The 41,819-nt window shown below is 70.7% G+C and carries 39 protein-coding genes and 1 pseudogene (1 of these 40 running past the window's edge); 18 read left to right on the top strand and 22 right to left on the bottom strand.

Annotation, left to right across the window (positions count from 1 at the left end; all coding sequences use genetic code 11):
• Positions 1–277: 277 nt before the first annotated feature.
• Together ABZ128_RS12950 and ABZ128_RS12945 are read right to left on the bottom strand one after the other, a co-directional pair.
• Positions 278–1,786 carry a DUF4246 domain-containing protein gene (locus ABZ128_RS12950; RefSeq protein ID WP_356848060.1) on the bottom strand — a complete coding sequence of 503 codons (1,509 nt, stop codon included), beginning with the start codon at positions 1,784–1,786 and terminating at the stop codon, positions 278–280.
• Between the two features lie 1,312 nt (positions 1,787–3,098).
• A complete protein-coding gene (locus tag ABZ128_RS12945; protein ID WP_356848058.1) occupies positions 3,099–3,611 on the bottom strand; it encodes a hypothetical protein in 513 nt (170 codons plus the stop codon).
• Between the two features lie 792 nt (positions 3,612–4,403).
• On the opposite strand from ABZ128_RS12945, the gene ABZ128_RS12940 reads away from it, so the two are divergent.
• Positions 4,404–4,610 (top strand): hypothetical protein, encoded by a 207-nt coding sequence (locus ABZ128_RS12940; RefSeq protein WP_356848057.1) that lies wholly within the window; start codon positions 4,404–4,406, stop codon positions 4,608–4,610.
• 892 nt (positions 4,611–5,502) lie between these two features.
• Positions 5,503–5,829 (top strand): GYD domain-containing protein, encoded by a 327-nt coding sequence (locus ABZ128_RS12935; RefSeq protein ID WP_356848055.1) that lies wholly within the window; start codon positions 5,503–5,505, stop codon positions 5,827–5,829.
• Between the two features lie 666 nt (positions 5,830–6,495).
• Here the strand turns inward: ABZ128_RS12935 and ABZ128_RS12930 are convergent.
• From ABZ128_RS12930 to ABZ128_RS12910, 5 genes are all read right to left on the bottom strand, one after another.
• Positions 6,496–6,819: a hypothetical protein gene (locus ABZ128_RS12930; protein ID WP_356848054.1), complete on the bottom strand. Its 324-nt coding sequence runs from the start codon at positions 6,817–6,819 to the stop codon at positions 6,496–6,498.
• A complete protein-coding gene (locus ABZ128_RS12925; RefSeq protein ID WP_356848052.1) occupies positions 6,809–7,459 on the bottom strand; it encodes a sigma-70 family RNA polymerase sigma factor in 651 nt (216 codons plus the stop codon). The genes ABZ128_RS12930 and ABZ128_RS12925 overlap by 11 nt, the downstream gene beginning before the upstream one ends.
• Before the next feature lie 775 nt (positions 7,460–8,234).
• Positions 8,235–8,978: an MBL fold metallo-hydrolase gene (locus tag ABZ128_RS12920; RefSeq protein WP_356848050.1), complete on the bottom strand. Its 744-nt coding sequence runs from the start codon at positions 8,976–8,978 to the stop codon at positions 8,235–8,237.
• 62 nt (positions 8,979–9,040) lie between these two features.
• Positions 9,041–10,036 carry a helix-turn-helix domain-containing protein gene (locus tag ABZ128_RS12915; RefSeq protein ID WP_356848049.1) on the bottom strand — a complete coding sequence of 332 codons (996 nt, stop codon included), beginning with the start codon at positions 10,034–10,036 and terminating at the stop codon, positions 9,041–9,043.
• 556 nt (positions 10,037–10,592) lie between these two features.
• Positions 10,593–12,764 (bottom strand): TerD family protein, encoded by a 2,172-nt coding sequence (locus ABZ128_RS12910; protein ID WP_356848047.1) that lies wholly within the window; start codon positions 12,762–12,764, stop codon positions 10,593–10,595.
• A 264-nt stretch (positions 12,765–13,028) separates the two neighbouring features.
• Here ABZ128_RS12910 and ABZ128_RS12905 point away from each other — a divergent pair, with 264 nt between their 5' ends.
• Entirely contained in the window at positions 13,029–13,646 is a 618-nt protein-coding gene (locus tag ABZ128_RS12905) for a S1 RNA-binding domain-containing protein (protein ID WP_356848046.1), read from the top strand.
• Here ABZ128_RS12905 and ABZ128_RS12900 read toward each other — a convergent pair.
• Positions 13,643–14,460 (bottom strand): annotated as a pseudogene (locus tag ABZ128_RS12900) (leucine zipper domain-containing protein); the annotation flags it as partial. The gene ABZ128_RS12905 and the pseudogene ABZ128_RS12900 overlap by 4 nt on opposite strands.
• 82 nt (positions 14,461–14,542) lie before the next feature.
• Here ABZ128_RS12900 and ABZ128_RS12895 point away from each other — a divergent pair.
• Entirely contained in the window at positions 14,543–15,748 is a 1,206-nt protein-coding gene (locus ABZ128_RS12895; protein ID WP_356848044.1) for a hypothetical protein, read from the top strand.
• A 42-nt stretch (positions 15,749–15,790) separates the two neighbouring features.
• Here ABZ128_RS12895 and ABZ128_RS12890 read toward each other — a convergent pair whose 3' ends face one another.
• The 4 genes from ABZ128_RS12890 to ABZ128_RS12875 form a co-directional block, all read right to left on the bottom strand.
• Positions 15,791–16,090, bottom strand: coding sequence for a barstar family protein (locus ABZ128_RS12890; RefSeq protein ID WP_356848043.1), 300 nt, complete (start codon positions 16,088–16,090; stop codon positions 15,791–15,793).
• Positions 16,091–16,135: 45 nt separating this feature from the next.
• On the bottom strand, positions 16,136–16,531 hold the full coding sequence (locus ABZ128_RS12885) for an Imm7 family immunity protein (RefSeq protein WP_356848041.1): 396 nt from the start codon (positions 16,529–16,531) through the stop codon (positions 16,136–16,138).
• Positions 16,532–17,375: 844 nt separating this feature from the next.
• Entirely contained in the window at positions 17,376–17,585 is a 210-nt protein-coding gene (locus ABZ128_RS12880; RefSeq protein ID WP_356848039.1) for a DUF4287 domain-containing protein, read from the bottom strand.
• A gap of 79 nt (positions 17,586–17,664) precedes the next feature.
• Positions 17,665–18,324: a DUF998 domain-containing protein gene (locus ABZ128_RS12875; RefSeq protein WP_356848038.1), complete on the bottom strand. Its 660-nt coding sequence runs from the start codon at positions 18,322–18,324 to the stop codon at positions 17,665–17,667.
• A gap of 468 nt (positions 18,325–18,792) precedes the next feature.
• Between ABZ128_RS12875 and ABZ128_RS12870 the strand changes: the two genes are divergently transcribed.
• The 6 genes from ABZ128_RS12870 (at position 18,793) to ABZ128_RS12845 (ending at position 23,825) form a co-directional block, all read left to right on the top strand.
• Positions 18,793–19,401, top strand: a complete 609-nt coding sequence (locus ABZ128_RS12870; protein ID WP_356848036.1) for a GNAT family N-acetyltransferase — start codon at positions 18,793–18,795, stop codon at positions 19,399–19,401.
• A complete protein-coding gene (locus tag ABZ128_RS12865) occupies positions 19,398–19,874 on the top strand; it encodes a hypothetical protein (protein WP_356848035.1) in 477 nt (158 codons plus the stop codon). Before ABZ128_RS12870 ends, ABZ128_RS12865 begins: the two co-directional genes overlap by 4 nt.
• 136 nt (positions 19,875–20,010) lie before the next feature.
• On the top strand, positions 20,011–20,796 hold the full coding sequence (locus ABZ128_RS12860) for a hypothetical protein (RefSeq protein ID WP_356848034.1): 786 nt from the start codon (positions 20,011–20,013) through the stop codon (positions 20,794–20,796).
• Between the two features lie 730 nt (positions 20,797–21,526).
• On the top strand, positions 21,527–22,099 hold the full coding sequence (locus ABZ128_RS12855) for an RNA polymerase sigma factor (RefSeq protein WP_356848032.1): 573 nt from the start codon (positions 21,527–21,529) through the stop codon (positions 22,097–22,099).
• Complete coding sequence (locus ABZ128_RS12850) at positions 22,096–23,076, top strand: hypothetical protein (protein WP_356848031.1); 981 nt, start codon at positions 22,096–22,098, stop codon at positions 23,074–23,076. Before ABZ128_RS12855 ends, ABZ128_RS12850 begins: the two co-directional genes overlap by 4 nt.
• A 359-nt stretch (positions 23,077–23,435) precedes the next feature.
• A complete protein-coding gene (locus tag ABZ128_RS12845; protein WP_356848029.1) occupies positions 23,436–23,825 on the top strand; it encodes a hypothetical protein in 390 nt (129 codons plus the stop codon).
• Positions 23,826–23,889: 64 nt separating this feature from the next.
• On the opposite strand, the gene ABZ128_RS12840 is transcribed toward ABZ128_RS12845, so the two are convergent.
• Positions 23,890–24,660: a MerR family transcriptional regulator gene (locus ABZ128_RS12840; RefSeq protein WP_356848028.1), complete on the bottom strand. Its 771-nt coding sequence runs from the start codon at positions 24,658–24,660 to the stop codon at positions 23,890–23,892.
• 5 nt (positions 24,661–24,665) lie between these two features.
• Positions 24,666–25,505 (bottom strand): alpha/beta hydrolase, encoded by an 840-nt coding sequence (locus ABZ128_RS12835; RefSeq protein WP_356848026.1) that lies wholly within the window; start codon positions 25,503–25,505, stop codon positions 24,666–24,668.
• 221 nt (positions 25,506–25,726) lie between these two features.
• Here ABZ128_RS12835 and ABZ128_RS12830 point away from each other — a divergent pair, with 221 nt between their 5' ends.
• Positions 25,727–26,077, top strand: coding sequence for a DUF6191 domain-containing protein (locus tag ABZ128_RS12830; protein WP_356848071.1), 351 nt, complete (start codon positions 25,727–25,729; stop codon positions 26,075–26,077).
• A 26-nt stretch (positions 26,078–26,103) separates the two neighbouring features.
• Positions 26,104–26,586, top strand: a complete 483-nt coding sequence (locus ABZ128_RS12825; protein WP_356848024.1) for a DUF3995 domain-containing protein — start codon at positions 26,104–26,106, stop codon at positions 26,584–26,586.
• 24 nt (positions 26,587–26,610) lie between these two features.
• Here the strand turns inward: ABZ128_RS12825 and ABZ128_RS12820 are convergent, their stop codons facing one another.
• Positions 26,611–27,513, bottom strand: coding sequence for a LysR family transcriptional regulator (locus tag ABZ128_RS12820; protein ID WP_356848022.1), 903 nt, complete (start codon positions 27,511–27,513; stop codon positions 26,611–26,613).
• 70 nt (positions 27,514–27,583) lie between these two features.
• Here ABZ128_RS12820 and ABZ128_RS12815 point away from each other — a divergent pair, with 70 nt between their 5' ends.
• From ABZ128_RS12815 to ABZ128_RS12805, 3 genes are all read left to right on the top strand, one after another.
• A complete protein-coding gene (locus ABZ128_RS12815) occupies positions 27,584–28,531 on the top strand; it encodes an NAD-dependent epimerase/dehydratase family protein (protein WP_356848020.1) in 948 nt (315 codons plus the stop codon).
• A gap of 15 nt (positions 28,532–28,546) precedes the next feature.
• The gene (locus tag ABZ128_RS12810; protein WP_356848018.1) at positions 28,547–29,431 is read left to right on the top strand and encodes an aldo/keto reductase; all 885 of its coding nucleotides are present in this window, start codon (positions 28,547–28,549) and stop codon (positions 29,429–29,431) included.
• 93 nt (positions 29,432–29,524) lie between these two features.
• A complete protein-coding gene (locus ABZ128_RS12805) occupies positions 29,525–29,917 on the top strand; it encodes a MerR family transcriptional regulator (RefSeq protein ID WP_356848017.1) in 393 nt (130 codons plus the stop codon).
• 59 nt (positions 29,918–29,976) lie between these two features.
• Here the strand turns inward: ABZ128_RS12805 and ABZ128_RS12800 are convergent, their stop codons facing one another.
• From ABZ128_RS12800 to ABZ128_RS12780, 5 genes are all read right to left on the bottom strand, one after another.
• Positions 29,977–30,750 (bottom strand): SDR family oxidoreductase, encoded by a 774-nt coding sequence (locus ABZ128_RS12800; protein WP_356848015.1) that lies wholly within the window; start codon positions 30,748–30,750, stop codon positions 29,977–29,979.
• Between the two features lie 139 nt (positions 30,751–30,889).
• On the bottom strand, positions 30,890–32,422 hold the full coding sequence (locus ABZ128_RS12795; RefSeq protein WP_356848013.1) for a serine/threonine-protein kinase: 1,533 nt from the start codon (positions 32,420–32,422) through the stop codon (positions 30,890–30,892).
• A 158-nt stretch (positions 32,423–32,580) separates the two neighbouring features.
• Complete coding sequence (locus ABZ128_RS12790; protein ID WP_356848011.1) at positions 32,581–33,837, bottom strand: FAD-dependent oxidoreductase; 1,257 nt, start codon at positions 33,835–33,837, stop codon at positions 32,581–32,583.
• 160 nt (positions 33,838–33,997) lie between these two features.
• Entirely contained in the window at positions 33,998–34,645 is a 648-nt protein-coding gene (locus ABZ128_RS12785; protein WP_356848010.1) for a hypothetical protein, read from the bottom strand.
• A gap of 217 nt (positions 34,646–34,862) precedes the next feature.
• Positions 34,863–35,693, bottom strand: a complete 831-nt coding sequence (locus tag ABZ128_RS12780; protein ID WP_356848009.1) for a dienelactone hydrolase family protein — start codon at positions 35,691–35,693, stop codon at positions 34,863–34,865.
• A 138-nt stretch (positions 35,694–35,831) separates the two neighbouring features.
• Between ABZ128_RS12780 and ABZ128_RS12775 the strand changes: the two genes are divergently transcribed.
• On the top strand, positions 35,832–36,857 hold the full coding sequence (locus ABZ128_RS12775) for a helix-turn-helix domain-containing protein (protein WP_356848008.1): 1,026 nt from the start codon (positions 35,832–35,834) through the stop codon (positions 36,855–36,857).
• A gap of 141 nt (positions 36,858–36,998) precedes the next feature.
• Here ABZ128_RS12775 and ABZ128_RS12770 read toward each other — a convergent pair whose 3' ends face one another.
• Both ABZ128_RS12770 and ABZ128_RS12765 read right to left on the bottom strand, forming a co-directional pair.
• Complete coding sequence (locus ABZ128_RS12770) at positions 36,999–37,481, bottom strand: DUF4231 domain-containing protein (protein WP_356848006.1); 483 nt, start codon at positions 37,479–37,481, stop codon at positions 36,999–37,001.
• Between the two features lie 111 nt (positions 37,482–37,592).
• The gene (locus tag ABZ128_RS12765) at positions 37,593–38,186 is read right to left on the bottom strand and encodes an MBL fold metallo-hydrolase (protein WP_356848005.1); all 594 of its coding nucleotides are present in this window, start codon (positions 38,184–38,186) and stop codon (positions 37,593–37,595) included.
• 141 nt (positions 38,187–38,327) lie between these two features.
• Here ABZ128_RS12765 and ABZ128_RS12760 point away from each other — a divergent pair, with 141 nt between their 5' ends.
• Both ABZ128_RS12760 and ABZ128_RS12755 read left to right on the top strand, forming a co-directional pair.
• Positions 38,328–39,239 carry a helix-turn-helix domain-containing protein gene (locus ABZ128_RS12760; RefSeq protein WP_356848069.1) on the top strand — a complete coding sequence of 304 codons (912 nt, stop codon included), beginning with the start codon at positions 38,328–38,330 and terminating at the stop codon, positions 39,237–39,239.
• Positions 39,240–39,670: 431 nt separating this feature from the next.
• Positions 39,671–41,819, top strand: the 5' portion of a protein-coding gene (locus ABZ128_RS12755; protein WP_356848003.1) for an exo-beta-D-glucosaminidase. Its footprint extends 671 nt past the window's final position; only the first 2,149 of its 2,820 coding nucleotides appear in the window; it begins with the start codon at positions 39,671–39,673; the stop codon falls past the right edge of the window.

Below are 41,819 nucleotides of genomic sequence, written 5' to 3'. Positions count from 1 at the left end.
CGATATCTTCCTCGCTGGAAGGGCGGTCTCACGCCTCGGATGGGGCAAGGGGCAGAGCCCTGGCCTGGCCAGCACCTACCGGGCACTCGCCGAGCACAGAAGCGCCAGGTGCACCCCGAGGCCGTCGAAGCCGCCAACGCCGACTTCGCCACCCTCCAGACCGAAGGCAACGACCGGCCACTCTGCGCTACTCGTCACTTCGCCGGAGCTTCGGGAGGATAAGGCGAGAAGGCCCCGTCGACTCCCTGGCTCCCGACCGGGGCCCCGTACCGGCGGTTCAGTGCTCGCAGAGGGAGAACTCCCGTTCGTAGAGCTGCTCGTTGTGTTCGTCGACGAAGAACTTCCTTTCCTGCATCAGTTCTTCCCGGTATGCCTTGGCCTGCTCAAGCGTCATGGTCGAGGTGTCGGACCAGGGCTGCTGCGGCGGCACGTCGGAGGTCGAGACGATCTGCTCCGCCGGGTCGACCAGGAAGAACGCGAGGATCTTGCGGTGCCCCGGGCGGGTGGGGTCCGCGAGGCGGAACGCGTCCACGCGGTGCTGCAGGACGTTGGGGAACGCCAGGCAGCGGCCCGCCGGGGTCGGTACCGAGCCCAGCACCTGGTTCAGCGCGTCCTCGTCCTCCAGGCCATAGACCTCGCGCAGCCCGGCGTCGTCGTTCTGTTCGTAGTGCGGGTCGTCGAGTGCGGCCCGGAAGCCCAGCCGGCTTTCGGTGATGTTCTCGCTGTCCCAGTAGTAGATGCCGGTCGAGACGATCCGCTCGTTCAGCATGCCCTCGACGTGCCAGGAACCGCCGGGGTACTCGGGCTTGTCCGGTGTGAGGTGGACGGTGGCGAGTTTGACGATGACCTGGAGTCGGCGGCCGCGCAGGTCGACCCGGGTGGATGCGTCGGGCGGGGTGGGCGGGGTGAAGGCCGGGGCGTCCGGGACGATCGGGCGGCGGTTCTCCCACCAGGCCTCATAGGCGTCCGACCAGGCGGCGCGGGCATCCATGTAGGCCGCGTTGTCACTGTAGGACTCCTGGCGCGGGTACTCCGGTTCGGAGTCGTACCAGCCGTAGGGATCGGCCTCGATCCGCGGGGGCCGCGGGTGCCGCAGATCGGTGAGCACGTTCTCGAACAGCGGGCGCAGGCGCGCGAACACGTCCGGCAGGACGGAGGCCAGTGCGCGATGCACCTCGGGGTGGACGTTGTTGACGTACGAGCGGAAGGCGACGGAGCCGTCGTCGCTGACGTCGACGTCCGTGGGCAGCCACTGGAACCGCTCCGAGAACTCGTACTTCGCGTAGTGGTTCGTCGGGTTGTGCCAGGCCCGCTCGGGCCCTCCGCTCGCCTCCCTCACCAGGCAGAAGAGGGAGGGGTGCACGAGGTCCAGCACCTGGCCGCCGGATCCGGGATGCCAGTCCCGCTCCGCTTCGGGGACCTCTTCCAGAACGCCGACCGCCTCGCGCAACCGGGCCCTGAGCTGCTCGTCGACGAGGGTGTCCGACTGCCAGACCCCGTCGACGACGGACACCTCGATGCCGGTACGCGCGTCCCGCAGCGCGGCGTAGTGCCCCAGCTCGGCGAGGACGTAGCGCACCTGAGCTTCGGTCAGGCCCTGCGCCACCGCTTCCTTCGTCCACCTGGCGACGATGTCGGGGTCGTTCATCTTGTCGAACCACGCGGGCTTGGCGCGCAGGTGCGAGCTGCACTGCATCATCTGCAGTTCCCGAAGCGTCCGGGGCGTCGCGAACGCCGGGGAACGGGAGCTCTGGAAGGGCAGCGGGAAGGCGGACAGGCCGGTCACTACTGGTGGTCCTCACGGTCGGTTTGCGGTGCCGGGAAGAATAGCCCGGCCCACTGACACCGCGGCCGCGGGCCCCGGGCCGGGACGGCCGTGGGTGTCCGGACCCGGCACCCTGCGGGTGGGCGTTGTCGTCGGCGAGGGCAGCGTGGGCCTCGCGAGCGGCGGCCGCCGGGCTGTCCAGGGAGGCACGGCTCTCGGAGCCGGCCGCGGGTCTTCGGGCCGCAGGCGGTGTCAGCCCACGGCCGTGTGGCGGGGAGGGCCGCCAGGGCGGCGCACGGCATGGACTTTGAGGTGACATGTCGTCGCACGGTGATGGAGCGGAGCCGGTGGCGAGGTGGCCTCGGAGGCGGAGCAGGTCTTCGAGCTTCCTCGACCCCGGTTGGCGGCCGACCCGGCATGGGAGCGGGCCCTGCCTGCAGTTCTCAGCGTCCTGTGGATCCTGCGCCCCGGATGCGGCGGGACGCCACGGACGTGGTCGGGGCCTGCGGAAGCTCTGGTGAGCAGACTGTGCCTTCGCTGCTGAAGCGCTGGCAGGCCGAGGATGATCCAGCGACCCGGCTCGGTGTGAGCCTCGCACTCGGGCAGCTGTCCTGCGGCAGCCCGCGGGCGTGCACGCCGCCGAGGTCTTCGACCTCCTTGGAGCAGCATGGGGAGCTGGACCGAGACCGGTGTGACCGGTGCCTTCCGGCCGCTGATGCCGCCCGCCACCCATGCAGTGCGGCATCCATGTACGCCGAATTCGCGTGGCGGCAGGGTTGGCTCAAGCCGGACCGGTGCTGGATGCCGAGGCATACGCGTCCATGCGGGACACGGTCTCCATTGGGCCCGGCACGACAGGGCGTGGTCTGACGTGGTCGCCGCCTCGGTCCCCCTGCGGTGCTGATCGGCGGCAGCGACCCCGGCTTTGGGAAAGACGCTCGGCTACCTGACGAAGGACGTCGCAGAACCGATGGTGTTCTTCCACCTGTGGAACGGCGACGGTCGCGAGACCGACCCGTCGTGGCCGCCGGCGGGGAGGGAAGAGCCCCAGCTCCTCGCTGTCCGCTGCTGCGACGGCAGGTTCGCAGACGGTTGTATCTTCACCCTGCAGCGCCTCCGTTGGTCCAGCTCTGTGGGCAGATTCTCCAGGAGAACGGGGCCGGGGTAGAGGGCCGCGCTGTCCAGCCGGCCAACTCTTCGCCGATCAGGTAGCGGTACAGCCACTCGGCGAAGTCCATGGGGGTGACCGACCCAGTCGCCTTCCGACGCCCGTTCCGGCGAATCGCCCGCGCCTGGTATGCGGCTCCCCGGCGTGGTGGGCTGCGCGGCTGTGTCAGCCTGCGTCCCCGTCGAGCTGGTGGGCCATCAGCTGGACGACGCTGCTGCCCTCGGGGACATTGGGCATCTCCGTGCCGCCGGGCAAGCTGGAGGCCAGCATGCTCCAGCCGGACTTGCGGTAGGTGAGGATGTTGCCTTCCACCCGGGCCGGTTTCCAGCCTGCGCGTTCCAGTTCGGCACCCATCTTGGGAAGGGCCTGCTCGGCCTCCGCGGATTTCACGACGGCAAACCAGTCGACCATGTCCGGGCGCTTCACACCGTTGCGCGCAGACGTGCTCAGCCCGTTCGCAGGGTCCAGGCCCGCCTTGGTGAGAGCGTTGCGGAGATCCCCGTCCACGGCGTCGCGGTCCAGGACCGCGCTGCCCTTCTCCTGGCCCGCCTTCTGGGAACCGGTCCCCGAGGCCGAGGGCGCATCCGGCCCCGCCGGCTTCGGGCCGGTCGCTCCGTCCGCGGCGCTGCATCCCGCCAGCGCAACAACCGCTGCGACGGCCAGCGCCGTAACCGCCACCGAACGTCTCGTACGTACGTGCATGTGGAATCCCCCTGATGATCAGGAGGAAATTCTCGCACGGAGGCCGAGCCAGACGACGCTGACGTAGAGGAGATGTCCTCGCCTTCGGCGTCACGGCTGCCGAAGGTGGGAACGATCACGTGTCACGGGGCAAGTCCATGACATCGCGGACCATCTCCACCGCATGCTCGGAAGCCCGGTAAGCACCTTCGCGGCCTACGGCGAGAGCCGAGCCGACCATGCGCTCACGGGCCGGTCCAAGGACCTTTTCCGCGCTCGAACGCCGGCACCCACTGCGGGGCCCGGGATCTTCCGGACCCGGCAAGGAGCTCCGCAGCCGCGGTGGGAGCGGGCGCCGGGGGTGGTGCGGGCACGTGTTCGGGCGGCGGGGCCCTGCATGGCCCGCCGCAGCGCCTTAGACGCATGCGGTGTGACCCTTCCTCTGGTCCTGCAACACCGCAGGTCAGAGGTCTCAAAGCTCCAGACGTTGTGCAGCTTCCCACCCCCGGCCGATCGACGACAGTCCGGGCTGGCAAGACACGGGCTTACGTGACGTGACCTGACTCTGCCGGTGGGACTCAATGGGACGTAGACGAAGCCGAGGGCGCGAGCAAGCCGCGCTCCACCGACTACCCAGCCGATAAGGACCCACCGCAATGATTTTCGAGACGAATGGACGCTTCGCGTTCCTCATGGCCACGACTGACTCGGCGCCCGGTCGTTCCCCCCCTTAAGCCTTAACGCTCCCCGGGCGCCTCTTACGGGGGGCCACTCGGACAAGCGACGATGATGACCATCTACGACCTCCTCCACAGCGGCGCCAGCGCCGCTCTCATCCTTGCCTCCACCATCGCCGGCTCATACGTACTGCTCATGACCATCGTGCTGATCAGCCCCACCAGCACCCGGGGAAGGATGGCCAGAGACCTTCTGAGCCTCCACCCCTTCTCCAGGCACAGCCCCGCCGGCCACGACACCGATACAAGCCCACCATGACCCTCGTCCCCGGGAACGCACGGCCGGACGCGCCCGCACTCAACGCCCCGGGGCGGGGGTCCCGCCTCTGTCACCACGGACCATCCCGCTCCCAACCCACACGCAGCCGCTTGAAGCACAACCGATGACGGATGGCGCCCTCAAGACGACCTGCCGTCAGTAGCCACAAGGACCGCACGCCGCTGTCGAGCGGTCGTGCAGGCGATCGGTCGATCGGCTCATGAGGGAGAACCGGCGTGAGTGACGTCCACCGGAGCATCGCCCACGTGCCGCCTGCCGTCCGCCTGGCAACGACGGGGCTGCCGGGCCGTCTGCCCAGCAGCCGCTACTTCAGGCTGATCGCTTCGCATGCGGCCGCGGCCGTGTACTTGTCGCGCAGATCTCGGGGCCGGTGTGGACGCCGTCCTCAACCACCTCCTCGTTGCCACCGCTGGTACTGCCGCCGTGTGAAACAGGCGCGGAACCGTCAGGGTGGTCGTCGACCAGCCGTCCTCGATCGGAGCCGTACCGCTGATCTCGCGGGAGGTGAGCTGCTCCGTCGTTTACGTGCCCGGCCGGGCAATCGACGGCGCAGAGACCCGCGGTCTCAGCTTCGGCCCCGGGCCCCCTCACGGTCGCGCTCTCGTGGTCAGCCTGCCGGCTCCGACCGGTGCGGCCCGAAGCCTTCAGACAGCTGTGACTGATCGCCACAGCCATAGGCCGTCTGACGGGCTCTGACCGCTCCGTAGTACGACAGGTTCGAGTGAATCACCTGGATATCGAGCGGCTCCCTCACTCGGTGACTGTGGGCCATGGCGGTCATCCTCTCCGCCTGTTTGGGGTAACCGCAGGCCCCCTCGGTCCTCAACCATCAAGGGTGGGCATCGATTGATCGAAACGAAAGAGAGACGCGATGCCGCTTTATCTATCGAGGTTCAGCTACACGCCGGAAACCTGGGCAAGGCTGATCAGCCACCCAGAGGACCGCGCAAAGGCCGCTCGGTCGTACATCGAATCCGTTGGTGGGAAGCTTCACGGCTTCTGGTACGCCTTCGGCACCCACGACGGCTACAACCTCTGGGAGGCTCCGGATAACGTGTCCATGGCCTCGGTGGCGCTGGCCATCAGTGGAGGTGGCGCGCTCAGCTCGTTCGAGACGACCGTTCTCCTCAGCATCGATGAAACGCTGGATGCCTTGCGCAGAGCTGAGCAAGTCCGGTATCGGGCTCCTGGCGCGTAGCGGTCCGGCGCGCGGTCTTCTGCCTCAACTGCCCGAGAGCCTTCAATCTCCGTCCCGTCCTACCAGGGCCGCGACGGCGTGGACCGGGGGACACGGTGGCTGCCGCCCGGGCTGCGGCGCAGGTCAGCGGCCGCGACCGCCGCCGTGGTCGCCGTCGGTGTGGTTGCCTTGCTGACCCAGGCGGACACCGAGGGCGAACTCGCTGGGTCGTCGCGGTCGATTCGCGATCGTCCGAGGGGCACCAGCACGCGGCTGCGGCCAGTCAAAATGGCCTGGCCGGCGAGTCGGCCGGCCCACGCCCTCAACGGTCCCGTGGCGGGCTGACCACGAAGAGCCACCTCGCGCCGACGGCCGCTGTCGCGCGCAGGGCTTCGCCATAACCCCGGGACTGGTCGGTGACGCACCCGCATGGAGCGGGTCACGGATACGATTCGCGTTCCGCGACCCCTTGGCATGTCTCAAACGACGCCGGTCGTTGTCGTGGCGGACAAGGCCTGTTCGTCCCTGGCGATGCGTTGGCATGTGCGGCGCCGCGGGAACCGGGCGGTGATGCCTGAACCGGCGGACCAGGTCGCGAACCGCAACGCGGCGGCAACCGGCCACCTCGCCGGACTACACCTCCGCGCCATCTTCACCTGGTCAGCCGGATGAGTGGCAGGAAACGGGCTAGGCACGCCGCAGTTCGCAGCTCCCGTTGGTGCAGGAGCGGCGCAGCCGCCCGGCCGAGACGGTCTCCACGAGGCCGATCGCCCAGCACATCGGGCAGCCGCGCAGGGCGACCAGGCCGATCGGGGCGAGCAGCAGGCTCGCCGGGCCGGTGACCGGGAGCAGGGCCAGTGATCCGGCGAGCATGCCGAATCCGACCGCGCCGCGGGCCAGATGGCGCGGAACGGTGGCGCTGGCGAAGCCGCCGCGCTTCGGCGTACCGCCGCCGGCGGCGCCGGGCGGGGTGGTGCTCGTGGTCGTGGTCGTGGCCGGCTCAGGTCTCATCGTCGTCTCCGCTCGTGCATACCGGTTCCTCGCGCAGCGCCTCGCGTACCGCCGAACGGGCGCGGTGCAGACGGGACTTCATCGCGGCGGTGCTCAACCCGAGCCGGTCCGCGACGGTGCGGCCGGGCAGACCCTGGATGTCCCGCATGACCAGCACCTGCCGCTGGTCGGCCGGCAGGGCGGCGACTGCGGCCCCGACGCGCTCGGCTTCCAGGCGCAGCAGGACGTCCTCCTCGGCGGACCGCGCGGTGCCGCCGGACGCGTCGTACCCGTCCGGCGACTCGTACCGGTCCGGCCCGTCGTACCGGTCCGGCCCGTCGTACCGGCCGGGTCCGCCGCGGCCGGGGGCGGCCGGTCCCCGGGGGTGCAGGGCGCGGGTGCGGCGCAGGCACTCGTTGCGGATGATCCGGAACATCCACGACGCCAGCGCCCCGGAGGCCCGCAGCATGCCGATCTTGCGGTAGAGGATGATCAGCGCCTCCTGGGCGGCGTCTTCGGCATCCTGGGGTGTGGCGCACAGCGTGTGCGCGAACCGGTGCACGTGTGGGTACGAGCCGTGCACCAGGGCGGTGAGCGCCTCCACGTCGCCGCGCTGCGCGGCGGCGACCAGGGTCGCGCCGGGCCAGGTGTGCTCAGCCACGCTGACGCCGCCGGCGGCGCAGCAGCGTGACCGTGCACGCGCACAGCAGCAGCGCCGCGGCCGCGGCGATGACGACGGTGGTCATAGGATCCTCCCGGTGGGGTGCAGGGCGGACGCGGTCGTCCGTTTGTCTAAGAGAGGCGTGGTAGGCGCGAAAGGATTCACCCCCCGCCGAGAGACGTCCGTGCCCGGTGACGTCCACGCCTGCGCGGTGCTCTTAACCCTGGCGGTGCCGTACCTGCTGTAGCTCCACGATTCGCCCGATTACTGCAACAGCCCGAATGCGGCTCCGGGGCTGTGCGTCAACGGCAAGCCGCTGCCGAAGGGCGACGGCACCTTCAAGGTTCCGCAGGGAAAGACTCCGTGCCTGCCAATCGACGGCCCCGAGCTGTGTGCGCAGAAGCAGAACCCCAAGCCCTACGTGCCGAGCCCCACGCAGCTCCACCGCCAGGCTGGCGGTGTGACGCCGGCAGTCGGCCAGGACACATGCGAAGGGCGCGGCTCCCGAAGGAGCCGTGCCCTTTTGGGCAGGCGCTTCGTTGCAATGCAGCCAAGCGCAGCACGGCTGTCTCGGCGGCGGCACTGTGTTTCAGCGTCACCGGCCTGCTGATGTCGACTTCCAGCCTCTACCCGGCGTACGTCGACGGCGAAAGCCTCGAACCAAGGCGAAGCGCGCCGGCCGGTGCGCCCGGCAGCTGGACAGGGCCGCGGGCATGCCGGCGCTGTGCCATGCCGCGCCGACGGCGTGACCGGTCCCGGCCCGGTGTGCGGATTTTCAGGCCCTGACCCGTAGGCGCCCGCGGGCTGCGCGGCGGGTGAGCCTGCGCTGTTCCGCCGTCGCCCAGCGCTCCGCGCGGGCCGGGTCGAGGGGTGTGCCGTGGCCGACGTGGAGCCGGGTGGGCTTGAGGTCGAGCATCGTTCGGAGGCTGGCGAGGTTGGCGAGCGGGTCGTCGTGGAAGGGCGGGTTGGCCGGGCGGCCCTTGATGAGGCCCATGAAGGAGTTGGCGATGAGGTCGCCGGCCACCAGGTCGCCGTCGTCGGTGAGGACGGAGATGGAGCCGGCCGTGTGGCCGGGGGTGGGGATGATGCGGGCGTCGACACCGAAATCCGCCAGTCCCGTCTCGCCCCGGACCAGGACGTCCGGTTCGAAGGGCTCGACCTGCTCGTGGAGTTTCGGGTTGCGGGCCATGAGCCGTCCCATGGGGCCGGTGGGCAGGTACGGTTCACGGACCCGGCCTGTGCGGAAGGGGCCGAGATCGGCAGCGTGCGCGGCGATCGGGGCTCCGGTCAGGCGGCGCAGTTCGGCGGCCGAGCCGAAGTGGTCGATGTGGCCGTGCGTGACGACGACGAGGCGGACGTCTTGCGGGTCGACCCCGTGAGCGGCGATCTGCTCGGTGATGCGCCGGCCGCTGCCCGGGGTTCCGGCGTCGACGATCACCGGGTGGCGGCCGAGCAGCAGGTAGGCGTTGACGGCGTGCCGGCCCAGGACGGGTATGGCGACGACCTTGGTACGGGACAACGGTGGTGCTCCTTCGCGAATGCGGGGTGGGCGGACGGGTGACCGCTGTTGCGGTCAGCCGTTCAGCGAGCGGTTGCGTGGGGGCGGAACCGGCGGCGGTAGTCGGCCGGGGTGGCTCCCAGGCGGCGGCGGAAGGCGCGGTGCAGGGTCTCGACTGATCCCAGTCCGCTGGCGGCCGCGACGGCGGGCAGGCTGTGCGCGGACTCCTCCAGGAGGCGGCGGGCCGCCTCCACCCGGACCGCCTCCAGGTAGTCGCCTGGGGTGCGGCCGGTGCAGTCGCGGAAGACCCGGGCGAAGTGGCGCACGCTCAGGTTCAGGCGGGCGGCCATGGCCTCGACCGAGATCCGCTCGGCGAGGTGGTCGTCGATCCAGCGGCGGAGTTCGTCGATGCGGTCGTCGGCGCTTGCCTGGAGCGAGAGCGGCACGCTGAACTGCGTCTGCCCGCCGGGCCGTTTGACGTACATGACCATGGTCCGGGCGGTTTCAAGGGCGATCGCCGGGCCGAGGTCCTCCGCCACCATGGCGAGGGCCAGGTCCATGGCGGCGGTCACGCCCGCGCAGGTCCAGACCCGCCCCGCACGGATGAAGATCGGCTCGGGATCAACGGCGACGTCCGGGTGTTGTGCGGCCAGCTGGTCGGCGGTGAGCCAGTGGGTGGTGGCGGGCAGGCCGGCGAGGAGTCCGGCCTCGGCGAGCAGGTGGACGCCGGCGCACACGCCGCCGACGCGCCGTGCGGCCGGAGCCGCGGTGGCCAGCCACTCGACGACCTCGGGTGCAATGACGGCCTGGTAGCTGCCGCCCGCGCTCTCCATGGCACCGGCCACGAGGAGGGTGTCGACTCCCGGGCCGACCTCGGCCAGCGATCGGGCGGCAACCAGCTCGATCCCTGCGGCGGTGGGCAGCGGACCGGCCTGCGCGGCGGCGACCACGACCCGGTAGGCGGGGCAGCGGCCGGCCACCAGGCGGGAGGCGACGGAGAAGACCTCCGCCGGGCCAGTCACCTCCAACAACTCGACTCCGGGAAAAGCAGCGATGACGACGGTACGTGTTTCGGGCACACCGCCATCCTTCCGCCGGCCAGGCGGTGGCCGCAATGACCAGGTTCTGTCACATCCGGCCATCGATCAGACGAAGGGCCGCCACTTCTCGCGGGGTGGGCGCCCTCGGAAGGCTCCAGTCCGCGTTGACCTTCACGACAGGCTCCGGGCGGAGCACAACCGCATCGAGGACGTCGCGGCTCCCCACGTTCTCGCTCGGCGAGCGCGGCACGGCCGCGTACGGTCTGCTGCCCACCCACACACTCGCCGCCGGCATCGACCGCGACCGTGATGCCGTCATGGTTGGCTTCGTGTCCTGTTCACCCGTGGGGCGGCGACTTGTGAGGGCCTACGAGCACGTCGCGGGGCGGACCAGGCTCAGAACTCGGAGGGCGCCCCGCGCCCCGTCGTCGGCCCGAGGAGTGCGTGTCCGGCGAAATCGAAAGGCCTCCGGCCGTCCCCCGTAAAGGCAGGGCGGCCGAAGGCCTCAAGTCGATGGCGAGGAAAGCGAAGGGACTAATTTCAGGAGTGTGGAGAAGGAAGGCCCCTCATGGCCTCGCCACGGACACGTTAACAGTCAGGCGGGGATCAGGTCACCCAGGTTTTCGGGAGTGATGATCCGCGACTGCCGGTGCAGCCCGTCGGGGCGCTCCAGACCGATGTAGGTGACGGGCCCCGCCGGGACCGTCTTGCCGTCCCACAGGGTGACCGTCGTCGCGCTGCCGGTCATCAGCTCGGTGAGGTAGCGCACGGTGAGCTGCTCGCGCTCGACGATGCCGCGCAGCAGCGTCGCGACCGTCACCCGGTTGCTCTCGACCCGGTTCGAGGACGGAGTCCCCTTCAGGTAGAGGTTCAGCCACTTGGCGCGCCACCGGCCGTCGGGTCCACGCAGGAAGACCAGTGGCAGGGCGACCCGGCCCGGACCGCGCAGCTCCGATTTCATGCGTACCGTGCGCGGCTCGAACGGGAGTCCCTTTTGCTCGCCCTCGCGCAGCATGAACCCGAAGAACGACTCCTCGACCTCCTCGAAGCCCTCTCCGGAGAAGATGTTGACCTGCGGCACGATGCAGGTGGCGCGTACAGCGTCCAGGCGCAGGTTGATGAACTCCGACGCTCCGTCGGGGGCGGATGTGATGTCGCCGGAGTGCTCGCCCTCGACACCGCGGAGGTTGGTGTACGACAGCCAGGAGGCGGTCGAGTAGTCGGCGTTCAGGAGCGCCGCCGACAGGTCGTAGTCGGTGGAGCGCTCGGTCTGCTTCCAGTACACGAAGAAGCGCAGCAGTTCTCCGTCAACGCGGGACACCGATCCGCGCGGCAGTACACCGAGTCCCGATGCCGTGGCCTTGCCGCTCAGTGGCAAGGCCACGTCCAGGACGTCCGGGTCGATCAGCAGGTGGTCCGCGGCGGGCAGCCGGCGGCGCAGTTCCGTGTCGAGCGCGGCGATCAGCCGCTCGCGCTCGGGTGCGAACACCGGCCGACGGGTGTCGTCGGTGACCCAGGCCCGGCCGAGGCGGTTGACGAACACGCGCTGCTCGCCGGTCTCCTGCCCACGGTTGTGGAGGTGCTGGCGCACCGACAGCAGGACCCGGCCGGAGACGTCGGGTGCCACCTGCTCGGCGGCGGCCACGACGATGTCGCGCTCGTCCTGGGGGAAGGAGTCGCGCAGCAGCTGGTCCAGGGAGCGGAAGAGTTTGCCGGGCGCGGCCTTCAGCAGTTCGGCCGCAGCGGTGGTGTCACCACGGGCGAGCAGTTCCTCGACTCGGCTGTCGAGGGAACGTGCCGTCTTCTCACCGCGAGCGACGGCGAACACGTCGGCCGCGTGCGGCCACTGCGGGTACTCGTGCGGGTGCAGCCGCTCGCCGAGCCGCTTCCACATCTCGCGGTGGGCGTGCACGTCGGCGAGCTTGGCCGGCGCCGCGGCGACGACCGCGTCCAGGCCCGCGAGCAGGGCCCGGCGCACCGATCGGGGCAGGGTGCGCAGACGCGTCGGCTCCTGCAGGGTCACGTCGCCGCCCACGAGCGCGCAGGCCAGGCGGAGCACGTCGGTGACCGTGTCCAGTAGCAGGCCCGCACCGGCCATCAGCCGGGCCTGGTTGACCACGGCCCGGTTCTCCCGTACGGGGATCTCCTCGGGCTGCGGCCCTGCGGCGCACTGGTCGGCGAGATCCTGCAGGTCGCGCAGGCCGTCCTCGCCCAGAGGAGTGGTGCTGCCGGCCAACGCCAGGTAGAGGGAGGCGATCTCGTCGTCGAGTGCGCCGCCCAGGTGCAGGACCGTCATACGGTCTCCCGCCGCAGCGATCAGCTCGTCGTGGTGGGCCAGCATCTCGGCGTAGGTGTGCCGGTAGTTCCCGTAGGACGGGAGGGTGAGCAGGTTCACCGCACCGGTGCTCAGCTGCTCCAGCGTGTTCGCGCGCGTGGTGTCGTCGGTGAGCGCGTCGGCGATGCAGCGCATCCAGAATTCGAACGTGTCGGGGACGTTGGCCGGGAAGTCGATGAAGTACACGTTGTGCCGGACGTGGTCGCCGACCATCTCCCGGACGGTGCCCAGCGTCCGTACGGCGGTCTCGACGACCGCGCCCTCGGAGAGCCCCGACAGGTGCGCGAGCAGCTCGGCCGAGAGCTTGAAGCCCACGGACATCAGCGCGGCGTCGAACTGCTGCGCCGCGACAGCGCCTTCCCCGGCGGGCCCTGTGGGGCAGGGGATGCGGTGGGTGTGCCGGATGACCAGGGCTTCGAGTCGGTGGACCATGCCGGGATGATCCCGGGGCGGGGTGAACGGCCGCACCCGCTTTTCCCGGTGCGGGACAGGTGCCCTCAACGCCTCACCGAGGCATTGTCCCCCGATATGCCAGGCCCTCGCGGTGGGGGTCCGGAGAGTCGCAGGTACGTGCAGCACGTCAGCCGTGTCGTGCGGACAGTCCGGTCCTGGATGTCTTGCGTCCCACGGCGCGAGCACATATGCCCTTCCACCGACGCCTCTCCGAGCGTGGCAGGCGCATGCCATGATCTGCGGATGAGTGAGTACTCCTGGCCCGGGGAGAACGGCAGGCGAATCCCCGACGCGGTCTCGGCCTCGACCTGGACTGAGACCGTCCGCGCTCTGCCCGTCGGTGCCCGCATCACCGGAGAGGTCGTCGGCCGACAGCCCTTCGGTGTCTTCCTTTCCATCGACGACCGCCCCGACGCCATGGGCCTGGCCAGGGTCGACAGGATGCCCAGATGCATGGAACTGCCGGCCGTGGGGCAGTGCGTTGCCGGTCAGGTCGTCTGGCACGCCGAGCACAACCACCAGGTAGGGGCCGTGCTCGACGAGTGGGCCGAACACGAAGACCTGCTACCCGGCTTCCGCGCCGGTCAGGTCGTCCGCGGACGCATCAGAAAGATCGCACCCATCGGAGTCTTCATACACCTTGATGACTGCGTCGAGGGACTCGTCCCACTCACCGGGCCGACCGCATCCGTCGAGGCCTTCCGCGACGGTCAGGAAATAGCTGCGCAGATCGTGACGGTCGACCACGAGCGGAACCGGATCCTTCTGGCCGAACCCGTAACTCCTGGACACTGCGCCGGGCAGATCCCGCCCAGCCTGTTCCGGGCACGGCATGACTCGCTAGACGTGACCCAGGTGTAGTGACCCGCAGCGTTGTTGGCGCGGCTGATGGGTGGGTGACCGCCCAGTGCGGTGTGGCAGCGGTGCGGGTTGCAGGTGTGGCGGAAGTGCCAGCGCCGTTGTCCTCTCGCCGTTTGAGGTGTAAGGCCGCTGGTAGGCCCATTCGTCCAGCAGGGTGCGGTTGAAGCGTTCGACCTTGCCGTTGGTCTGCGGCTGGTAGCCGCGGGGCGGCTTGCCGTCCGCGCCTAGGTCGGCCACGGACGGCCAGGGCAGCCTTCGAGGCAGGCCCTTGCGGTAGGCCCACGCGTTGTCGGTGAGAACGCGTTCGATGCGGGTGATGCCGTGAGCGTGGAAGAACGCGGCGGCGGGGGTGAGGAAGCCCGTGCAGGTCGGGACCTTCTCATCGGGGTGGATCTCGCTGCAGCCCACGCGGCTGTGGTCGTCGACGGCCGAGGGCACGTAGTCGAAGCCCACGCCGGACTTCGTCCTGCGGCCGACTTCGCGGCCCAGGGCCGTGTGGCCGCCGCCTTCGGGTATCGGGCTCGCCTCAGGTCGCAGACACGGGCCTCGGTCTCGGCAGCCGTGCGGTGGGGCATCGGGTGCGCACGGCTGAACCGGTCGGCCAGGCCGGCCTTGCCCCCCACGCGGTCCGTCACCGCTGGAACCACTTGTGGGCCGGGGGCCCGGGAGATGCCCTCTCGGCGGCGACATGGGCGACCGGACGCGCCGAGGCAACACGTTCGACCAGCAGCCGCCTACCGAACACGGTCAGCTTGGCATTGCGGTGGGATGTTTGGCGTCGCTCTTCAGCGCCGGCCCGGCGTCCAGTCTTCAGTCCGATCACCGAGCCTGCGGCACCGTTGGAGCCCGCGGTAAAACCGGGGCCGTTCGGTGTCGGCGGGCCGTAGCATCAGCCCATGGGGAAGATCAACAAGCTGATACCGGAGCGGGGGCAGCCTGACACCGTTGCCCTGCACGCCCACGACCCCGACGCACTCGCCCGCTACGTCCTGGACACCGGCAACGCCTGGTGGCGCCGCCGGATCTGCGCGTACGCGCTGGCCGGCCGCGTCCCGGAGGCCCGGGTCCCCGGCCTCATCGACCGGATCCGGGACGAGGACGAGACGGCCGAGGTGCGCATCGCGCTCCTCGACCTCCTAGGGGTCCGGCCGGAGCTCCTGCCCTGGCTGCGCGACAAGGAGCAGCGGGGGGACGGTTCGTACGGCGTCGCCGAGGCGGCCCTGAAGGCCCGTGGCCTGCTCGGCGACCGAACCGCCGCCCCCGGCCTGTCCACGCTCGCGGCCTCGCCCTGGCAGCGGTGGCGGGAGATCGGGGAGGCCGGCCTCGATGGTCTGGTGGAGCACCACGGCGCCGAGGCGATCCTGGCCGAGCTAGGCGAGGACCGTCCTGAGGACCGCCGATTCGCGCTCCGGACGTGGCACCACGCGGGGCAGGACGTGACGCCGTACCTGGCCGACCCAGACCGCGGCATCGCGCATTTCGCCCAGTCACTCATCGCGGACCCGGACCGGCTGCGCGCCTTCCTGGACGAGGCTCCCGCCCCCGAGGCTGCCGTGCGGGCCGCCTGCGCCCTCCATGAGCTCACCGAGGACATTGCGGAGACCCGCCGGATCGACGAGCGGCTCGGCAGCCCGCGGACAGAGGTCGACGGCTTGGACGAGGAACTGCGCCGGGCGATCGTCCACGAGTACGCCCCCCGGTGCGAGCGGCAGAGCGACCCCCGATGGCGCCTCGAAGCCCTGTGCACCGAACCGCCCGGCCGCCCGGACCTGCCCGACCAGCTCGCGCGTGCGACCGCCGCGTTGGCCGCGGCCGGTCTCGCCCCGGACCCGCCGGTCTCCGCCGGCAGCCACCACCAGCAGGGCGACGGCAGCTATCACGTGATCTCATGTGGCGACGAGGACATCTACATCAGCGTCCTCGGACGCTTCGTCACGGGCCACGACGACCGGCATCCCGCCCGGCCGGCCCTGGAGGAGGCCGGTTTCCGGTGGATCGACGGGGTTACCGGAGGCATCCGGGTGACCGGCCTGTGTGTGTACTACTTCGGCGGACGCGAGCCCCTGGACATCGACACCCTGCTGTTCTACTGGCAGGACTGAGCTGGCGATGCCGGGCACGACGCTGAGCAACAGCCCTGGCCGTCAGCCCAGCGAATGGACGACAAGCCGGTTCTGCTCTCCATCGAAGATGCCGGCGAGGACCTCGCCTTCTCGTCGACCCCTCTCGAAAAGGCCGCGCTGATCAACGTGCACGACCAAGACGTCATAGCTGTCGATCACATCTGATATGCCCCGGGCGTGGATCGTGTCCGACCAGGCATCCACGTTCCTGCCGAACCACTCCGGCAGCCCGCACGGCTCCGCGACCGCATCCCAGAAATCTTTGAGTGTCTCAATCTGTCGACCCCGCAAGTCCAGGATCAACTCGCCATCCTTCTTCACCGCAGAAGGTTGACCAACCGAGACACCGCCATGTGGAGACAGACCCTAAGCGGTGGAGGGGTCCTCCAGCGTCGGGATGCACGGGGACAGCAGCGCCTCAGTGTGCTGCGTGACCGTCCCCCGAGCGAGCCTGAGCACGCGCATGTCGTTCCCGTGGGCCGGGTCCTCGTCATCGCGAACATGCAGGAGGCCGTAGGAGCCAGGAGCAACCGTCGCTACATGCTCGAAGAGGCCGACGACATCAGGCGACGATCGGTGATTGGAATGGCCTCCCAGGTGGATGAACGGTTCGCCGTTCATCCACCTGAGGTCAAGGAGGTAGGGACTTGCCATCTGGGCGATGCGGAGCTGAAGCTCATCCACGACATGGCGCAGCCGGACATCATCTTCGTCCTCACCCGCGGTCTCCCTGACCGTGATCCAGCCGTGGTACTCGAACACACTGCGATCCTAACCAGGTCGGCTGGGGCTCAACAGCTCCGACCACGGCAAAATCCGCCGCGGTCCACGGAGTACGGAAGGCGCGGTCCTCGCGCCACAGCTCTGCGCCGGTCGCCACCTCGAAGTCGATGAACCAGTCGCGTACAGACTGTGGCACCGCGCGGTCGCAAAGAGCCTGCCACCGGCGACGGTCGCCTCCTCGATGTCGCCGTAGGGCCCGGTTCCGTCGATCACGCCCTGCGCCCGGCCGTCCGGCCCGAAGGCACGGTAGGAGTACGGTCCGCTGCCCGCCCGCTCCGCCACCCGCACGACGTCGGGGTCGGCAGACACAAGGAACCGCGCCCGTGTCTACGGGCACCCCGCGGCGGGTATCGAGCGGCACGCTCCACCGTTCCTGCCCCGTCAGCCGGGTGCCTGCGGCGAGCTCCACCCTGGCTCACCGGTCCGCCGGATGCGCGCATGGGCCGACACCCACCGAAACCCCTGGCGCGCCGCGCATCGTCGTGCAGTCCTCCGTCAATCTCCACAACGACCGGGACGGTACGAAGGGTTGGAACAACGCGCTCGTCCTGGCCGGGAACGACGGCATCTACAACGCCTACGACGCGTACTTCGACGATCTCGCCCCCCGCCGCGCCAACGACGACTGCTACCAACGGGCATCGCGCCGGTGGCTTCAGCAACGTCAAGGCGCACCACCGGCGCGTCCCCTTACAAGACCCGTTCCAGGACACGGTGGAGACGGTGCTGGGCAACGTGAAGTGCTTCGGCACCTCGAAGTACGGCATCACCGACACACCCCTCACCCGCACCCGCATCCCCCCGGTGCGGCGCGCGTGCCTGACTACTCGTCGGCGTCCTCGGCGAGGGTGTGGGCGACGAGGGCGTTGGCGTGGCCGTGTCCCAAGCCGTGCTCGGACTTGAGCCAGTCGACGAGCTGCATGTGCTTGCTGAGCGGGCTGGCGCGGATGAGCTCCTTCCACTCGGCGATCGGGCGGCCGTACTTCTTCTCGATGGAGGCGAAGTAGCTGGCAGGGCCCTTCACGGTGGCCATGGGTGTCCTCTTTTCCTGTCTGGATGATCTCGATGTTGTTGTTGGTGATGTTGATGATGTTGATGCTGACGCGTTGCGGTCAGCGGTCGGCAGGGGCGGTGGCCAGGCGGGCCGTCAGCGCCGTCAGCCACAGCAGGCCGAAGCCTGCGCCGGCCGTGAAGGCAAGGACGGAGGCGGCCGAGGCCATGAAGCCGGCGAGGACGGCGACCGGGGCGAGCCGCGAGGTCACGGCCCACCTGCGGTGGCCCCGGGCGGCCAGCGAACCGGCGAACACGACGAAGGCGGCGCACAGGGCGAGGTAACCGACCATTCCGGCGGCCATGTGGACGACGCCGTGCCCGCTCATCACGGTCGCATCGGGGGCCCCGGCGGGGAACCCCGCACCGGCGTCGGCCGGGAATGCCGCCGCGGCCCAGAACGAGGCGCCGAAGACGCCGACCAGGACCGGACCCCAGGTGCCACCCGGGCTCCGGCCCAGCACCCGGCGCAGACTGACCGCACCCACGACGAGCAGGGCGCCGGCGAGCAGAAAGTTCGCCGTCTGGATCCAGCCGGCCTGGCCGAGCGCGAGTTGGCTGAGTGCGTTCCGGCGGAAGTCGAAGCCATCACGGGCGAGGCCTTGCGCGGCACCGGCCGCGAGGAACACCGGTCCCGCGGCCATGCCGCCCGTCAGCCATCGGCGTACCGCCGGGGACGTTACCGGAGCGACGTGCTCGGGCGCGCTGAGCGTGTGGGTCATGAACGGGCCTTCCTCACATGATGTTGTCGCTCATTTCGACCGGCGGGGGCCAACAAACTCATCGCTCCGAACGATGTGATCTGGACCACGAATCCCCAGTCGCTCTCCCCCGCGGCACGCACGCCGCGCCGTCGTGGGCTCGGATATGGAGGCATGGGGCATCGACGCCGGTCGCCGAGCTGAAGGTGGTTCGGGGCGGCGGGCCATCCGCCGTCGAGAACAGCGGCGGCAGCACATCTCGGCGACGGCTGCGCTGGCGTCAGGTGGTGCGTTCTGCGAGTTGATCTCGCAGCCGTGCACGTCAGGACACCTGCTCGCCAGGCACTCCACCCACGCAGCGAGGACGCCGGAGAGCGGCCCATCTGAGTGACCGGACCACTCGTTGGTGTGGGCTGCGGAAGCCGTCAAAGGCTATCTCCAGGCGCGATCCTGTGGCAGCAGGACCGTCGGCCGCATACCGTCCGCCCTATGCCTGAGCTACAGCTGCTTCGCCCCGATCACGCGCCCGCGGTCCTCGCCTTCGAGCGAGAGAACCGGGTCTACTTCGTAGCGTCCGTCCCTGACAGAGGTGAGGAGTACTTCGCCCGGTTCGACCAGAGGCACCGTGGGCTGCTGGCCGAGCAGGGGGCCGGAGCCTGTTACTTCCACGTGCTGATCGGCGCGCAGGGCGAGGTGCTGGGGCGGGTCAATCTGGTGGACGTGTCAGACGGCGGGGCCGAACTCGGCTATCGGATCGCAGAGCGGGCTGCGGGCCGCGGGATCGCCACGGCGGCAGTACGGGAAGTGTGCGGCCTCGCAGCCGGCAGGTACGGGTTGACCACCTTGCGGGCCGCCACGACCCTCGACAATGCAGCGTCACGAGCCGTGCTGGCCCGTGCGGGATTTGCCGTTACCGGCGAGACGCAGCTCTGCGGCCGCCCCCGGCCTGACCTAACTTCGCAGCCTCGCAGACTTCTCCACTCGGGACGTCGATCCCGTCACCGGGGTCCAGGAGGGCGTGGTGTGGGCTCCGCGCGCCTGACCATCGCTCTGCGGCGTGCAACCTCCGACCGTGTACCGACGTCGGAGATTTCATGATCGTTTTTCTGGTGATCGGCGTGCCCCTCCTCACAGCGGCCATGACGGGGGCGGTGTTCGTCCGCGCGGGCGTCGCGGTGCGCCACCGCTCGCTGCGTCCGCTGGTGAGGGCGGTCGCCTGCTTCCAACTGGCGCTGGCCGCCTTCGGTGTCGCGGTCCTGGCCTTCGGGTGGGGACACTTGACCGGATTCAGCGTCCCCGACCCCTACGCGCAGTGCAACGGAACAGGACTCGACCGCGAGGCGCCGCAGCGGCACCTGGTGACGAAGTCGGTGTTACCGGTGTCCGTCGTCTGCTCCGAGGGCCGGGACGGCAGAGGCGGAGACGAACAGGTACCAGCCTGGGTCAACCCGACCGTCTACGCGGGCGCCGGGACGGGCGTCGCGGCTCTGCTGGCAACTCCCTTCGCCGCCAGGCGGCACCGCCGCTCCGCCCCAGGCCGGTCCCCGTCGCCGCCCGTACCAGAGCACTGATCACCATCGCAGCCTCACTCATGACCACTCTTCGTCGTCCTCCTCGCGACACTTGACGGCAGAGGTCCCGGCGGGTCGCGGCAGATGGGCTCCGAGTCGCGATCCCCGAGGATTCGGTCACACGTACGATGCAGGCATGATCGTCGCATCCGTGGACCCCACCTCACAGAGTTACGCCGCCGGCCAGGTGGTCGGAGTCCTGTCCGTCGCCGTTGTCGCCATCGTGCTGCTCTGGCGCCTCACCCGCTCCTGGCGTGCGCCGTCGACCGCGGTGGGCGGCGATCCCGCCTCCACCCTGCGTGAGGAGAGGAAGCGGCGGCTGCTCATCATCGGTGTGACGGTGCTGATTGCGGTCGGCGCCGGGTTGAAGGCCGCGGCCTCCTACAACCCCGAGCCCCGGGCCTCGGAGACGGTGGCGACCGCACCTGTTCAGCAGGGCACGGGCGCGCCGGCGGGTACGCGGCGTTCGGTCGTCCTGCCGCCCGGCTTCGCGGGCTACCAGCTGATGACCGGTGAGGCTGCCGAGCGGACCGAGGCCGCGGTGCTGGCGGCTCGCAAGATGCCGGAGGGGTTGAAGACCGGCTTCTACGACAAGGACGGGGATGAAAACCTCGACCTCTTCGTATTCGTCCGCAGTGCGGAGTGGGACCCGAAGATCCTCCAGGAGAAGGCAAACGAGTCGATCGCGCAGGAGTTCCGCAACTTTTTCGCCGGGTCGAAGGCCCGCAACGTGACCCGCTTCGACCCGGGCCCGTACGGTGGGGGCCTCAGCTGCGGCCTTGCCCAAGGCCCTGACGGCGACCAGGCAGTCTGCGCCTGGAGCGACGCCACGACCTTCGCCGGTGTCCGGATGGTGCACCAGACCACCCTCAACGAAGCTGCCCAGGCCACCCTCGCACTCCGCAACGCCGCCATGAAGTAAACGCATAGCTGTCGCGGCGGTCGCGCAACCGGCCGGACCCGCTCCAGAGTCGACTTGCGAACAGGCCGCCGCCCGCCTCCTGTTCCCGCTGGATCTCAATGCGGACCATGCGATGCCTGCCCGTGGGCCCAGCGGCAGCGCGTCGGCTTGCGCCTGGTCCCCGCCTACTCCTCGCGGCCCTGCCCGCGGCCTGCGGATGCGTCACCGTCCACCTCGGCCCTATCCAGCCCCGGGGCCTGCTCCTCCAGACTGTTGGCGGCTGACCGCAAGCACGCCGCCGGCCTCCGGCCGGTGGCGCCGGGCAGCGGGCCGGCACTGCCCTTCTCCCCAAAGGAGGCACATGCCGGAGAGCAACAGGGCAACCCCGAGAAGTAGGGCGACCTGGCCGCCGAGGCGGCCGGCGAGGGTGCCTCGGTCGGTGAGCAACACGCACAAGAGTCAGCTCGAACCCGGAACAGTACGGCGGCCGGGCTTTCGAGGGCGGCGACCGTCCGCGTCCCGCGCAGCGTGTCCTTGTGGCGGCCGCTGCGATCTGAGACGACCACAAGGGGTGTGCGTCCACGAAGGACGGCGTCGAGCCAGGCCTCCAGGCTCCCCGTGCTGCCCGGCGAACTGCGTACGCCGACGTGACCTGCACCGGACACCTGGTCCCGATGAAACGCTTGAGCGGGCTTCGGCCAAGTACTGGATGAGGCGGCCGACCGGGCCGGCTACGCAGGGGAGGAACCGGGTGCGCAGCCCACGACACGAGACCGGCCCGCCGGATCTCACCACGCCCGAGGGGTTCGGGGCGTTCTACGAGGAACACATCGACTCCGTCCTCGGATTCGTCACGCGCCGGGTCACCGACCCGCACCTGGCGGCCGACCTGACGGCGGACATATTCCTCGCCGCCATGGGTTCGGCCGCCGGCTATCGGCCCAACAGGGGGGCGCCGATCGCCTGGCTGTTCGGAATAGCCCGCAACGTCCTGTCGGGCCACGCCCGCGGGCTCGCCCGCGAAAGCGGCGCGCTGGCGCGGCTCAGCGGCCGGCGTCTCCTCGAAGACGAGGACGTCGCCGCGCTGGAAGAACGCATCGACGCCCAGCGTGCCTTCAGGGAGCTGGCCCAGCGCCACGCCGCCCTGTCCGAACCGCTGCGCGCCGCCCTCGACCTCGTCGTCATCGATGAGCTCACCCCGGCCGAGGCCGCGCAAGCCCTCAGCGTCACCCGGGCGACGATCCGCGTCCGCCTGCACCGCGCCCGGCGCGCGCTGGGCGCCCCGGGCTCCGTCACCGAAGGTCAGCTGGAGGTAGCCCGATGAGTGCCAGGCCCAGCGGTTTCGAGGACCGCCTCAAGGCGGCGCTCCTGGCCCGCCTCCCGGAGGAACCGCCTGCGACCCCCACCCGGTCCTTCGCCCGGCGGTACGGCATCCCGCTCGCTGTGGGCGTCGCAACGGCGGCGGTCGTCGCCGTGATGGCCCTGCCGGGGAGCTCTCGCCACGACACCCGGCCGGCTGACGGCTCCGCCGGGGCGCCCGAGATCAGGAAGGACGCGGACGGCTCGCTGCGGTTCCGGATGCCGGAGCCGGGCGAGATTCCGGCGCTCGTGGAGGCGTTGAAAAAGCTGGGTGTCCCGGCGGTGCTGGTCCCCAGGCGACCTCCGTCGCAGTGCTCCGAGCACGGTGGGGGCTACCGCGGTCCGCAGGCCGACCGTGATGCGGAGGTGCTCCAGCACTCCGCCGACGGCTTCGACTTCAAGGTCGATGCGAAAACGGTGCCGCCCGGATACTCGCTCACGTTCGACTGGGCGGAGTACTACCCGCTCGGCGGGGAGGGGATCAGCTTCGGTGTGATCGAGACCTCCAAGGTCCCGTCCTGCGCGATCGACTACTCCGAAGGCCTGGAGGAGCTGCTGAAATCCGGCTCTGGCGCGCCTACGGGAGAGCCCGCGAACACGATTCGGGTTCCCGTGCCCACGGTCGATGAACTGCCCGAACTGGTGCGCAGGCTCCAGGCGCAGGGGGTCAGCGTCGCGGTGACCGAGAAGAAACCCGCGGCGGAATGCCCGCATGTGGGCGGAGGGTACCGCGGTCCGCAGGCCGATCCGGAGGCCGAGTTGCGCGGCAACGGCCGGGACATCACCACGCTGAAGATCAACTCCAAGACGGTCCCTCCGGGGTACACCCTCGTGTTCTCGAAGCCGGCGAGACCGTCGAGCCCGTACGCGCACGTCGGGGCCGGTGTGAAGGAGACCTCGAAGGTCACGCCCTGCGAGATCGACTACTCGCCGAGCGACTAGGAAGTCGCCGCACTCGTGGAGTACGTGGCGCCGCCGGCACCGTCGTCGGCCCCTGCCACCCGGCGGGCCGACCGCAGCCACACACCGGCCTGGTTGTCCGGGTGGACTTCGTAGCAGCGGACCGCGCACCAGGTGGCAGTGGCGAGTTACGAGCGTGCGAGCGTGCGAGCCAGGCTGATGGCCAGCCGTCGCGGCGAGCGGCGCTTCACTTCACGCCACCACATCCCCGACCCCCACCGGGTACGGGCCGGCGGGTCGGTCGGGCTTCGGATGTGACAATTGCTGCGCACCAGGTGCCAGCCCAGCGATGCCGGGCCTGCATCACCGGTCTTGCACCGCTTCGCCAGATCGGAGAGTCCATGGCCATTCCACAGCGTTGGCGGCTGCAGGGCACTGCCTCTGATGGGTACTCCGGCAAGGAGGCCGGAGAGTTGCTCGTACGCAGACTGGACTGGGCGAGCCAGGAGACGTGGTTCGAGAATGGCCAGGGTCGGCTTCTGTCCGTGGTCACCAACGGCGAGCGGGCGATGGTTGCCCTGCTGGACGACTCGGCTGGGCTTGGTGAGCACCTCGTCGACCCAGAGGGCACGGGCATTTCCGGCGGGTACGTCCTGGCCAACGGACAGATCGACACGTACTCCGATCGGGACACTGTGCCCTTCCCCGTCGCCTGCCGGGCCGTCGCCCACTTCATCGAGCACGGCCACTGGCCACACGATGTGGTCGCAGAGGACAACCGCGGTTCCTGAGCCCGGAGCACATCCGGCGCCCGCCTCGGGGCAGATGCCCCGGGCGGGCCCCGGAGGGGGGTGTCTACGGGACGTCGATGCCGGCTGCCCGTAGCTTCGCCTCGATCAGAGCGGTCATGCGGGCCCAGGCGGGTTTCTGGTCCTCGGCATGGTGACTGAGCAGCTCGCGCCTGAGGGCGCCGTCCTCGCGGGCCTGGAGGCCGGACAGGCTGGGCAGGAGCGAGGGGTCTGCGATGAAGTGGTCGGCTATGGCGGCGGCGATCTCCTCCACTCTTGGGTCGTCGGGGTCCAGGTCGCCGGCGCGCATGTTGAGTTTCATCAAGGAGACGTAGTGGGGGTCTTCCAGGCCGTGCTCGATCTGTGCGACGTAGCCGTCCAGGGTCTCCGGTGCCAAGGCCCTGACCAGGACCAGGGCGTCTCGGGCCGTGGTCACGTCCTCGGTGGTGAAGCCGAGCGCGGGCAGCTTTTCCAGCAGCGCGCAGGCATGCTCCGGCAGCAGGACCCGGTCGCCGTCGGCGAGCTGGTGGAGCAGCTCGCGTCGGGCGACCAGGTCGTCGATCCGTTCGGTGAGGCGCCGTTCGACGTCGACGAGCGCGGCGGCGAACCGGTCGGGATCGGCGTCGAGGATGGTCCGGATCTCGGCCAGGGGGATGCCTGCTCCGGCCAGGGTGCGGACCTGGACGAGCCGGAGCAGGTCGGCTGATCCGTAGCGCCGGTAGCCGGAACTGTCGCGGCGGGGTTCCTCGATCAGGCCGTGCAGGTGGTAGTGGCGGATGGTCTTCGCCGTGACGCCGGCGAACGCCGCGGCCTGGCCGATGGTGATGCCTTGGGTCATGGCGATCAGTGAACGTCGTCCTGCCGGAGGGCCGCAACTTCCCGGACCGCGGCGGCGATGGCGCCGAAGTCCTTGCGCACCACGGTCGAGTGGTTGCTCGACACCGTCGCGCTGACCTGCACGTGCGGATTGCGGGCCAGGACCGGGTCGAGGGTGGCGCGCATTGCGGTGTGGCCTTCCTCGGTGCTGCCCAGGCTGGCGCCGGAGGCCACGACGAACCGCATCGGGAACGTGACCAGATCGAAGACCGGGCCGCTCGCGGCGACGATCTCGTTCAGCTCGATGTTGATGTCGGCATGCTGATCGGCCGACATCCGGGCCGCCAGTCCCAGCCTGCGGGTCAGCGGCATCGTCCAGGCGAACCTGCGGAACAGCCGTCGGATCTCCTCCTTGCCGGCCTCCCGGCCGCCCTCGACGGTGGCGAGGTAGTCCCACGGGTAGCCGCCGTCGACCATGACCACACCCGCGACGCGGTCCGGGTGCCGGGTGGCCCAGTGCAGCGCGAGCGCGGCTCCGTAGGACCAGCCCACCAGCACCGGCCGCTCGGCCCCGGTTGCGTCCAGGACCGCGTCGACATCCCGGATACAGGCCTCGAAGGAGTAGTCCGCCGACTTCTTCGAACGGCCACGGGCGCGCTCGTCGTAGGTGATGTGACGCCAGCCGGTGCCCAGTTCGCTGGTGACGGGCCGCCAGTTGCGCTGGGTGGCGTAGGAACCGTTGAGGTAGACCACGGGCCGGCCCGGTCCCCGTGTATCGGTCACGGCCAGGGCCGTGTCCTCCACCGGCACCATGCCGGTCCAGGTCGAGGGGGAGGTGCGGTTCGAGATCGAGATCGAGTTCGTCATGCGTTCAGCGTGGACCTTGACCTTAGGTCAAGGTCAAGCCGCTCCATCTGATGGCTTGCCGCGGGCTCCTCAACGGCCGTTGACCGCATCCGTGAAACAGCGTCTCCGCTGATTCAGCACTCACCCGTCGGACGTGAGTCTCCCGGCGTGGAACGACGCCGGCGTCTCCCCCGTTTCTACGACCGTCAACTGTGCTGAGGATCAAGGGGGCCGCTGTGGCGATGGTAGCCATGTCCTTCCAGGCGTTCGTATGCCTACTCGTTGTGTTCGCGCTGGTGGAGAGCGCATGGCGGTGGTTCTCCGGGCTGGGACTGATTCCGTGGCTGCGCAGGCGCACGGGGCGGTCGTTGTCGAACACGGTCTTCGACGAATTCACCGCAGTCGTGCACGGGAACAAGACGGTCGAGCTGGAGCAGCGGCGGGTGGAGCTGCTGCAGCGGGACGACGAGACCGATGGTGCGCCGCCCCGCTCCAGCATCGACCTGACCAACGGCACCGCGTTCATCGTGGTGCCGCAGAGAGCGGACAGTCAATGCGTCGATGGGGCCGATACACCTGAGGGCCGGCGATGAGGCAACGCGAACGGGAGGGAGCGGACGTGAAACCGTCCGCACTGTGGGGGCGTATCGCATGCACGTGGGCGGTCGTGTTCGCCGGGTTGCACTTCTACTGGGCCGTCGGCGGCGATGTGGGACTGAGCGTCTCGGCCGGACCGCTGGCCGACGAGCGCCCGCAGTGGTTCGTCATAGCCGGTTTGTGGGGCGTGGGCGCGCTCTGTCTCCTCGGCGCCCTGCTGGCGTGGCTGCTTGCCCCGTCCAGGCTCCCGGGCGGTCCCGCGCTCATGGCACGGTGGTCGGGGTGGGGCGTCAGTGCTCTCCTGCTGGCCCGTGGCATCGGCGTCGAGGTGCTGCTGCTGACGAACGCAACGCACCTGGACACCGCTGTGAGCACGGGGCAGCGGGCCTGGACGCTGGCCCTCTGGAACCCCTGGTTCATCGCGGGAGGACTGGCCTTCGGCCTCGCTGCCCTGCGGGCCGGCAGGCCCACCGGTGCAGAACCGCCACCCGCGCCAGGACGCTGATTGCGCCACGCGCAGCGGGATTCCCTAGGGGTGCGTGATCTCCTCCCGGAGGGCTTGGATGAACGCGGCGACGTGTGGGCGGTCACGGCGGCGGGCGATCGTGGCAACGCCGATGTGCCTGGCCGGAGCGGGCGGTTGGATCGGGACGAGGTGCACACCCGGCACCGTCGGGACGAGCGCGATGGAAGGAATCAGCGAGATCCCCATGCCCGCGGCGACAAGGGAACGGGCGAAGAAGTAATCGGTGGTGGTGCCGCGCACCTCGGGTTCAAAGCCTGCGCGCTCTGCGTAGCGGCGCAGAAATGCCTCGGTCTTGCGGCATCCGAGCACCCACGGCTCGGATGCCAGTTCGGCGAGGGCGAGCGACTCGCGATCCGCGAGTCGATGCCCTTGCGGCATGACGACATGCAAGGGGTCTTCCAGAAGTTCGGTCCACTGCAGGCTGGAGCCCGGGCCGGGCCCGACGGGCAGCGGACCGTCGAAGTGGTAGGCGAGAGCGAGGTCGACAGCGCCTTGGCGGACCAGGGGCAAGGTGTCCTCCGGCTCTCCTTCCCTGACGTGGAGCAGGATTTCGGGGTGGGCTGCCGTGAAGCGGGTGAGGGCGCCGGGCAGCAGGTGCCTGCCGCCGCTGGTGAAGGTGGCCACGGTGAGCTGTACGCGGCCCGTGCTGAGCCGTTCAACCTGCTGCTTCGCCAGTTCGAGCTCGGCTGCGACGGATTCGGCGGCGCCGACCATGATCTGACCGGCCTGAGTGAGGGTGACCCCACGCGTGCTGCGGGCCACCACCCGGGCGCCGAGGCTGCGTTCCAACACCGCTACGTGCTGGGAGACGGCGGAGGGGGTGAGGCGAAGAGCCGCGGCCGCCTTGCTGAAGCTGCCGTGATCCGCCACCGCGCGCAGGACGCGCAGCCGCTGCACATCGATCAACAGTAATCCTTAACGCGCTTCCAGTAAGCCATCACTTCTGCTGATGACGATACGTCTCCAGGATGAGGGCATGCAAAGGATCTGCGTCATCGGCGGAAGCCGGTACTTCGGAAAGCTCCTGGTCGAACGCCTGGCGGCCACCGGCCACCAGGTCACTGTGATCAACCGGGGCTCCCACCAGCCGCCCGCCCCCGTCGAGCACCTCGTGGTCGACCGCAACGACGAGGCATCCCTCCTTGCCGCGCTCGGCCCGCGCACCTTCGACGTGGTGGTGGACCAGGTCTGCTACACACCCGTGCAGGCCGCGATCGCCGCCCGCGCCTTCGCCGGCCGCACCCGGCGCTACGTCATGACCTCCACGATCGAGGTCTACGACCCGGCCACCGCCGCGCTGCCGGCCGTGCCGGCGGGTGTCCCGGTGCGGGAGGAGAGCGTGGACCCGGCGACGTGGCGGGTGGCCTTGGACCTGCCCTGGCACGACGAGGCGTACCTGGATGCCCACTACGCCGAGGGCAAGCGCCAGGCGGAGGCCGTCCTCACCCGCGCCGGCGGTTTCGCGTTCGCCTCCGTGCGCAGTGCGCACGTGCTCGGCGGCGGTGTGCAGGAGTTCACCGGCCGGCTTGCGCACTACGCCGAGCACGTGCGCCAGGGCAAGGAGATCACTGTGCACGCGAAGGCACTGCCGACGGTGTTCATCCACTACGAGGAGCTGGCGGACCTGCTGCTGTGGGCGGCCACCGCCACCGGCTTCCGTGGTCCGGTCAATGCCTGCTCCGACGGCCTGCTCGACGTACGCGCCCTCACCGCGATCGTTGCCGCACAGGCCGGCCGGGACCCCAGCTACCGGGTGGTCGCGGCGGGCGAACCGGCTTCGCCGTTCTCCTACGACCGCCACTACGCCATGAGCAACGCCCGTGCGAAGGGGTGGGGTTTCGCCTTCTCCCGCACCGTCGACTGGCTGCCCGGCGCCGTAGCCGAAGCCCTCGCCGCATCCCCCGCCCCCGCCCCCGCCGCCTGAGGAGCACCGACCGCCATGCACCACCGCACCCTCGCAGACACCACCGTCAGCGCCATCGGCCTGGGTGCCATGCCGCTGTCCATCGAGCACCGCCCGGACGAGGGGCGGGCCATCGCCACCGTCCACGCCGCCCTCGACGCCGGCGTCACGCTCATCGACACCGCCGACAGCTACCACTGGCACGCCGGCGAGGCGGGGCACAACGAGCTGCTGATCGCCCGCGCGCTGGCCCAGTACGGCGGCGACACTTCCGGCGTCCTGATCGCCACCAAGGGTGGCCGCGGCCGGCCGGGCGACGGCAGCTGGACCGTCAACGGCGCCCCGCAACACATCAAGCGCGCTGCCGAAGACTCGGCCAAGCGGCTGGGCGTCGACGCGATCGGCCTGTACCAGCTGCACAAGCCGGACCCGGCGGTGCCCTGGGCTGAGTCCGTCGGCGCCCTGCGCGAACTCCTCGACGCCGGCACGATCCGCGCCGCCGGCATCTCCAACGTCACCACCGCACAGATCCGCGAGGCCCACGCAATCCTCGGCGGCGGTCTCGCCTCCGTACAGAACCAGTACTCGCCCGCGGTCCGCGACAGCGAGCCCCAGCTGCGGCTGAGCACCGAGCTGGGCCTGGCGTTCCTCCCCTGGAGCCCTCTCGGCGGCATCACCCGCAGCGCCCTCGACGGCCCCTCCGGCCCGACCTCCGCGGGCACCGCTTTCCACCGCGTAGCGGCCGCACGCGGCGTCAGCCCGCAGCAGGTCGCCCTGGCCTGGCTGCTCACCCGCTCCCCGGCCGTGATCCCGGTGCCCGGAGCCAGCCGCCCGGCTTCCATCGCCGACTCCGCCCGGGCCGCGCACCTCGACCTGAACAGGGCAGAGCTGGCGGAACTCGACCAGGCACTGCCGGCCTGAACCAGGCAGGGCGTCGTCGCGGACGCCGGCGCCACGCCATGATAGAAGTTGACATCCATGTCAGGTTCGAGTCGTCACCATGCGGGGTGTGGAATGCGGATCGGCGAACTGGCCCGGCGCAGCGGGGTGAGCGAGCGTTCCCTGCGCTACTACGAGACACAGGGACTGCTGCCCGCTCAGCGCACCCCCGGCGGCCACCGGGAGTACGCCGAGTGGGCGGTGGATCGCGTCGTACGCATCCAGATGCTCTATGCCGCGGGCCTGAACAGCGGCAAGATCGCACAGCTGCTGCCCTGCCTGGGCGATGACGGCCGCCCGAACGAGGTGGCCACTCCTCGGCTGACCGCCAACCTCGCCGCGGAGCGCGACCGCATCAACCGTACGATCGCGGATCTGGTTCGCTCGCGCGAGGTCCTGGACGAAGTGATCGATGCGGCCTCGCAGAGCGGGGCCACCGGGCCGGAGTCCCTCACACGAAGCGGCTGAAGGCCGGGGCGGTCCTCTCGACGTCCGCGCGGCTCGTGGCTCCTGCCGAGGGCGCGCGGTCAGGTGGTGTATCCGCCGTCCACGGCGAGGGTGGTGCCGGTGATGTAGCGGCCGCCGGGACCTGCGAGGTAGGCCACGGCGGCCGCGATGTCCTCGGCCTGGCCGTACCGGCCCAGGGCGGTGAGGGAGCGCTGGAAGGCGGCGCTCTCGCCGTCGGCGGGGTTCATGTCGGTGTCGATCGGGCCCGGGTCCACGAGGGCCGTGGTGATCCCGCGCGGCCCCAGCTCCCGGGCCAAGCCCTTGGTCAGCCCGACGAGCGCTGACTTGGCCATTGCCTGCAGGACGAAATTCGAGCCGGGAACGCGCCCGTTGAAGCACGACCCGATACTGATGATCCGCCCGCCGGCGCCCATGTGCCGGGCGGCGGCCTGGGCAGCCAGGAACACCGACCGGACGTCCACGGCGAGCACCCGGTCCAGTTCGGCCGTGGACACCTCGGTCAGCGGGCCATGGGTGAGGAACCCTGCGTTGTTCACCAGGACGTCGATGCCGCCCAGTTCGCGAACGGTCCGCTCCACTGCCTCCGCCGCGGCCTGTGGATGTGCCAGGTCGGCCTGGACGACCGCGGCCGCGCCACCCTCCGCCTCGATCTGCCGGGCAACCTCACGCGCCTGGTCCTCTGCCCGTACGTAGGTCAGCGCGACCGCCGCTCCCGCGCGGGCCAGCCGCCTTGCCGTCGCAGCGCCGATCCCGCGGCTGCCGCCCGTCACCAGCGCCACCTTGCCCGCCAGCTCATTCATCGATGCCTCTTCCGTAGCCGATGTGCTCGTCATGCCGGCAGGGTAGAAGTTGACATAGGTGTCAGGTTCAAGTCGTCACCGTACGAAGTGCCGTGCAGAGGGCGGCCGCCATCCGCCTCCCCATGGCCTCCGCCCCAGTTCTCCGGCTGGGCCTCGATGACGGGTGACCGTGTCAGCGGAGGACGGAGAGTTGTTCAGCGTCGTACACGTAGCGCCCCCCGGAACGGTGCAGCAGTGCCTCGTGCAGCCGTCCGATCTCCGCCCGCGCCAGACCTGCGTTGCGGAAACGGATGGTGGTGACAGCCGCCCTGGGACCGGGACCGACGGGCCGGAAGCGTTCCCAGACGACGTTCTTGGTGGCCCCTGGCGCCAGTTCGCCCACCACCACGAACTCCTGCATCAGACCCCAGCGCGTCGCCTTCATGGTAACCCTGTTCAACTCTGCCCAGGTGGCGCTCCATTCGTGGCCTTCACGCAAGAAGTGGAGCCCGTCGCCCGCCACCCGCACACACGCCTCGTCCCCGCGCGCCATGGCCAGTCCTCCCAGGCTGAACAGTGCGAGCGCGACGATGCTCACCAGGACGGCGAGGAGGGGATGGTCCTTGAAGGAGTACACGGCCACGCCGAGCGGAACGGCCGCGGCGAGCATGGCCGCGACGGCGACGCGCATGTGTCCCATCGAGTACCGCACCTCGACGGGCGGCCCGGATTGCCGTGGGACGGCCGCCGGGACGGGAACCGCATCCATGACCGCATCCATGACCACGTCCCCGACCGGCACGGTGTGCGGCGCGCCCCTGCCGGGCAGTGGAGGCGGAGACGCCGCGGGCGGGTCCGGCGGAGGCGCAGGCGGACGCATCCCCGTGTCCGCATCCCTCGCCGGAGGCGACACCGTCACCGCACCGCCCCCGCTCAGCGCGGACAGCACGTCCTCCGCGGATGGCCGCAGCTCCGCCCGCTTTTCCAGGCACCCGCCCAGTACCGCCCGGAGTCCCTCCGGTACGCGCTCCAGGTCGGGCTTCTCGTGGACCACCCGGTAGAGCAGCTCCGCCGCGCTGCCTTCGCCGAACGGCATGCGTCCGGTGGCCGCGAAACACAGAACCGTACCGAGCGAGAAGATGTCGCTGGCCGTGCCGACGCTGCCGCCCCGGGCCTGCTCGGGCGACATGAATCCGGCGGTGCCGATCGCCACGCCCGTCCGGGTGAGCAGGGTCGCGCCGTTCAGCGCCTTGGCGATCCCGAAGTCGATGAGGCGCGGCCCGTTCTCCGTGAGCAGGATGTTCGCCGGCTTGAGGTCCCGGTGCACGAGCCCCGCCCGGTGTACGGAGTGCAGCGCCTCCGCGATGCCCGCGCCGAGCCGCCACACCGCGTCCTCGGTCAAGGGGCCGCTCTGCCGGATGCGTTCGGCCAGATCGGGTGCCGGAATGTAGTCGCTGGCCACCCAGGGCGTCTCCGCCTCCGGATCCGCGTCGACCACGGTCGCCGTCCAGAACCCTCCGACCGCCTTCGCCGCCTCCACCTCGCGCCGGAACCGCGCCCGGAAGCCGGGATCCGAGGCGATCTCCGGCCGCACGACCTTCACCGCCACACGCCGGCCGCTGCGCGACTCCCCGAGGTAGACCTGTCCCATGCCGCCCGCGCCGAGCCGCGCCGTGATCCGGTAGGGGCCGACGGCTGCCGGGTCACCGGCCTTCAACTGCTCCACAACTCCCCCGAGTGCAATCGCCTACGGGAGAACCTAGGTGCGGCCCCGGCCCGCTGTCAGCCCAACCGGCGCTGTCCGGCCCCTCCCTGACGACCGGGAAGCAAGCGGAGTGGAGACCGTGGCGAGAACCGGCCCGTGGCACCGGCGCACTGCACCGTTCAGCGCAGTGATGCCTCCGGGGGCCGTTCGCGCAGGGCTCCGTAGGCGAGGAAGTAGGCGGGCAGCCGGTTCAACCACGGCGAGTCGGTGATGAGTTCGGTCAGCCGTTCGACCTGCCGGGGATGGCCGAACGCGACGCGCCCCGACATCAGCGGCTCGATGACCTGGGTGTGGGCCAGCCGTTGGAGACGCTGGGTCGCCACGGTCGTGGGCAGGCGGCGGCGCTGTACGCGGCGTACGTCCCGCAGCCCCACGGCGCCCTGTCCCAACGGCCCCACGAGGTGGCGGGCCGCGGCGACCGCGTCCTGAACGGCGAGGTTGATGCCGATGCCGAAGACCGGTGACATGGCGTGGGCCGCGTCGCCGATGCACAACAGCCCAGGACGGTGCCAGCGGTGCAGCCGGTCCAGTCGTACGTCGAGCAGCTTGACCTCGTCCCAGGAGGCGACGGCATCGGCCCGGTCGGCCAGCCAGGGAACGGCCTGCGTGAACCGGGTCATGAAACGTTCCAGGCCCTCTGCGCGCAGCACCGCATCGGATCCCTTCGGAATCAGCGTCGCGCACTGCCAGTAGTCGCCGCGGTCGATGAGCGCGATGAGCAGCCTGTCCCCGAGGCCCCCCACGAGCCCGGCGGGGTCCTCCTCGCGGCGCGGCAGCCGGAACCACCAGGCGTCCATCGGGCACGGGAAGTGTTCCAGTCCGAGTTCGGGCAGCGCCCTGGCCAGCGAACCACGGCCGTCGCAGGCCACGGTCAGCGAGGCCCTGAGCTCGCCGGTGGCGCCGTCCGGGGTGCGGTAACGCACGCCCGTGACCCGTCCGCGCTCGATCAGGAACGATGTCGCCTCGGTGTTCATGCGCAGGTGGAAGCAAGGCTCCCGGCGCGCTTCGTCGGCGAGCAGGTCGAGCAGGTCCCACTGCGGCACCATGGCGATGTAGTTGTACGTACCGTGCAGCGCGCCGATGTTCCCGACCGTGACGAGGGAGCCGTCCTGCCCGATGGGCAGCTGCACCGAGGTCACCCGGCGCTGCGGCAGTCGGGCGAACCGTTCGGCGAGGCCGATGTCGTCCAGCAGCGACAGGGTGGACGGGTGCACGGTGTCGCCGCGGAAGTCGCGCAGGAAGTCGCCGTGCTTCTCCAGTACGGTCACCTCGATCCCGGCGCGGGCCAGCAGCAGGGCCAGCACCATCCCGGCGGGCCCTCCTCCCACCACACAGCAGGCCGTTCGCTCCACGGCAACCACTCCCTTCGCCGGCATCGGGACGCCCCCAGGACGTATACCGCATCCGCGGCGGCGGGGACGGCAACGGCGCCGGCGTCCCCGCACACCCCCGCACCCGCACCCCGTACCCGCCGCGCGGGATCGCTACGAACGGCGTACGGGGGCGGGGGCGGGGGGAGCAGACGGTGCGGGGCAATCAGCCCGCGATGGGGCGGAAGATCCCGCTCGGAATGACCACCGGACGGTCGATCGTCTTGAAGCGGTACTCCATGCTCACGTCGTCGATCAGGAACGGCATCCGGTTCGACGCGTCCTCGATCGCCATGAAGCTGATGTTCACCTTCTGCGGGGAGGAGCTGTAGAAGGCGTCGGGCAGCGCGACCGTCACCTTCTCGTACGAACCGCTGGTGCCCGCCTTGTTCATGCGGTCGTGCAGCTCATAGGGCGTGCCGTCCTCCGCCGTGGCCTCCACGATCAGCTGGCGGAAGCCGAAGCTGCCGGAACCGCTGCTGACCACGTCGCTGCGCACCCAGAACGACAGCACCGGAACCCGGTACGCCGGGACCGTGACCTGCTGCGAGATGCGGCTGATGCCGGTCAGGCCCTGCCCGCCGAGCTCCGCCTTGCCGGTGCCCGAGTGGGCCGGCCATGCGGAGGAGTTGTTGATGGGGTGCCCTGCGAACGGGGTCACCTTCTCGTTCCAGGACGCGTTGCCGCTCTCGAAGCCGGGGTTCGCGATCTCGGACGTGCCCGCGCTGGCGGTCGGTGCGGCCACGAACAGGCCGGTGGCCGCGACGGCGGTGGCGGCGGCGAGAATGCTCGCTCTCCGCGCTCTCTTTCTCATGGATCTCCTGGCTGTTTCTCGGTTTCCGAATGGGGACGCGCCGCAACAGCCGGGCGGGCGGCCCCGATGCACCCCTGACGGCACGCCAAGGGGATGCTGCGGCGGGCCCTGCCCGAGGAGTACGGTGGTCGGCCGTCTCAACCGCGGCGCACACTGTAACGCCTCGGTATGACAATCCGTCGGGCAGCCCCGTCGGCTCGCTTCGGTACCCGCCCGGTCAGGTGGCGGGCAGGAGCCGGTCTCCGTGCGGGTGCAGGCGGTCGGTGAGGAAGGCGAGGATCTCGTCGCGGGCGCGGACCGTGGGGTGGCCGGCCTCGTCGACGAGGTGGGCGGTGACGACGCTGTGCGGGGTGCCGACCAGATCGGCGAAGAAGGGCGGCGGGGCCGGGTTGGCGGCACTGTCCGGCAGGACGCGCCCGTCGAAGGCATCGCCGAGCAGCGCGCGGTAGGCGGCGAAGCGCTGCCCCGTGCACCAGCGGTCGCCCTCGAAGCGGTAGGCGAGGACGGTGAGTCCGTCGCGGTGGAGCCGGTCGCGCACGGCGCGCGCGTCCGCCTCGTCGAGTTCGAGTCCGCCGGGGTCGTCGAGCGGCAGCGACGGGTGGTTGACCACCGGGGCGATCACCGCCGGTTCCAGGGCCATGGTGAGGGCGAAGTTGCCGGTGAAGCACAGGCCGATCGCGCCCACCCCGGGACCCCCGCACGCGGTGTGGGCCTCGCGCGCCAGGCCGCGCAGCCAGACCGTCACGGGGCTGGTGCCGCCCCCGGCGAAGGCGCGGAACTCCGCGCTGACACAGGCGCGGCGGACGACCTCCCGGCCGCCCTCGACCGTGGGGAAGGCGCCGTCGGTCCCGAACAGGGAGGGTACGTGGACGGTGAAGCCCGCGTCCCGCACCCAGCGCGCGAGCCGCAGGACGTCGGGACTGATGCCCGGCATCTCGGGCAGTACGACGACCGCGGGCCCGGCCCCGGCCACGTACACCGTCTTCTCCACCCCCTCAACGGCCACGCGCCGGCGGGTGAAGTCGCTGATCGGATCGTCATTGCTCATGGCGCCAGCCTGGTCCCGGACGGGCCGCCGGGGTGAGGGGCGGGATCGCCAAGGCCGGGGGTAATCTCGCCACGCGGGAGAGGGACGAGCGGTACGCGGCCGGGGACCGGGCCAGGAACACAAGGGGATACGGGCGCAATGGCGGAGGACGTTGTGGGGCGGGGCGCCGGGCCGGGTGCGCTGCGGGTCGGGGTCCTCGCGTACCCGGGCTGCTTCGCGTCCGAAGTGTTCGGCGTCCCCGACCTGTTGACGATGGCCGGGCACGTCGCCGGACCGGACGCGCCCGGTTACCGGGTGTCGGTCGTCTCGCCCCGCCGCCGGGTCACCGCCTCGGGCGGCGCGATCCTGGACGTGCGCCCCCTGCGCGAGGTCGACGTCCTCGTGGTCCCCGGTTTCGAACTGCGCCCGGGCGCGGACCTCGACGCGCGGCTCGCCCGGCTCGCCCCCGAGATCGCGGCGATCCGCGCGCAGGCCTTGGCGGGAACGGCCGTCGTCTCCCTCTGCGTCGGCGCGTTCCTGCTCGGTGAGGCGGGGTTCCTCGACCGGCGCCGGGCCACCACCTCCTGGCTGCACGCCGGTGAACTGGCCAGGCGCTGCCCGGAAGCCGAGGTGCGGCCCGAGCACCTGGTGGTCACCGACAGGGGGGTGACCACCACGGCCGCCTTCAGCGCCATGTACGACTTCGCCCTGGATCTCATCCGTCGGCACGACGGCGCCCGGGTGGCCCGGACGACCGCCCGGGTGGCGCTCGTCGACTACGCGCGGGCCTCGCAGACCCCGTACGTCGACCCGCGGCTCCTCCCGCAGCCGGGCCGGGAGTTCTCCCAGCGGGTCATGCGGCGGCTCGACCAGAACCTCGCCGAGCGCTACGACCTCGCCGCGCTCGCGGACGCCTTCCGGGTCAGCACCCGCACACTGCTGCGCCGCTTCGCCGAGGAGACCGGGCGCAGCCCGCTGGCGCACCTGCAGGACTCCCGGGTACGCCGCGCCCGCCACCTTCTGGAGACCACCGACCGCACCGTCGCCGCGGTCGCCGCGGCCGTCGGCTACAGGGACCCCGGTACCTTCGCCGCCCTCTTCGCCCGCCACACCGGGCACCGCCCGAGCACGTACCGGGCCGCCTTCCGCCACAGGGACCGGGCGTCCGCCCCGGACGGCTGCTAGGCGGTGTCCGGAGGCGGCCGGTCAATGGCAGGTGGGCGGCGGGCCGGTTCGGCGACCGGCACGGCGTGACACGGCACGGTGAGTGCCCTGTGGAACCCCGCCTGAGGGGCTCGATTTCTCGGGCAGCCCCGCCCGGCATTTCTAGGCGTTGGCCGACGGCGCGGGCTCCCGACGATGCTCCAGCCAGGTGCGGCTGAGGTCGTCCCAGATCGTCTGGTACTGACCGTAGACCTCGCCCAGCTGGTCGAACGTGAGCTCGTCGGCGGCCGTCGACGCCACGAGGTATTCGAGGTCGTCGGCAAGCCGCTGGAACCGGTACTGCGCTTCCTCCATCAGCACCCAGCGGGAGCGCCAGTTGAAGAACGGTTCGACGGCTCCCAGCAAGGTCACCAGCGCCACGCAGGCCAGCGCCAAGCCGGCCCACGCGTTGAGGTTCTGCAGGCCCAGGATGACGGTGGACGCCGCGGACAGTACGAGCGTCGCCATCTTGGTGACGGAGGCGCTTCGGGCGAACCGCTTCTTCTTGCCGCGGGTGTAACCGCTGCCCTGACGAATCTTGTCCAGCAGGAGGGCTGCTGCCTCCCTCGGGCTGAGACCAACGCCCAGTTCACCGTCCGGCTGCACTCCGCCCCCATTGCTCTGCCGCCTGCCTTGCAGCTTGCCTCAGGCAGACGCTACCGCGGCACCGGGCGGTTCCTCGTGCGGGGGTGCGGCTGCGCACGTGCGGTCGGGCGGCTAGCGCGGGGTGGTGTCGTCGGCCTCGAACGGGCTGCCGTGGCCGGGCACGATGAGGTCCGCGGCCGCCAGCACACGGAGCCGGGAGGCGCGCAGTACCTCGCGGTCCGGGGCCACCGGGTCGTCCGCCGGGCCGTTCGCGTGCCACCACAGGTCGCCGGCGAAGGCCACCACGCCCGAGTCCGTACCGGCCAGCAGCGTGATGTCCTCGGGGCTGTGGCCCGGGGTACGCATCAGCCGTAGTGACGGGGTGAGTTGGTAGCCCTCCGCGTCCCGGTTCAGCCACTGGTCACCGAGGTACTCCACCTTGTGGTCGTGGACGCGGGCCTGACCGAAGAGGCCCGCGTTCATGGTGTTGTCGGGGTGGTGGTGGCTGAGCACCACGTCGGTGATGTCCTCGGGGCCCAGGCCCAGCTCCGCGAGCGGGGCGAGGATGCAGTCCCGGCTCGCCACCATGCCGGGATCGAAGATCACGTGCCGTCCTGCGTCGGCCACGTAGGAGACGGTCGCGGCGACCCCGGGGCCGGTGGAGCCCACGTAACCGGTGGTGAGGACCTTGTATACGGCGCTGCGGCCGAGCGGTGCGTCTGTCATGTCCTCAATCCTCGTAGCCGGGGCGGTCGTTCACGAGTGGCACTGTTGCCTCTGATCGCAGGATTCGTGCCAACCGTGTGCCACACTGCCGGTGTGCCGCCCTTCACGTCCGTAGCCGCGTACGCCCCTGCGGGCGTCGGCATGCTCGCCGTCGGCATCGTCACCGAGGTGTTCGGTCCTCACGGAGCGGCCCTGCCCGGTTTCGACTTCGCCCTGTGCACCGAGCAGCCGGGACCGGTGCCCGCGGACTGCGGCGTACCGCTCTCCGTCGCGCACGGTCTGGACCGGCTCGCGAGCGCCGATCTGGTCATCGCCCTGCCCGGAGCCGGCTTCCGCACGCCACCCGCCCCGGCCGTGCTCGACGCGCTGAGGACCGCTCACGACCGTGGGGCGGTGGTCGCGGCCCACTGTGTCGGCACGTTCGCACTCGCCGCGGCCGGACTGCTCGACGGCCGGCGGGCGACCACCCACTGGCGCTTCGCCGGACTCCTCGCCGGCCTTCACCCGCAGATCACCGTCGACCCCGACGCCCTCTACATCGACGAAGGCCGCGTCGTCACGGGCGCGGGAGCCGCCGCCGGCTTCGACCTGTGCCTGCATCTCTTGCGGCGGGAGTACGGTGCCGCGCTGGCCAACGCCGTCGCCCGGGACCTGGTGCTGCCCTCCCACCGGGACGGCGGGCAGGCCCAGTACCTCGCCGCGCCCGTCCCGGAGGACGGCCGGGACGAACGGCTCGCCGAGGTCCTCGCCTGGGCCCGCCGGCACCTCCACGAGCCGCTGCCCGTCACGGAACTCGCCCGCCGCGCCATGATGAGCAAACGTTCCTTCGCCCGCCGCTTCACCGCCGCGACGGGCACCACCCCGCACGCCTGGCTGCGGAACCTGCGACTGAGCAGGGCCGAGGAGCTCCTGGAAACCACGGACCTCACGGTCGAGGAGATCGCCCGCCGGGTCGGCTACGGCAGCGCGGCCGTACTGCGCGAACAGTTCGTGCGGCGTCGGGGGGTGCCTCCGCGCTCCTACCGGCGGGCCTTCACCAGCACGCCGCCGTGAGCCGTGGCAGCGCCGTGCACGGCGCGGTTTCGACCGGCAGGGCCGGGGCACACGACGCAGCGTCACGACGGGTTGCACCGGGAGGGTTCATGTCCGGACTCATCGCAAGGATCATGCAGTTCAGCCGCAGCCCTCAGGGGCAGCGCACGATCGCTTCCGTCCGGCGCGCGGCCTCCGACCCGCGCAGGCGGGAGCAGGCCCGCGGAATGCTCAGGCGACTTCGCGGCAGGCGCTGACCCGGGCCCGGGCGGAGGGGGCGGACGCGCCGTACGGGGCGGACGGGACGGACGGGCCGTACGGGGCGCAAGGCGCCACCCCGCACCGCGAGGCCTGGGACCTACTCCTCCCCGCGCCCCCCGGCTGCTGCAATCGGGCGACACCCGGGAATGGGCAGCGCCGTCAGTCGGGGCTTCGGCACCATGCTGAGGGGCATGCCTCAACAGCAGGAGTGGGTGTGGCCGTGCCGCCCTGGTTCCCCGTTCCCGTCCTTCCCGGCCGGTGGCCCCTCACGCCGCCGCGCGCGGGTGGTGGGCCGGTCCGTCGTCTCGGTCCTCCTCGGCCTGCTCGTCTTCCTGGCCCCCGCCCTCACCCCCGTCGGCTCCACCAGCCGGGCGGCGATCCGTCCGCCGGGCGCGGCCGCGGCCGCGGTCACCGTCGCCCGTGACTCCGGCACGGCTCTGACCGGGTTCATGATCCAGTCGACCGCCCTGGTGAAGGACCCGGCGGCCGAGGTGTCCAGCCCCGGCTACACGACGCAGGGCTGGTACCGGGCGGGCCCCCGCTCCACCGTCCTCGGCGCCCTGCTGGCGGCCGGCACCCACCCGGACCCGTTCCACTCCACCAACCAGAAGCTGATCCCCGCCGCCGACTTCGCGGTCCCGTGGTGGTACCGGTCCGACTTCTCGGTCGACGGCCGGGGAACCCGTACGTACCTCGACTTCAGCGGGGTCACCTCTGCCGCGGACGTCTTCGTCAACGGCCGTCAGGTCTCGACCGCGAGCACGGTCGCCGGGACCTACACCCGGCACGAGCTGGACATCACCGCTCTGATCAGGCCGGGCACCAACACCGTCGCCTTCCGGGTCCAGCCCAACGACCCGCGCAAGCACCTCACCATGGGCTGGCTCGACTGGCTGCAGCCGCCGCCCGACCAGAACATGGGCATCGTCCGCGACGTCGTCGTCCGCCGCAGCGGCCCGGTGGTCCTGCGTGACGCCCACGTCGTCACCGACCTGGCCGTACCGTCGCTGGCCTCCGCCGACCTGACCGTCAAGGCCCAGCTGCGCAACGACTCGGCCGACACCGTCACGGCGCTGCTGTCCGGGACGGCCGGACCCGCAGCCCTCAGCCGACAGGTGACGCTGAAGCCCGGGGAGAGCCGGACCGTGGTCTACTCCCCCGCCGACCACCCCGGACTCCATGTGGCTTCGCCCCGCGTATGGTGGCCCGCCGGGATGGGCGAGCAGCCCCTGTACGACCTGGACCTGGCCGTGACGGTCGACGGGGTCACCTCCGACACCGCGCACACCGCCTTCGGGATCCGCGACGTGGAGGCACCGATCAATGCCGACGATGCGCGCCAGTACCGGATCAACGGTCGCCCGCTGCTGATCAAGGGCGCGGGCTGGTCCCCCGACGAGTTCATGCGCTGGGACCCCGCCTACGTCGAGCACCGCCTGCAGTACGTCCGTGATCTGGGCCTGAACACGCTGCGTCTGGAAGGCCACCTGGAGCCCGACGAGTTCTTCGACCTCGCCGACCGGTACGGGATCCTCACCCTCCCCGGCTGGGAGTGCTGCGACAAGTGGGAGGGTGAGGTCAACAGGGCCGAGTCCGGGGAGAAGTGGGACTCCGCCGACCACGCGGTCGCCCAGGCGTCGATGGCCGCCGAGGCGGCCCGGCTGCGCCACCACCCCAGCGTGATCTCCTTCCTGATCGGCAGCGACGCGGCGCCCAACGCCGAGATCGAGTCGGAATACCTCCAGGCGCTGCGGGCCGCCGACTGGGACGTGCCCGTGATCCCTTCCGCCTCCGGGAAGTCGACCCCCGTCACCGGCCGCTCCGGGATGCGGATGACCGGCCCCTACGACTGGGTGCCGCCCGGCTACTGGTACGACAAACGCGAGGGAGGAGCCACCGGTTTCAACTCGGAGACCAGCGCCGGCCCGAGCATCCCCACCCTCGACACACTGCGGCGGATGCTGACCCCGGCCGAGCTGGAGACCCTCTGGAAGCAACCGTCCGCTCCCCAGTACCACCGCTCCCCCTCGTCCACCTTCTCGACGCTCAAGCTGTACAACGCCGCGCTCGCCGGCCGCTACGGGCCGCCGACCGATCTCGGCGACTACGTGCGCAAGGCCCAGCTGGCCCAGTACGAGAACGTCCGGGCGCAGTTCGAGGCGTACTCCCGCAACGCCAAGGACACCGCCGCGCCCGCGACGGGCGTCATCTACTGGATGCTCAACAGCGGCTGGACCTCGCTCCACTGGCAGCTCATCGACCGCTATCTGGACCAGAACGGGGCCTACTTCGGCGCGAAGAAGGCCAACGAGCCCCTTCACATCCAGTACGGCTACGACA

Origin of the sequence: Streptomyces sp. NPDC006326, from assembly GCF_040612915.1 — a bacterium.
Classification (GTDB): Bacteria; Actinomycetota; Actinomycetes; order Streptomycetales; family Streptomycetaceae; genus Streptomyces.
Note: the sequence above shows the minus strand (reverse complement) of the source record. Positions and strands in the feature narration are given on the sequence as shown.

Excerpts from the sequence above, each read along its gene's own strand:
- ABZ128_RS12940 (WP_356848057.1), top strand. The coding sequence starts at position 4,404 with ATGACCATCTACGACCTCCTCCACAGCGGCGCCAGCGCCGCTCTCATC.
- ABZ128_RS12935 (WP_356848055.1), top strand. The coding sequence starts at position 5,503 with ATGCCGCTTTATCTATCGAGGTTCAGCTACACGCCGGAAACCTGGGCA.
- ABZ128_RS12930 (WP_356848054.1), bottom strand. The coding sequence starts at position 6,819 with ATGAGACCTGAGCCGGCCACGACCACGACCACGAGCACCACCCCGCCC.
- ABZ128_RS12910 (WP_356848047.1), bottom strand. The coding sequence starts at position 12,764 with ATGGTCCACCGACTCGAAGCCCTGGTCATCCGGCACACCCACCGCATC.
- ABZ128_RS12905 (WP_356848046.1), top strand. The coding sequence starts at position 13,029 with ATGAGTGAGTACTCCTGGCCCGGGGAGAACGGCAGGCGAATCCCCGAC.
- ABZ128_RS12895 (WP_356848044.1), top strand. The coding sequence starts at position 14,543 with ATGGGGAAGATCAACAAGCTGATACCGGAGCGGGGGCAGCCTGACACC.
- ABZ128_RS12880 (WP_356848039.1), bottom strand. The coding sequence starts at position 17,585 with ATGGCCACCGTGAAGGGCCCTGCCAGCTACTTCGCCTCCATCGAGAAG.
- ABZ128_RS12875 (WP_356848038.1), bottom strand. The coding sequence starts at position 18,324 with ATGACCCACACGCTCAGCGCGCCCGAGCACGTCGCTCCGGTAACGTCC.
- ABZ128_RS12870 (WP_356848036.1), top strand. The coding sequence starts at position 18,793 with ATGCCTGAGCTACAGCTGCTTCGCCCCGATCACGCGCCCGCGGTCCTC.
- ABZ128_RS12865 (WP_356848035.1), top strand. The coding sequence starts at position 19,398 with ATGATCGTTTTTCTGGTGATCGGCGTGCCCCTCCTCACAGCGGCCATG.
- ABZ128_RS12860 (WP_356848034.1), top strand. The coding sequence starts at position 20,011 with ATGATCGTCGCATCCGTGGACCCCACCTCACAGAGTTACGCCGCCGGC.
- ABZ128_RS12850 (WP_356848031.1), top strand. The coding sequence starts at position 22,096 with ATGAGTGCCAGGCCCAGCGGTTTCGAGGACCGCCTCAAGGCGGCGCTC.
- ABZ128_RS12845 (WP_356848029.1), top strand. The coding sequence starts at position 23,436 with ATGGCCATTCCACAGCGTTGGCGGCTGCAGGGCACTGCCTCTGATGGG.
- ABZ128_RS12840 (WP_356848028.1), bottom strand. The coding sequence starts at position 24,660 with ATGACCCAAGGCATCACCATCGGCCAGGCCGCGGCGTTCGCCGGCGTC.
- ABZ128_RS12835 (WP_356848026.1), bottom strand. The coding sequence starts at position 25,505 with ATGACGAACTCGATCTCGATCTCGAACCGCACCTCCCCCTCGACCTGG.
- ABZ128_RS12830 (WP_356848071.1), top strand. The coding sequence starts at position 25,727 with ATGGTAGCCATGTCCTTCCAGGCGTTCGTATGCCTACTCGTTGTGTTC.
- ABZ128_RS12815 (WP_356848020.1), top strand. The coding sequence starts at position 27,584 with ATGCAAAGGATCTGCGTCATCGGCGGAAGCCGGTACTTCGGAAAGCTC.
- ABZ128_RS12810 (WP_356848018.1), top strand. The coding sequence starts at position 28,547 with ATGCACCACCGCACCCTCGCAGACACCACCGTCAGCGCCATCGGCCTG.
- ABZ128_RS12805 (WP_356848017.1), top strand. The coding sequence starts at position 29,525 with ATGCGGATCGGCGAACTGGCCCGGCGCAGCGGGGTGAGCGAGCGTTCC.
- ABZ128_RS12800 (WP_356848015.1), bottom strand. The coding sequence starts at position 30,750 with ATGACGAGCACATCGGCTACGGAAGAGGCATCGATGAATGAGCTGGCG.
- ABZ128_RS12790 (WP_356848011.1), bottom strand. The coding sequence starts at position 33,837 with ATGCCGGCGAAGGGAGTGGTTGCCGTGGAGCGAACGGCCTGCTGTGTG.
- ABZ128_RS12785 (WP_356848010.1), bottom strand. The coding sequence starts at position 34,645 with ATGAGAAAGAGAGCGCGGAGAGCGAGCATTCTCGCCGCCGCCACCGCC.
- ABZ128_RS12780 (WP_356848009.1), bottom strand. The coding sequence starts at position 35,693 with ATGAGCAATGACGATCCGATCAGCGACTTCACCCGCCGGCGCGTGGCC.
- ABZ128_RS12775 (WP_356848008.1), top strand. The coding sequence starts at position 35,832 with ATGGCGGAGGACGTTGTGGGGCGGGGCGCCGGGCCGGGTGCGCTGCGG.
- ABZ128_RS12765 (WP_356848005.1), bottom strand. The coding sequence starts at position 38,186 with ATGACAGACGCACCGCTCGGCCGCAGCGCCGTATACAAGGTCCTCACC.
- ABZ128_RS12760 (WP_356848069.1), top strand. The coding sequence starts at position 38,328 with ATGCTCGCCGTCGGCATCGTCACCGAGGTGTTCGGTCCTCACGGAGCG.